Below are 57671 nucleotides of genomic sequence, written 5' to 3' on the forward strand. Positions count from 1 at the left end.
CAGCAACAGTGAGCGGCAGCACAGGGAACGACCTTTTCCTGCAATATTACCGTCAGAAAAATGTTTTTGACGAAGAGATAGATCAATATTTTGATGGCTACATTGCGTACCTGAATCCCGGGAAAGATAAGGAGAAAGGGCCCCGGGAAATTGGCATGAACCTGTGCAGGAATATGGATGTTGTAGAGAAGAAGCGGAAAGCATTCCTGATGGATTTTGTACTCAACAACAAGCCTTCTGAAGTGTTAGCATTTATCGCATTGCAGGCAGCAGAGCAGCGTAGCATAGATACAAAGGAGATTGACAAGCTGATACAGCATTTTGACGGTACAAAGGAAAAAGGCCTGCTCACGGAACATTTCCTGCAAAAAGCAGCATCCAACAAACAGGCTGCAGTGGGTTCTATGGTAATGGACTTCACCTTGCAGGACACTACCGGTGTTCAGCATCGTTTGAAAGATTACATCGGCAAAGGAAAATATGTGCTGTTTGAATTCTGGGCTTCCTGGTGCGGTCCCTGCAGGGCAGATATTCCTCATCTCAGGGAAGTACACGCATTGTATAATAAAAAAGGATTCGAAATAGTAAGCATTTCATTAGACGATGATAAGGAAAAATGGCTGAAAGCCATTAAGGAGGAAAAAATGAAATGGACACAGCTGTCTGACCTGAAAGCCTTTGACAGTGAGCTGGCCAAAAACTACCGTATCCGCGGCATCCCTTCCTGCCTGTTATTTGATCCACAGGGAAAACTTGTAACCCGGAATATGCGCGGTTCCTGGATGGATGCTGCTTTGATAGACATGTACGGCGACCTCTTTGCGAAACATTAAACCCAAACCAATCATTATGCAATTAAAGAACATTTTTATCTGTCTCGCTGCCGCCGCCATTTGTGCCTGCGGCCAGGTGAAAAAACACCAGGCTTCTATTACAGCCGAGATCACCGGTCTTAAAGACAGCGTAGTATATCTTTCCATACCGGTTGCAGATTCTTCCAAAACGGACACCATTCCCGTAAAAGACGGCAAATTCACCTGGACCGGTGAAGCACCCGAACCGGTAAAAGTATTTTTGATGTTCCCTACGCGCTATGTGGATTTCTTTCTCGAAAACGCGGATATTCACATCACCGGGCATGCAGACTCGCTGACTAACCTGAAGATCACCGGCTCTGCAAGTCACGATGAAAGCCTGGTCTATGAGGCTTCCATTAAAAGCATCATGGATAAGGAAGAGCAGCTCTACGGAAAATACGAAGAAGTAAAAGACAATGATTCCGCAAAGGGCGCATGGGAAGAACAAGCGGCTGAGCTGAGAAAGCAACGCAGAAAAGAAACGATGCATTACATCACGGCACACCCTAAAAGTCCTGTAAGTCTTTCCCTCCTTTCAGACATGGCTGTGATGGGAGAATACAAGCAACTGGACAGCCTGTATCAGTTACTGGATGCTTCCGCACAACAGACTGCTGTGGGTGGCCGCCTTGCGGCACGGATCGCTATATTGAAGAAAAGCGCTATCGGCGAACCGATGATAGACTTTACACAACCGGATGTAAACGGCAAACCTGTAAAGCTGTCTGACTTCAAAGGAAAATATGTGCTGCTCGATTTCTGGGCCAGCTGGTGCGGCCCCTGCAGAGCAGAGAATCCCAATGTGCTGAAAGCGTATAATGCCTACAAGGATAAAAACTTTACCGTAGTAGGTGTGTCCCTGGATGAAAGTGGAGAGAAGTGGCACAAGGCCATCGAAGAGGATGCCATGCCCTGGATCCAGCTCTCTGACCTGAAAGGTTTCAGGAACGAAGTAGCCAGTCAATATGGTATTCAGGCCATTCCATCCACTTTCCTGCTCAGCCCCGAAGGCGTTATTATTGCAAAGGACCTCAGGGGCGAAGCACTGCACAAAAAACTCCGGGAACTACTGAACTAAATCATCCATTTATGAAACAAATTTCATTGCTGATCGCCGCCTGTTTATTACAACAGGCGGCCGTACACGCACAATCTTTCACCCTTAACGGAACGGTGGAAGGTAAACGCACAGGATACGTGTATTTAAACTATTCAACAGGCGGTGATAATTACCGGATGGACAGTGCCCAACTACAGGAAGGCCGGTTCACCTTCAAGGGTAATATCGACGGCCCCGCCATGAGCAGCCTGTTCCTGGACAGGCCGGGGCCCATGAGCTACGATGGCGATGTAGCCAGCTTGTTCCTTGAACCGGGAACCATGATGGCTTCCCTGAAAAAAGGTAATCTGAAAGAAGCCACGTTGAAGGGTTCCAAAGCGCAGGACGATATGGAACTGCTGAATGCAGCCAGGAAACCTGTTACCACCGGGCTTGCCCCATTGTCTGCCAATTACAACAAACTTAACATGGCGTACATCGCCGCCAGGAAAGCAAAGAAAGATAGTGCAACACTGGCCGGCATGCTGGATGAGTTGGAAAAAGTAAAAGATAAAATGGAGCCTTACTATGAAAAGATGGAGGCCATCGATAAAGATTTTATTGAAAAACATCCTGCATCATATGCCAGTGTTTATTTGCTCCGTTTCCGTATCAGCAGCATGTCTCTCCGGGAAGCGGAATCCGCTTACAACAGGATGCCGCCTGCCTTGCAGCAAAGCAGTTTTGGGAAGGAGATCAGGAAAGAAGTAGACGACTTACGCAGTGGTTCTCCCGGTAGTGCCGCCTATGTTTTCAGCAAAACGGATATCAACGGCCAGCCGCTTAACCTGGGTGATTATAAAGGCCGTTATGTACTGATCGATTTCTGGGCAAGCTGGTGTGTACCCTGCAGAAAAGGCAATCCCCACCTGAAAGAGCTGTATGCAAAATACAAGGGCAAAGGTTTAGAGATCATCGGTATTTCCGATGACGACGGCCGCCCGGAAGAATGGAAAAAAGCTGTTGCCCAGGATGAGATCGGTATATGGAAACATGTGCTGCGGGGACTTGACATGGAAAAAAGGCAACGCAAAGAACCCAACCCGGAAGACATCAGCGATCGCTACGGCATCCATTCCCTGCCTACCAAAATATTAATTGACCCCAATGGGATGATCATCGGCAGATACGGAGGAGGAGGAGAAAACGATGAAGCCATGGATAAAAAACTGGCAGAAGTACTGGGGAAATGATTTTCTTCCCACAAACGGGGCTCCGGCCCCGTTTTTTTTATGCATCTTTGCGGCTATGTCGCACAAATTCGAGATGTTTGAGAACCGGCTGACGAAAGTACTGAAACACCTTCGTAAAACCGCAAAGCGGCAGGGCATTACCTGTTTCCGCATCTACGACCGTGACCTCCCCGAATTTCCCCTGATCATTGAACTGTACGAGGATAAAGTATATGTAGCTGAATACCGCAGCCAGCATGGCATGGAAGAAGAAGCCTACGATGAATGGCTGCATGCCAGCCTCGATGTGATCGCCAAAGTACTGCAGGTACCTGCAGATGATCTTCACCTCCGCACCCGCCAGCGCAAGCAGAACCGCCAAAGCCAGTACGAGAAAATGGACTTCAGTAAAGAAGAACTGATCGTACAGGAAGACGGGTTGAAATTCAAAGTGAACCTCTCTGATTATTTAGACAGCGGCCTTTTCCTGGACCATCGTATCACACGGCATATGGTGCGGGAAGAAGCAAAGGATAAAAAAGTGCTGAACCTGTTTTGCTACACAGGTTCCTTTTCCGTGTATGCGGCAGCGGGAGGTGCAGCCAGCGTAACTTCTATCGACCTGTCTAAAACCTATCTCCAATGGGCAGAAGAGAATATGCAGCTCAATGAACTCTTTGATCCGGCCAAACATCAATACATTCATGCAGATGTATTGCAATACCTGGACGAGCTTAAAATGAATACCTACGACCTGGTAGTGCTGGACCCTCCTACTTTCTCCAACAGCAAGCGGATGAAGGATATCCTGGATATACAGCGGGACCATGTGGAGATCGTCAACAAGGTATTGCTGGCCACAAAGAAAGGAGGTGTGGTCTACTTCAGTAATAACCTGCGCAGGTTTGTACTGGAAGAAGAAAGTATACAGGCTGGCTCCATTAAGAACATCACTGCGCAGACCGTTCCTTTCGATTTCCAGGGAAAGCTGCAGCGGCATTGCTTCCGGATCGTTAAATAAGTATATTAGCCTTTCATGTTAGTAGCATTTATCCTGGTCTACCTCCTGGTGACCATCCTCATCGGGCGTTGGGCAGCACAACGCGTAAAAAGCGCCAACGACTTTATGGTGGCGGGACGCAGCCTCCCATTAGGTATCAGTACCTGCGTGATCTTTGCCACCTGGTTTGGCTCTGAAACCATGCTGGGCGCCACCAGCGAGTTCGCGCAACATGGCCTGCAGGGAGTGATGGAAGATCCCTTCGGCGCATCGCTCTGCCTGTTGCTCGTGGGATTGTTCTATGCCAGGAAACTCTATCGCAGCAATGTACTCACCTTCTGTGATTACTTCAAGATACGGTTTGGTAAAAAAGCAGAAGTGATCTCTGCACTGCTGATGGTACCCTCCTACTTCGGATGGATCGCCGCGCAGATCGTAGCCATGGGGATTGTGATCAATACCGTGATGGGCATTCCTTCTTCCATTGCCATGCTGGCCAGCGGGCTTATTGTAATGGCCTATACTTATATGGGCGGGATGTGGTCTGTTTCCATTACGGACTTCATTCAAACCATTATGATCATCATCGGTATACTTGTGATCACTTACAACGTAGTGGACCAGGCAGGTGGTTTACAGACCGTGATAGATAAAGCACCGGCGGGTACCTTTCAGTTCTTTCCGCATAACGACTGGAACAGCTGGCTGAAATATATGGCAGCATGGTTCACGATAGGCTTAGGCTCTATTCCGCAGCAGGATGTTTTCCAGCGGCTCATGAGCAGCAAGAGTGAAAAAGTGGCGCAATACTCTTCCTACCTGGGGGCATTGATGTACCTGGTGATCGGATCTTTGCCATTGCTGATCGTATTATGTGCGCAACAATTGTATCCCGCATTATCAGCAGGTGATACGGAAAAGATCTTACCCAACATGGTATTGCAGCACGGCAGCCTGTTCACACAGGTGTTATTCTTCGGGGCCTTGTTATCTGCTATTATGAGTACCACCAGTGGTGCCATCCTGGCTCCTTCCACCGTATTGGGAGAGAATATCATCCGCCCTTTCTTTAAAGATATACCCGATGCAAAATTCCTGCGCATCATCCGCTTATCCGTTTTGATCGTATCTGCCATCTCCATGCTGATGGCATTGGGCAGCCAGAATATCTATGAGCTGGTAGCTTCTTCTTCTGTATTAAGCCTGGTTTCTTTATTTGTGCCGCTCACGGCCGGGCTGTATTGGAAGCGGGCAAATGAAGCAGGTGCCATACTTTCCATTATACTCGGTACAACAGGGTATATCCTCAGTGAGATCTTTGAACCGGAAACACCGCCTTTATTTATAGGATTGCTGAGTAGTATTGCGGGGATGATAATCGGTACTTACGGTTGGAAAAAGAAAGACACTACTCCTTCAGCCAGTTCGTATTCTTCTTCACCAGTTTGATCAGCTTTAAAAATTCACCTCTGTATCCGCCGGGATCATAGCCCAGTGAATGTTTGGCAATATCCGTTACCATATTGATGCTGCCCGTTCCTTTGTAATGGGACTTCCTTACCAGCATACCAAACAATGCTACAGAAGCAGCGAACCGGAAATCATCAGAAGCTTTTACAAATTCGCCTTTATTATTCGTGAGGGATTTTTCCAGGCTATGCATAGTGGTATCCACTGCAGGGCGGTACCAGATCTTTACATCCGTTAAAGTGCCGCCGGGGTCTGCTGCTACCGGTTCAATCTCATAGATCGCCACTACACAATGCCCTGAACCAACAATACCTCCTACTATCTTTTCACCGTTACTGTTATCTTCTTTCAATACTTTATTTTCATATCCTATCAGCCTGTAAGACTTTACCCTTGCAGGATTGAAGTTCACCTGCGCCCTTACATCCCTGGCCACGGTGAAGAGTGTACTGCCAAATTCCCGTGCAAATACCTTCGTGGCTTCCTCCAGGTCGTCTATATAAGCGAAGTTGCCATTCCCTTTACTGGCAAGTGTTTCCAGCTTTGAATCCTTATAATCCTTCATCCCGAAACCCAGGCAGGTTAATAGAACACCGCCTTCCTTCTTTTTCATAATAAGGTCTTCCATATCCTGGTCACTTGTTTGCCCTACGTTGAAATCACCATCTGTAGCTAATATTACGCGGTTGTTGCCGTTGAGGATAAAGTTTTCATCTGCAATCTGGTATGCCATCTGTATAGCAGCTTCGCCAGCAGTAGCACCACCTGCACTCAGGTAGTCGATAGCATTTAATATTTTCTCTTTCTGGTCACCGGGTGTGCAGGGCAATACCAGGCCGGGGGCACCGGCATATGCAACAATGGCCACCCTGTCCCTCGGGCGGAGGTTATTCACCAATACCCTGAAGGCGGCCTGTAACAGTGGCAACTTATTAGGCGTACCCATGGAGCCGGAAATATCAATGAGGAATACCAGGTTACTGGCTGGCAGGCTGTCTGTTGCAATCTGCTGCGCGCGTACGGCTATCTCCAGCAGGTTGTTGGCCTTGTTCCAGGGGCAGTCTGTATAGTTAGAATAAATGGTAAAAAGACTATCGTTACGGGGAGCGGGATAACTGTAATGGAAGTAATTAATAAGTTCTTCTACCCTTACGGCATCTACGGGAATAGGTTCCCGGAGCTTTACGAAGCGGCGCATATTACTATAAGCTGCCCTGTCCACATCTATCGCGAAGGAAGAAATGCTGCTTTTATCCGCTTCTACAAATTTGTTCTCGTAAAGTTTGCCGTATGTTTCATCAAAAAAGGAGGATACGCCCATGCCTATATTACTATAGTTGGGATTAGTGCTATGGGCAAACCTTGCCCGGGCTTTCGCTTTGGCAATAGTCGCGTTATCTTCAACAGTTTTCCTTAACGGGCTCAGCTCAATGAGCATGCGGTCATAATTGACGAGGGGCACAATTTTAGTTCTATACCCGGGGTGTTCAAAAACGAGGTGGGTGCTGCCAACTGGAATGTCTATACGAAATAGTCCATACTGGTTTGTCTTAACATTGACAGTATCTCCTAAAATACTGATCCTCACCTGTTGTACCGGACCGCGGCTTACGCTATCCTGTACGGCTCCTGTTACCCACCCTCTCTGTTGTGCCTCTGCCATCATGCTCCCACATAGCCAACAAAGCAGTATGAGGAGTTTATGCATCGTAATTTTATTACATACAACGACACATAAAATTAAGGAAATATTTAATTAGTTGTTAAGACCGGGCTAAATTTTAGTCCGTTAACTGGTATATTTCCGGCAGATTCCTTCCTAAGCCATCATAATCAAGGCCATAGCCTAACAGAAATTTATTAGGAACAGTGAAGCCCAGGTAATCGATCTGCACTTTATGGGTCATTGCATCGGGTTTATTGAGCAGGGAAGCTACCAGGAGTTGTTTGGGCTGCTGGTGCTCCAGTTGGGGGAGGAACTGGCTGAGGGTCTTGCCTGTATCCACAATATCTTCCACGATCACCACGGTGCGGCCGTAGAGATCTTCTTCCAGGCCAATAGCCGTTATCACATTACCGGTGGATTTAGTGCCTTTATAAGAAGCCAGTTTGATAAAAGAGATCTCCGCTTCAATGGAGAGGTATTTGAACAGGTCTGCCGCAAACATGAAAGATCCGTTCAGGATACCGATGAATAAAGGCTTCGTGCCCTCCAGGTCATCGCTGATCTGCTTTGCCAGCTCTTTAATACGCTGTTGCAACGTAGCTTCATCCAGGTACGGCGCAAAGTGTTTATCGTGTACTTTTATCTTCATAAGCAGGCTATTTTCTTACGATCAGTTGCTGACCTATTTTAATACTGTTCTCCTGTAAGTTGTTCCATTGCTGCAGTTGAGCAACAGTTACGCTGTACTGGCGGGAGATGCTGTAAAGTGTTTCTTTTCCCGTTACCGTATGATATTTAGTACCGGCTGGTGCTACGGAGCCTATTTTCTTCAGGTCGTCTACCATCTCACGGGGTATCCCTCTTTCAGGAGCTTTGGCAACCGGCGCCTCGGAAGCCTTGCCTGCGGGCGCAGCAGTTGCTTTGGCAATCTCTTCTTTCACATCCCTGATCACCTGGCGGGGATTCAGGTCTTTATAATCATCCACCTTAGCTACAGAGTTACTACCCAGCTTTGGTTTTGAAGAAGCATAACCATCCAGCGCTACTCTTTCTCCAACGGCGGGCTGCTCTCCTTCTTCCATTTTATTTCGTTTACGCAGCCATTTCAATTGTATGCCTTCTGCCTGTGCAATATCGTGCATGGTTTCGCCACGCGCAACAATATGGTAATCGTTCTGGCCGCGTTTGTTCTTGCTTTGCAGGAAGATAAGCATATCTTTCTCAAGTGGCACATCTTCTTCGATATCATTATAGCTTAACAGGCTGCTGAGGCGGATATTCTTTTCGCTGGCCAGTTGGATCAGGGCAGTACCTTCTTTCACCAGCATTACTTTACGGCCATTGATACGGAACTCTGTGCCCTGGGGGTACTGCGGTTTAACCTCAGTTTCATACACCGCTTCTGTTTTCCCTGCTGCAACCGGAGCAGATTCACTGCCTGGTTCATTTACAAATACCGGCCCTGTTGGAAGGGGTGCATTGCTCATAGCCAGGGTATTGTATTGTTGCAGATTATATGTTTCAATGATCTGGATCAATTGCTGCGGATAGGTTTTGCTGGTAGCATACCCCGCTGTTTTGAGGCCGTAGGCCCATGATTTATAATCTTCCGGATTAAAATCGAACAGGAATTTATAACGGGGGTTGTTATGCAGGAAATCAGAATGGTCCTTCCAGGATTCTTCAGCAGATTCATATTTACGGAAACATTCCTGGCGTGCATCATCGTCGTAGTTCACGCTTTTGCCCGTCCAGTTATTTTTGCATTTGATGCCGAAGTGATTGTTGGAATTGAGCACCAGCCAGCCATTGCCGGATTGTGTTTCCAGGATGCCCTGTGCCAGTTTGATAGCAGCCGGAACGCCGGAACGGCGCATCTCTTCCATCGCCAGGTTCTTGTATGTCTCAATATACTGCGGGGTGCTTAAGCTTTGTGCTGAAGTTTTAAAAACTCCCGCCAGCACCAGGCAGATCATCAGGCAGTAAGATTTGATTTGCATGAATATGGAAAATTTAATGGGTCTTGCTGATAGATGATCCTACTTCTTGCGGATCATCAGAACACCATCGCGCAGGCTCAACAGGAGCGTTTCTGCACGATCGTCGGAAATGGCTTTGTCTGCAAAGCGGATCATGGCCTTCGCATTATTGCTCTGCTCACTTTCTGCCAGCACTACTTCTCCATGATACAGGATATTATCCGCGAGGATAAAACCGCCGGGGCGGAGCTTCTCCCATATCATATCGTAATATCCGCCATAACCTGCTTTATCCGCGTCAATGAACACCAGGTCAAACACTTCATCCAGTTGCGGAATAATACCGGCGGCTTTACCGATGTGCTGGGTGATCCTGCTTTCCAGGCCCGCTTCTGCCACATATTTTGCACAGATAGCTTCCAGCTCTTCATTCATATCTATCGTATGTAAATGGCCATCTTCTGCCAGCCCCTGTGCCAGGCATATAGCAGAATATCCTGTGTAAGTGCCTATCTCCAGTATCCTTTTTGGCCTGATCATCTGGCTGATCATGGTGAGGAACCTCCCTTGCAGATGGCCGCTCAGCATGTGTGGCTGCTCCACTTTCAGGTACGTTTCCCGGTGCAGACGGTACAACAGATCCGTTTCCGGAGTCGTGTACTTCTCAGCAAACGCCTGAATCTCCTGTGGTATTACCTCCATGCCAAATATTTTTTGCAAACCTATATAAAAAAAATGAGCCTGATAATAATACCAGGCTCTTTACCCCATGTTAACCATTAATAGACACAACTATTGACCTGAAAAAATCCGGGTTCAATGAATAGGCGTGACTAAAGTAAATATATACAATATTTTTACGCTGGATAAATATATACCATATGTATATATGCTAATTGTAATACCTAGAAGTTCGGGCGTAACCTGTTGGTAGTGTAGAATACACGGAAATAATCCACTACTTCATCTGCGGTATCAAATACTTTCAGCAGGTTCAGATCTTCCGGATGGATATTGCTTTCCTTCTTCATCATCACTGCGTCTATCCATTCCAGCAAACCACTCCAATATTCTTTACCTACCAGCACCAGGGGTGTTTCCGTCATCTTTTTGGTTTGAATGAGTGTGGCTACTTCAAAGAATTCGTCCATTGTTCCAAAGCCACCGGGCATCATGATAAAGCCCTGGGAGTATTTGGCGAACATTACTTTGCGAACGAAGAAATAATCGAAGTTGACGCTTTTATCATAATCGATATAAGTGTTGGGATATTGTTCATGTGGCAGGGAGATATTCAGGCCCACGCTTTTGCCTTTTGCTTTTTGTGCGCCTTTGTTAGCTGCTTCCATGATACCGGGGCCTCCGCCGGAAATAATACCGAATCCATCCTGCGCCAGGCGGCTGGCCACTTCGCAGGCCAGTTCATAATACGGGTTACCTTCCCTTGTGCGGGCGGAACCAAATATGGAAATACATGGGCCGATCTTGGCCAATGTTTCAAAGCCTTCCACAAACTCCGCCATTATCTTAAATATCTGCCAGCTCGAGTGTGCTTTTGTTTCTGTCCAATCACGGTCCTTCAGGTTCTTTAAAGAGTCATTCATCTGCTTCGCTTTTTATTTTAGTCAAATAAAAATAACGAATTCAACTCAAAGCTGAGCAGTAAGCTCTTTTGCCAGGCCAAAAGACAAGGTCATTCCTGCACCGCCCAATCCGTTCACGATGGTTACTCCTTTCTCCGGATGCAGCACCAGGTCGTGCTCTCCGTTGGTGAGTTTAGGATATACACCATGCCATCGCTCCTGGATCTCCAGTGTAGGCACGTTCAGAAAATTGGGAAGATATTGTAAGATCAGTTGATTGATATGTTCTTTGTCGAAAGGGTCTACCGTATGGCCGTATTCGTGTGAATCACCTAAGGATAATTCCCCCGCACCGTTCTGTGATACCAGCAGATGTACACCATACTTCTGGTATTCAGGGAAGGAAGTATTTATCCTTTGCTTTAATGCGCTTAAACTTTTACAATGAGCAAAAGAAGCATAATATACCATGGAAAGCCCTGTGCTAAGGGCAGGGCCTAATTGCCAACTGCCCGGCTGTGGCACAGTACGCAGCATCTGCAATTTGCACTTTGTGAGTGGAGCCTCTGCAAACACCTGCGGATAAAGGGTTTCAAAGTCTGCACCGGCACAAACATACACCTGCCCCACCGTCCATTTTTCAGCCGCAGTTTCAATATGCGGCATGCTGATACCATTCACGGCTGTATTAAAACGGAAACTGACAGCATGTTGTTCTTCCAGCCAGGATGCAATGACAGCGCTGGCCTGCCGGGGGGCCACCATCATTTCCATGGGGCTCCATAATGCGGCTTTAAGACCTTGCTGTTTGTACGCTTTGCTTTTCTCTGCGGTTTGTGCAGGTGTGAGCATGCTGCAGTGAATGCCCTCTGTTTGTGCGAATTCTTCTATCACGGCAGCTTCATCATCATGATAAGCGAGATGAAGAGAGCCTGTTTCCTGGCAAGCCAGTCCTGTTTTTGCGGCAATGTCTTTCCAAACGCTCCTGCCATACAGCGCGCGTTCATAAATTCGCCCGGGAGGCTGCCCGATGGTCCAAACCAGGCCAAAGTTGCGGATAGAAGCTCCCTGGGCCCGGGAGTTCCGTTCAAATACCACAACGCTCTTCCCTTGCTGCACAAGGTGATAAGCCATGGAAAGGCCTACTATGCCGGCCCCTATTACGGCAACATCTGCTTGTTTTTGCTGTATCATATGTCAACAAATATAGCAGTATTAGTAAACAAAAGTTTACTAATTATAAACTAATAACAATTTAATATCAGAAGCCCACATTGATACCGCCGGAGAAAATGGGGCGGTTCATATAAGGAGAATTCTTATCCTGCAGTACATCGTAGAGGATCATGAAAGTGAAGGCTGAGTTCCCTCCTATCGGCTGTGCATATCCGCCACCTAAAAGAAGGCTGGGTGCGCCGTACCTGTCTTTTGTCCTTTTAACAGGGTCAAAATCGTATTCGGAGCGTTTCAGGGTGATGCTATTATATTCCGGCTGTGCATGCAGGAAGAATTGTTCGATGGGATAAAAACGTGCAAACACGCCACCTCCGAACATCGTGTAGTTATTCCTTTCGTATGTGAAGCCTGTATTGTCTTTCAACCGCTGGGAAGCATACTGCGCATTGATATTGATACCTGCCGCAAATTTGGGAGAAAGGCGGTAACCGATCAAAGGGGAAATATTGATGAATGTATAATCTCCGAATGAAAAACCCACTGATCCGCCGATGAGTAAACGGCTGGGATCAAAACCTTTTGCCGAATCTGTCTGATAGTATTGTGCTGAAGCTGCCTGAGCGCTCACGAGGAGCATAACAGCAAAGATCATACGTTTCATGGGTAGTAATTATGCCCGCTAAATTATCTGTTTTTTGCCGATCCGCATCGTACATTAACTTTTCTTTAATGCCCTTAGAAAGATGGGCATAAAGTATACCTTCTTGCATTTGCAAAGCTGCGGTTAGGATAAAGGCCGGTATAGATCAGGCTCAATTCATATGCACCCTGCCTGCGGTTGGAAGCAGCCAGCTGACTGGCTGTTACATCGTAGTTGAACATCAGTTTGAACTGGTTCAACTGGTAACCTACCAGCAATGCAAATGCATCGCCAAAACGATAATAGGCGCCACCAAAAACCTGTTTCTCTCCATTGCCGGAAAGATTGTACGCGGCATAACCACCTGCCATCACTTCACTGGAACCTGCCTGGCGGGCGTAGTATGCACTGGGGTTTAAGATGATATAATCATTCAGTTTGAAACTCGCATTTAAGAAACCAATGTACCTTCTGTCTATCTGGTTATCCCCACCATAGAAAGTTTCGCGGGGTTCATTGATATGATGAACAGAAAAACCACCATTGATATAGATCTGCTCATTGGGGAAGAAAGCATAGTTCATCCCTACCTGCATATCAAAATATCCTACGGAAGAATTCACGATCGGTTCACCGGATGCCATCTGTGAATCAAAGAAATTCCCGTTCCATTGTGTACCGAAGGTGAGCTTATTCAGGTCTACCCTTTTATTGGCATATCCCACATTGAAACCGGCAGAGATCAGACTGCTCTGCCCCAGCAACTGGTGATAAGCAACGGAACCATATCCTTTGGTGGAAGTAAGGTTACCGGAACCCGCCACATCGCGCAGCAGCAAACCGCCAATCCCAACCCAGCCATATGTCAGCTGATCACGGAAAAGCTGGAAGTCTCCAAATAAAGACATCGTTTTATACGGCACCGGAATGGTAGCCCACTGATTGCGGTAATTGATACCTATGCGATAGTTGCCATCCGGTATAAAACCTGTATTGGCCGGATTTGTAGACAAAGGAGAATTAAAGTATTGAGAAAAATGCAGGTCTTGCGCGGACGCCGGTAAGGCTGCCGCGAGGCAACAAATCAGTATTATATGGTAACGGTTCTTTCTCATATCCATCAATCTATCTTAACAATGTTACATTACCCGTTTTGTTGGCGGTAACGCCATCTGAGAACTCTATAGAGAGTACGTAAGCATACGCATCCATTGGCTGAATGGCTCCGTTGAAACGCCCATCCCATCCCTGTTTCTGAGAGGTTGAATGGAACATTAACTGACCCCAGCGGTTAAATACTTTCATATCATATTTGCTCACACCAAAACCCTTGATCTCCCATACATCATTGATACCGTCTCCATTCGGCGAGAAAGCAGTAGGCACATCAAATAATGGGTTCACGATCGCGCTCACGGTCTGGCAGACAGTATCCTGGCAACCAAACTGTGTGGTGGCGATCAGGCATACTTCATATGTTCCCGTTTTAACGTATTGATAGGTAGGATTTACTTCCGTAGATGTATTACCATCTCCAAAATCCCACCAGTAATGTGTTGCACCGGTGGATTCGTTCGTAAAGGTTGTGGGTGTATTCTCCTGTGGCTTGTTCGGCTGGAAGGAGAATGCTGCCGTTGGTGGCGGCATGATGGTGATGAACCTGACAGTGTCGTCTGTAAGGTTACAGGTGTTCGGATCATTGGCGACCAGCCTTACAGGATATCTGCCGGGTTGTGAATACAGATGTTCTGGATAAATATCTGTGGAAGAAGTACCGTCTCCAAAATCCCACTGGAAAGTAACACCACCTTTGGAGATATTATCAAAGCGGGCCAGGTATGGAGCACAGGCACTGTCCGGCACAGCAAATGCCGCCACTACGTTAGCGGCCACACGTAGCTGATGCGTGACCACTTCCGGCGCATTACAATAATTGGTATCTGTGAGGGTAAGCGTTACATTGTATATGCCTTCACTTGCGTAAGAATGCTGTTGTGTAGCCGTACCCGCAGTTACTTTGGGGGTACCATCTCCAAAATCCCAGGTGAAGGAGGTATTGGTAAAAGGTTTGCCCAGCGGTGCCACGGAGTTGTTCACAAATTCATACATAAGGGAAGTACAGGGGGGCAGCCTTGTTTCAGTGAAACCAACCGTAGCCTGGTCTGCACGGATACGGATATCCATATACGCCGTATCGTATACATTACAACTACCCGGATCAAATTTGATCAGCCGCACCCTGTAATCACCGATTGTAGTGTAGGTATGCGTCATGGTAGTGCTGGTATTGGTTTGTTCCGGTGAACCGTCCCCAAAATTCCAGGTCCAGCTTTGTGCAGGGATTAGCGTAGTATCAACGAATGTGATGGTAGAAGGCACGCAGTAATTCTTTTTCCTTTCCTGCGTGGTAAATCCTGCCCTTACCCCATCGAGGTTAAAGGCAATCTTTAAAGCACCGAGGTTACAGCCATCCGGAATACCGGTATTATAAGCGCCAGGCGTGGTAGGGAAACGTAATCTCCTGTCTCCCTGCGGGCAGGCTGCACAAATGGCCTGGTAGATCACACCGTTCTGATCAAAGCGGCTGGTACCACCATCCACGTGCTCCAGTAATCCGTTACCACCATAGAAAGAACCATAAAGGATATCTGTAGCATCCCTCTTCATCACAAAGAAGTAGAAGTCGCTGTTATCTGTTGTTGGTTTCCGTGCATCCGGCGTAACACGCAGGCCGGAAGTTCCGGAGTTACTGAAATGACTGCCGCTGTTCAGCAAACCACCCCAGCCGGATACGTATACGTTCTGACACCTGTCCACCAAAAAAGCCACCGGCGATAAACTTGGTTGCGGTGCTGCTTTCCCGAAAGTGGTGGAGTAGATCAGCGCTGAAAGATCGGGGCGTAATTTGGTGATGAACTGTTTTGAATTATCGTTGTAGAAAGTAGCGGTACCGGTAGGTTGCAGCACTGGCCATGTACCTTCTGTTGTTCCCATTACATATACATCTCCGTTCCTGTCCAGCTGAATACCATACACCTGGTCTGCCCTGCTGTTATCAGAGCCGATGAAAGTAGATTGCAGGATAGTGCTGCCATCTGCGGAAACGTGGGTGATATAACCATCGCAGGCGCCACCTCTGTATGTTGGATATACGGCACCACCGCGTGCAGGGAAATTAGCACTGGCAGTTCCTCCTGCCACATATACACTGTTCCCTCCATTCACGGCCAATACATATGCTGCATCTTCTGCGTTGCCCCCGATGAAGCTGCCCCAGATAAGGTTGTTACAGGTAGGATCTATTTTCAGCAGCACCCCATCCTGCCGGCCACCACCATAAGTGGGCTGGAAGGTCCCGGGTGTTGCGGGGAAATTGGATGATTGGGTGGAACTGGCCACATAGATATTGCCTCCGCCATCTACTACCACTTCACTACGGGCATCGTCACCATAGTTCCGTAACAGCACATCTGTACCGCTTCCTTTACTGGCAGTGATATTAGCGCCGTCGTTAGAAGAGCCGCCGATACGCATGGAACCGATCAATCCGGAACCGGCTGCATTCAGTTTGGTGACAACGATATCGAAACCGCCCTGCGGGCCTACGGTAGCTGTAACAGGATAATTGCCGGCATTGGTCCTTCCGGAGATCACGAGGTTCCCCCCTGCATCTACAAAAAGGCTATGCGGCTGATCTTCACCGGCACCACCGATGTAAGTAGAGTAAATGATACGGGAACCCTGCGGATTGAATTTGGTGATGGCCATATCAAACGCCTTCCCGTTAAATGAATTATCGTAAGAACCGGGAGATACCGGGTAACCTACATCAAATGCGATACCGCCGCCGTAGAAATTACCCTGTGCATCATATGTGGCAGTAAAGCCCCAGTTATCGGCCCTTGAGCCGGACAGGGTAGCGAATACGATGGTGGGGTCTATCACCAGCGGATATTGATTATCATATTTACCGGATACTTTGAAGGATACCTGTTTGCCTTTCAATTCGTACTGCACCTTCACAGATTTCCGCTGATTATCGATGTACTGGTAGGCAAAAGGCATGAGCTCAATGGTTTCCCCTACGGATGTTTGCACATGCAGGTTCCCTTTTTGCAGGGTAACTGCGGTGGCACCGGTATAGGCAAACTGGATCCTGCCGGGGTCGCTGCCGGGATGTACGATCAGGTCGTATTTCATCTGGCCGGTTTCTGAGTAAACCTGGAGATCAATCCCCTGGTACAGATCTTTGTACAGCAGATTGGTATACGCGCCGATCTCTGATTTCCATTTAGAAGGGTCATTACCTATGATATACGAGATATTCTCCTGGGTAGGTTTGGAAGGAATGATCTCCGGGTTGGGAGATGCGTTAAGGAATTCCAGATCGTAAGCATGCCCTCTTACCTGGCCGGGCACATATCCACCGCCGCCGCTACCGGGTTTACTTACAGTAAGATCAGGATTATTTTTTGAGCCGTCGCCGGATTTGGGATAATATACGGGAGGTTTGTCAGGATCACTTACCTGGCCATGTTTGGAAGCTTCCAGTTTGCTCATGTCCTCTTTATGGAGGAGCAGGAAACGGAAACCGTTCTTTTTTGTAAAAACGCTCACATTTCCTAAAGCCGCCCTATACTGAAAATCACCCTGCCACTGCCCCTTGTTCTCCACAAATTCAATGGGAGCGAGGTTGCTGGTGTGTGTATGTTCCTGTGCCATTGCTGGCAAACCAATCATAACCAGTATCCAGACTTGCAATACACTAAAAATGCCGATAGGGCGAGTAGATTTCAAAGCGGTTCCAATTTAAGATTGTCTGTGTAAAACTAATATACTTATAAAAACGGTTAGAGACATCAATTTGTTACGGGGAAAAGGAATTGGTTGGCGGCTGGCAGGTGACAGTACACGAAGGTTAGGGCAAGCAACTTATTCGGTATCAACCATCCCTGCCAACCAGTCCAATGCTTCAACGTAAAAGTGATTAAGATATTTTACTCCAGGAAGATTTTGACCTTTGTGTGGCCAAATATTCTGAAAGCGGTTTATTCTCAGGCAGTTCTAATTCGGGGTCTTCTGACAGGATCTTTTCTGCACATTCCCTCGCGGCTGCAAGCATCGCTCTATCCTGCACAATATCGGCGAGTTTCAGGTCCAGCAGGCCACTCTGGCGGGTGCCTTCCATATCTCCCGGTCCCCGCAGTTCCATATCCTTTTCGGAGATCACAAATCCATCGTTTGTTTTCACCATTACCTTTACCCGTTCCTGTGAATCCTTTCCTAACTTATTGCCCGTCATAAGGATACAAAAACTTTGTTCGGCTCCCCTTCCTACCCGGCCTCTTAACTGGTGAAGCTGGGATAAGCCAAAACGTTCTGTACTTTCTATCACCATCACGGAAGCGTTCGGTACGTTCACGCCTACTTCGATCACGGTGGTGGCTACCATGATCTGGGTATCCCCGGCAACAAAACGTTGCATATTGGTTTCTTTCTGGGCCTGTGGCTGACGCCCATGCACCATACTGATGTAATATTTAGGTTCGGGGAAGAAGGCTTTCACTTCTTCATACCCTTTCGTCAGGTTTTCGTAGTCCATATTAGCGGACTCTTCTATCAGCGGGTACACGATATAGGCCTGGCGCCCTTTCCGTATTTCCTCTTTGATAAAGTCCATCACCTGTGGCCGCTGGAATTCTGTGCGGTGTACTGTGGTGATGGGCTTACGGCCCGGAGGCATTTCATCTATAACAGAAACGTCCAGGTCGCCATACACGGTCATGGCCAGTGTTCTGGGAATGGGTGTTGCCGTCATCACCAGGATGTGCGGCGGGGTATTGTTCTTTTCCCACAGCCGCGCCCGTTGTGCCACACCAAACCTGTGTTGTTCATCCACAATGGCCATGCCAAGATGCTTAAACTTCACTTCATTTTCCAGCAGGGCATGGGTACCGATGAGGATATGCACTGTTCCTTCAATTGTTTCTGCGAGGATGGTTTTACGGGCTTTGCCTTTTACGTTCCCGGTAAGCAGGGCTACTTTTACCGGTGTGTCTTTCAACAGTTCGGAGAGGCCGTTGTAATGTTGCTGCGCCAGGATTTCCGTAGGCGCCATTAAACAGCCCTGGAAGCCATTGTCAATGGCTATCAGCAGGGTGAGCAGGGCTACCATGGTTTTTCCGCTGCCCACATCTCCCTGGAGCAAACGGTTCATCTGGCGGCCGGTGACCGTATCTTTCCTGATCTCTTTCAGTACGCGTTTTTGCGCGCCTGTTAGAGGGAAAGGCATATGGTTATTGTAGAAATTATTAAAGACCTCCCCCACGGCATTGAACACAAAACCATGGCTCTGATGGTGCCGCCGGATCTTGAGGCGGCAGATCCTGATCTGTGCCAGGAAGAGCTCCTCAAACTTGAGGCGCCGCTGGGCCTGTTTTGCTTCTTCTTCCGAAGCGGGTAAATGGATCTTGAAAAATGCCTGGGCCCGGGGCATAAGGCGGAAAGCCTGCAATACCGGCTGGGGGATGTTTTCCCTGATCTCGGCCAGTTGTAATTGCTGCAACAGGTTAGCAGAGAGTTTTCCAATAGCCTTTGCCGTTAGGCCTTTTACTTTCAGTTTTTCTGTGGTGTAATACACCGGCTCCAGGTGCTGTTTGCCGGTTGCGGTCTCTTCCGTTACCAGGTCTATTTCCGGATGGGCCATTTGCAGCGTGCTGTTGAACTGCGAGAGCCTTCCGAAAACGAGATAGGATACATTCTGCCGCAGGGACTTTTCCATCCACTGCCATCCCTGGAACCACACCAGCTCTATTCTGCCGGTTTCATCCTGCAGGGTGGCTACCAGCCTTTTAGAACGTTTTTCTCCCATCACCTCCATATACACAATACGTCCGCGGATCTGTACAAAGTCTTCGATCCCGCTCAGGTGTGCGATCTTGTCTACTTTAGTCCTGTCCACATACCGGAAAGGATAATATTCCAGCAGGTCGCGGAAGGTGTGCAGATTTATCTCTTTGCGCAACAGTTCTCCCCGTTGGGGTCCTACCCCTTTGAGGTATTCTATCGGATTGGATAATATGGAAGAGATAAGGTTCATCTACGATGCACGAAGTACGGCATTTTAACAAAAAAAGGCAAACAGCCGGATGGCTATTTACCTTTTTTAAATATGCTGATCTTAATTTGAATTATTCAGCGATCGCTTCTACTTTACCTTCCACGAAAAGTTTCATCCATTCAGAAGTAACGGATTTAGGTCTTTCCAGGGAGAGGCCCAGTGCGCGGTCCCAGCAGAGGGAAGCTAAAACGCCCAGTGCGCGGGATACACCAAACAGTACGGTGTAGAATTCATATTCCACAAGTCCGTAGTGCAGCAGTAATGCGCCGGAATGAGCATCTACGTTAGGCCATGGATTTTTTACTTTACCCAGGTCCTGCAAAATTGGCGGAACTGTTTCGTATACGCTCCAAACGATCTTCACCAGTTCATCATCAGGGATGTGGTTCTTGGCGAATTCCATTTGTGCAGTGAAGCGGGGATCAGTTTTACGGAGTACGGCGTGGCCATAACCCGGTACTACTTTACCTTCAGACAATGTTTTCTTTACGTAAGCGGCGATCTGATCTTTTGTGGGAACACCGCCACCCAGTTCTTCGCGCATGCTGAGGATCCATTTGATCACCTCCTGGTTAGCGAGGCCGTGTAAAGGACCAGCCAGGCCATTCATACCGGCAGCGAAAGAAAGGTAAGCATCGCTCAGTGCAGAACCTACGAGGTGTGTTGTGTGCGCGCTCACGTTACCACCTTCGTGGTCTGCGTGGATCACCATGTACAAACGCATCAGTTCTTTAAAGCCTTCATCTTCATAACCCAGCATGTGAGCGAAGTTGCCGGCCCAATCCAGCATGCCATCCGGTTGGATGTGTTCGCCATTTTTATATTTACGGCGATAGATATAAGCGGCAACGCGGGGTAAACGTGCAATGAGGTTCAGAGAATCCTCATACATGTAACTCCAGTAATCTTTTTTATTCATCCCGTCAGCATACGCTTTTGCAAACAGTGATTCAGTTTGCAAAGCCATCACCGCAACGGTAAACATCGTCATGGGGTGAGCGGAGATAGGTAATGCTTCGATAGCGTCAAACACATGGTTTGGCACGTGAGAGCGGCGGCCTAATACGCTGCTGATGTTCTGTACATCTGCTTCCGTTGGTAGTTCACCGATCAGCATCAGGTAGAACAGGCCTTCCGGTAAAGGTTCAGCTCCATTCACTGCTTTTGGCAGCTGTTCTCTCAACTCTGGTATAGAGTAACCGCGGAAGCGGATACCCTCGTTTGCATCCAGCAGGGAAGTTTCTGTAACCAACCCGGTAACACCGCGCATACCCTGGTAAGCCTGGGCAAGGGTTACACCCTCATCAATCTTTTTTGTGCCATGATTCTTCAGCAGATCCTTAACCTCTGTGTTCAGCTCGTCTGCCTTAGCCTTGAATTTCTCTTTTATATAACTCATTTTTCCCCAATAATTTAGAAAAATTAACGAATTCGATCAATGAACAAAAGTAACGATTAATCGTAAAAAGTTTAGGCGAAACAGGAGATTTAACGTATTAAATGTCAAATCAATTATTTCGGTGCCCTGAAGTACAGCCAGAGTGCCAGCAATCCAAACAGGAAATTGGGTATCCATGCCGCCAGTAATGGGTCCAGGTTAGCTTTGGTGGCAAATACCGTTGAAAACTGCATAAAGAGGATGTAAGTTGCGCTGATCACAATGCCAAGGGCCAGGTGTAAACCACTTCCTCCCCTCACCTTCCGGCTGGAGATAATGGCCCCGATCAGTACCAGGATCACTACAGCTACTGCTGCAGAGGTCCTGCGGTATTTTTCCACGTAATAAGTGTTCAGGCCCTCTGCTCCTCTCAGTTCCTCCCGTTCCAGGAAACGGTTGAGTTCAGGGGTGGTCATGGCTTCCTGTTTATTCTTCTCTTCTATCAGCTCTGAAGGTAACAGCGGTATCTTAATACTGGTATCGTTCTTAAACGTCAGCTTCTCTTTCAACCCGTCTATCGTACGTTCTGAGGCAAATTCCAGTTTCCACTTCCTGGCAATGGAATCCCAGGTAACCCTTTCCGCACGCATGTTATAGATCACTTTTTGTCCGTCCACCCGTTTCAGCACAAAATCGGAGCCGTTCTTATAATTGGGATCGTAATAACCGAAAGTGATATAAGTATTGCTGTCTACCCGCAAGGTCTTATCCCGCAGGGCTTCAGAGTTGGCAGGAGCGCTAACGTATTTATTTTCAAAGGAGGTGCGGATGCGGTTGGCATTAGGCACTACCCATTGATTCGCAGCCCAGAGGATGCCCCCGAAGAGGATGGCCCCTACCCAGTATGGACGCAGGAACCGGCGGAAACTTACGCCGGAACTGAGGATAGCTACGATCTCTGTTTTATAGGCCAGTTTGGACGTGAAGAAGATCACGGAGATAAAGATGAAGAGCGGGAACAGCAGGGCAGCAATATGCGGGATGAAACCGATGTAATAGTTCATGAGCACAAAACCAAAGGAGAGGTTATGCGTCATGAAGTCATCTATCTTTTCCGTGATGTCTATCACTACTGAGATCACCAGCAGGATCATCAGGGAGTAAATGAATGTGCCGATGAACTTGCGTAATATGTACCAGTCTATCTTCTTCATATAATTTTTGCGGACGGGCTTTAGCGCTCCAAAGCTAGCGATCCTTCTGCATGAAATATGCAATTTTATTCTACGATGTACAATTTTAACATTGTGCCTACAGCCTCGTCTTGAGCTGTGGGATCATTTTGGTCTTCCAGGGTCCGTAAGTTCCCTGCAGGATCTGTTCCCTGGCGGCTTTTACCAGTTCCAGGTAAAAGCAGAGATTGTGGATGCTGGCCAGGGTCATGCCCAGGATCTCCCCTGCCACAAACAAATGACGCACATAGGCTTTGGTATAGTTCTGACTGGCAAAACAGGGATTTTCTGCATCCAGCTGGCTAAAGTCTGTTGCCCATTTCTTATTCCGGATATTGATCACACCCTGCCAGGTGAACAGCATACCGTTCCGGCCATTGCGGGTGGGCATCACACAGTCGAACATATCAATGCCCAGCTCAATGTTCTGCAGGATATTCCAGGGGGTACCCACTCCCATCAGGTAGCGGGGTTTTTCTTTGGGGAGGATCTCTGTAACCAGGCCGCACATTTCATACATATCTGCTTCCGGTTCTCCCACACTCAGGCCGCCGATAGCATTCCCTGCACAATTGCGGGAGGCTATCGCTTCTGCGGAGATCTTTCTGAGGTCTTTATAAGTACTTCCCTGTACAATGGGGAACAGCGTTTGCTCGTGCCCGTACTCAGGAGTGGTTTCGTTCAGGCGTTTGATACATCTGTCCAGCCAGCGGTGCGTAAGTTCCATACTACGTTTAGCGTATTGGTACTCGCTGGGGTAAGGAGGGCATTCGTCAAAGGCCATGATAATGTCTGCTCCTATCACCCGCTGGATGTCCATCACATTTTCCGGGGTGAACAGGTGCCGGCTACCGTCTATATGGCTCTGGAAAAGGCAGCCTTCTTCCTTGATCTTACGGTTGGCGGCCAGGGAAAATACCTGGTACCCTCCGCTATCGGTGAGCAGGGGGCGGTCCCAGCCGTTAAATTTATGTAAACCACCGGCCTGTTTCAGAACGTCCAGGCCCGGCCGGAGATATAAATGATAGGTATTACCCAGGATGATCCGGGCATCGATATCGTTGCGTAATTGTTCCTGGGTAACCGCTTTCACACTGCCCACAGTGCCTACAGGCATGAAGATGGGCGTTTGGATAACCCCATGATCTGTAGTGAGGGTACCTGCCCTTGCCCCTGAGGGGTCCGTCTTTGTTAACTCAAAATTCAAAACGATGATGTTTTTAAGGGGGCAAAGGTATTGAATATTGGGGAGGTAATTTTTCCACAAACTTATATAGATAATAAAAATCTTATATTTTTGCTTCCTATGTCGGACAATCTCGGGATTATCATCTTTTATATTTTTGCCTCGGCGGCAGGTGTTCAGGTTCTCTATTACCTCATCTTCTTTTCCCGGGTAGCCTTTTATAATCGAAAGTTTGAAGAAGAGCTTCCTCCACAGGAGCCTCTCTCCGTAATTATATGTGCCAAGAACGAGGAACGGAGCCTTCCGAAGAACCTCCCCACTGTATTGCAGCAACGGTATCATGAGCGTGCAGAACCAGCCTATGAAGTGATAGTGGTGAACGACAATTCAGAGGACGATTCCAAATATTACCTTGCCTCCATCGAAAACGGTTATCCACATTACCGCCATATTGAGATCAAACAGGCCGCCCAGTTCATCCCCGGCAAAAAGTACCCGCTTTCCATTGGTATCAAAGGGGCCAAACATGAAACACTGGTATTGACAGATGCGGATTGCAAACCGGGCAGTACTTACTGGCTGTCTATGATGGGCCAGGGTTTTGAGGATGGGAAAGAAATAGTGCTGGGTTACGGGCCTTATTATAAAAAGCCCGGTTTCCTCAATAAAGTGATCCGGTATGAAACGTTCTTCAGCGCCCTGCAATATCTTTCCTTTGCCCTGAGCGGTATTCCCTATATGGGCGTAGGCCGTAACCTGGCTTATAAAAAAGACCTGTTCTTCCGGCATAAAGGCTTCACTTCACATCAGCACCTGGCTTCCGGGGACGATGACCTGTTTGTGAACAAGGCTGCTACGGGTAAGAATGTAGGGGTGGTGATCAACAAACACGCCTTCTCTTATTCAGAGCCTAAAACAAAATGGAAACACTGGTTTAACCAGAAGACCCGGCATATGAGTACCGGCAAGCATTACCGTTTTGGCCATAAACTGTTGCTGGGCCTGTTCTCCCTTTCTCATTTCGTTTTCTATCCCAGCCTGGTGGCAGCCCTGTTCTATCCACCCCTGCTGGAGATCACCTTATATGTTATCGGCGCAAAATTGCTGGTCCAGTCCGTGATCACTTTCCTCGCACTGAAGAAGCTGGATGAGAAGGACCTGTTCTGGTACAGCTGGCTGATGGACATTCTCATGTTCCTATATTACGTTATCTTTACGCCCGCTTTGTTCTTCAAAAAAGGAAAGAGCAAGTGGAAATAAGCGATGGAGATCATTCTTAAGTACTTTTCTGATTTTACGCCTAAGCAGCTGGACCAGTTCCGGGCGCTGGCCCCTGTTTACAAAGAGTGGAATGAAAAGATCAATGTAATATCCCGCAAGGATATAGACGCCCTCTACGAAAAACACATCCTGCATTCCCTGGCCATTGCGGCCGTTACGGACCTGCCGGATGGCTTGCAGGTGCTGGACCTTGGTACCGGCGGAGGTTTTCCCGGTATCCCCCTCGCTATTTTCTTTCCTGAAGTAAAGTTTCACCTGGTAGATTCCATTGGTAAAAAGATCAAAGTGGTGGAAGCCGTGGCCGAAGCCCTGAACCTGACGAATGTAACCACCGCCCATTCCCGTGCAGAGGAAATAAAGAACCGTAAGTTTGACCTGGTGGTATCCCGTGCGGTAGCTCCCTTGAAAGACCTCCTGCATTGGAGCAAACCCCTGATCCGCAAAGGAGCGGCTGAGGATAAACCCACAGGATTGATCTGCCTGAAGGGCGGGGACCTGGCCCAGGAGATCTCAGAAAGCGGCAGCAGGCCCAAAATGGTGAATATCTTTAAGATCTTCCCGGAGGAATATTTCCAGGAAAAGTACGTGGTAGCTGTACGTTAACCTCTTTGAAAATCAACAGATTCGCAAGGATCGATAAGAAATCCCTAAAAATATTCTGCACCTTTACAATATGCCCTTATGGTTGTTCGTCTACCTAATTAAGATGAATGAGGGGCTTTCCATACAACAATCCATGGCATCGGAACAAAACGAGCGCATAAAGCAAACGGTGGAAAAAGAACGCCAGCGGCTGCTGCATTTCATCCGGAAACGGGTGGATAATGTAGCGGATGCGGAAGACATCCTGCAGGATGTGCTGTTCCAGTTCACCCAATATTTACGCCTCGGTCCAAATATCAATTCACTCACCGGATGGCTTTTTGCAGTTACCAGGAATAGAATTACAGACTGGTTCAGGAAAAAGAAAGAAGACAGGTTCTCGGATACTGCATTGCCATCTGTGGAGGGAGACGGCCCCTTGTACCTCTCAGACATCCTGCCGGATACCGCGGCCAAAACTGATGAACCCCTGGTGCGTAAGATCATTGCAGAGGCCATCATGGATGCCACGGACGAATTACCGGAAGAACAGCGTTACGTATTCCTGCAACATGAAGTGGAAGGCCGGTCCTTTAAAGAGATCTCCGCTGAAACAGGCATCTCCGTAAACACGCTCCTTTCCCGTAAACGTTACGCAGTATTATACCTGCGGGAAAAACTGGCAGCATTGTATAAAGAATTAATGAACGATTAAACGCATGAAAATGAAAAGATATATTGGCTGGAAAATAGCAGGAGGCATCGTACTGGCGGTAGTATTCTTCTTCGCCCTTGGCTACGGTACCATGTACCTCTGGAACTGGCTGATCCCTTCCCTCTTTAACGGCCCTGTAATTACTTTCTGGCAGGCCTGGGGATTGTTCCTGCTCGCTAAGATCCTCTTCGGTTTCGGAGGTGGCGGTGGCGGACATGAAAAGAAAAGAAGATGGAAAGAAAAGATGAAAGCCAAAATGCAGCATATGAGCCCGGAAGAAAGGGAACGCGTGAGGAACCAGTTTGAAAAATGCATGGGCGGCCGCTGGGGATGGAACGCTCCGAAAGAAGACCTTCCGAACGAAACAAAAGAACAAGTGTAACGTTTTATATAACCATATCCGTTATAAGACCACAGTATTCTTAACCTGGCAATATGCAACTGCTTACAAACACCAGCGCTATGATCGGTATCTTCAAAACCAATGTAGCCACGTACCGGGAACGAAATCTCGTAATAAAGGCAATTTGTAATAACTTTGACGTAGGCTCCTGCCACATAGATATTGAGGATTGTGACAAGGTACTACGCATCGTTGATCTCAAAGTAGAAGAACATCACATCATCGATTTTGTAAAACAGCAGGGCTTTCATTGTGAAGTATTAGAATGATCTTTTAAAGACGTAATAAACGGGACCATATGAACAAGCAAGCTATAAAAACCTTATTGAACACAAGCTTTACAGATTTCTCCACCTTTATAGATACCCTTTCCAATCACCGCTTTGTGGTTTCGCCGGAAGGCAAATGGTCCGCCGGTCAACAGCTGGACCACCTGATCCGCAGCGCCAAACCAGTGAACAAAGCTCTTGGAATGCCTAAATTCCTTTTACGCTTCTTTGGCAAACCCGCTGCTGCCAAATCCCGCTCCTACGAGCAGATGAAAGATGCTTATGTGGCAGAACTGGGCAGAGGCGGCGTAACCACCAGGCCTTATATACCGCCTGTTACGGAAGCAAATCAACGGGAGATCCTACAGCAACAAATGCATGCACAGCGGGATAAAATGATTGCACTCCTGGATAAATGGACGGAAGAAGAACTGGATAGATACCAGGTGCCGCATCCCCTGCTGGGAAAGATCACCGTGCGGGAGTGCCTGTACTTTACGGCTTATCATAATCACCATCACTTACACACACTACAGGTGAGAGAAAAGCCGAACCAGCCCTGGGCAGAACAACTGGAAAGGGCATTATTCTAAAAAGAATGGCATCTCCATATAGAAGGGGGAAATAAGGTCGGCCGGCCTTGTTTCCCCCTTTTGTTTTGCGTAAGTGATTACTTTCGCATATTATTGTATCATGAGAAGAGATGTATTCCAGGCTATCGCCGATCCCAATAGAAGAGCCATACTGGGTATGCTGGCAGAAAACCAGCTCAACCTGAACCAGGTGGCGCAGCATTTTGATATTACCCGCTCTGCTGTATCGCAGCATATGAAGATCCTCACGGAATGCGGGCTGGTGGTGATCACCCAGAAAGGCAGGGAACGTTATTGTGAAGCAAAACTGGAAAGGCTGGGCGAAGTGGCGGACTGGATGAATCAATATAAAAAGTTCTGGGAAGCCAAGTTTGATCTGATGGAAAAAGCATTGAAAACTATCCAGGCAAAAAGCAAAAAACATGACGGCAAAAAATAACCAGGAACATAAAATGTCCAGCTTCCGGGTGTTTGATGCACCGCGTGAACTTGTTTTTAAAATGTGGACGGACCCTGAATATTTAGCCATGTGGTGGGGACCCAAGGGATTCACCAATCCTGTCTGTGAAATAGGTGTGCAACCCGGAGGCCGTATCCTTATTATGATGACGGCGCCCGATGGATCAGTATATCCTATGCGTGGGGTGTTCAATGAAATCCGGGAACCGGAACGGATTGTGTTCACCGCATGGCCGGAAGACGGGAATGGGAATGTGGTCCTTGAAGTAACGCATACGGTTACATTCATCTCTGAGAACAATAAAACAAGGCAGGTCATTGAATCTGTTGTACGTAATGCTACCCTGCCTCCTGAAGTTTACCAAAGCGAAATGAATAAGGGATGGAACTCAAGCCTGGAGAAGCTGGAGGCGCTTTTAAAGGAGCAATGAACGGTGGGAGGAACTTCCTCCAATGCTTTAACCTATTATCTTTTTTATGAAGCGTTTATCCGGCAGGTATTGGCTTTTTTAGGAGGTTTTAGGAGATGAAATTGTCCTTCTCTTTTAACTGAAACCAGTATCTTTATATAGCAACCCCTTTCTTCATCACAGGCTGGTTCCAGGCATACCCCAAAAAACTAAACATCGCGCCTGCTGCCTCCTGCTAATCGTTAATTCCATGAAAAGTAAATTCATTTTACTGTTCCTGCTATGTTGCTATCCGCTGCGGAATTTTGCGCAAAGTGAATTTCCCAAAGGATGGATCTTTCCGCTGGAACTAAGCCAGGGTGCGGTCACGGCGTTTAATCAAAGCCCCGATCTGTACCTGGCATCTCTTGCATTCTCTCCGCAGATAGCTGTGATCCCCGGCAGGCTGCGCCTCGGTGTTACCGGTGGCGGGGCTTTCACCAACAAACGGATCTATGGCATCGGCGGCGGGCGGCTTTCGCTGATGTTATCTGATGGTCCCAAAGTGATCGAGAGTACCGTGTTCAACATTCAGCTGGTGGCAGAACATCTCTGGGGCACCAAAGATCAAAGACTGGTCGGCGGAGGACTGGCCGTAGAGATCGGTACACTTGCTACCATTTCCATCAAATCTCACAGGGATTATATGCTGAACAACTGGTGGTTCCAGGCTACATTGGGCATCAACCTGTTCAGGAAAAAGATTGCTCCGCCACCAGATCTATAACTTTTAAACCCAACACTTATGCCTAAAACTGCATTGGTGATCAGCGGCGGTGGCTCTAAAGGAGCATTTGCCGTAGGCGTGCTGAAATATATGGCCGCTACACCCAAAATAACCTTCGATACCATCTGTGGTACCAGCACCGGCTCACTCATTGCCCCCATGGCGGCTTTGGGAGAAATTAACCTGCTGGAAAAACTCTACACTACCCATATCACCAGCGATGTGATCCTTACCGGCAATGTGATCAACCGTTTTATCAGCAAAGATTCCTATTCCCTCTTTGATGCACAGCCGCTCAGCCTGCTCATTAAAGAAACTTTTACAGACGCGCATTACGATGCATTACTGAAAAGTAAAAAGGAAGTATACCTCACCACGGTATGCCTGCAAACCGGCAGGATCGTTTATTTCACGAACAGCGACCTGCCCATGACCTCTTCTGATTATGATGTGGTCCGTGTGCAGAACAGCAGTACATTCCGCCGTGCTATGTTTGCCTCTTCCTGCCAGCCTGTTTTTATGCCGCCTTATAAGGTGATTGAAAACGAAGACTGGCAATATGTGGATGGCGGCCTGCGGGAGTACGCCCCCATTGAATTAGCGATCGACAACGGCGCTACGGAAGTATATGCCATCCTGCTCACGCCGGAACTCCCGGAAGTGGATAATGAACACTTTAAAAGCCCTTTCAGGATCTTACAGCAAACACTGGATTGGTTTACCATGGATGTGGCCATCAACGACCTGAAAATGCCGAAATATGTAAACAGGAGCCTGCAGTACATCAAGGCCGTAAAAGCGAAAATGAAAGACGCCGGTTTAAAACCAAAGGAGATAGAGGGCTTCTTTGATATTCCCTTTGATAACCCTTTCCTGGGAAAAACAGACCTGAAACTGCATATTATCCGGCCGGAGAAACCCTTAGGCGGTGGCCCCGGCGGCCTAACCTTTGAGCCGGCAGCCATGAAGAAAATGGTAGCCTATGGGGAGGAAGTTGCCCGGAATTACTTTGAGGGGCTCTAAAGAAGCCTAATCCTTGCTTTATCCTTGCTTTAATGTAGCCCAAACCCGCTCCCGGAGGCAACACGAAGCTAGGATAAAGCAAGGAAGAGGCTACCATGGCGCATCTAACAAAAAAAAGGCTGCCGGTACCGGCAGCCTTAAAAATATTATCTCGCAACCGCTTTATTATTCCTTCGTTCTATATCTGCCATCCGCTGGCTGGGATCTATCTCCAGGCTTTTTAACTGGCCCAGTGGCACATCCAGCGTGAAGGTATAGGTAGGATGCGTCCATCTCCAGCCGTCGTGTACTACCTGCCTGATAGCAGGGTCTTCATTAGGCTTGTTGGCAAACATCAGGGTTAAAGGGATGTAGTGCATTTCCTTCCTCCCATCTGCATATTCTACCTGCAGATCTATGGGCATGGGAAATTCTCCCACGCGGCGGAGGCGTATGGTAGCTTTGCCGTTCACTTCGTAAATGCTGTCCAACGCATAATCGATATGTTTGGTGCTGTTCACAAAGTACTGCAGGTACCAATCCAGCTGGATACCGCTTTCCTTTTCCATTACCCGGATAAAATCACGGGAGTTGGGATGTTTGAAGCGCCAGTCCTTATAGTAGCGTAAAAGCCCTGCATCCCTGTTAGCGGCACCGATCACATATCCCAGTTGCTCCAGGAACACGGCCCCCTTGGAATAAGCAGTTGTGCTGTAACCGTAGTTGGTATTATAGTGATCGGAGTGCGTACTCATGGGTTCTTCAAAAGGACTGCTCACCAGGTTAAAATAACTGCGGTAAGATTCCGATTGATGCCAGCGGCCTTTGAGGGAATCCAGCGTATTACCGATCACGTTATTTTCTGCGAATGTGGTGAACCCTTCGTCCATCCAGGGATAGAGGCTTTCGTTGGTGCCCAGCATACACTGGTACCAGCTGTGCATCCATTCGTGAATGGCTACGCCGTAGAGGCCTCTCATTTTACCGTTACCCATGATCAGCGTGGCCATGGGATATTCCATGCCACCGTCTCCCCCCTGGATAAAGGAGTATTGTTTGTACCCGTAAGCGCCGTAATGTTTTTTAATGTAGGCATATGCATCGGGGATCATTTCAGCCAGCTGCGGCCATGTCTGGCGCGTGGTATCATTTTCCTGGTAAAAGAAATGCGCGGTAAAACCATCTATTTCTTTGGTGATGTGTTTATAGTCGCGGTCTGCTGCCCATACGAAATCAAATACATTCGGTGCCAGGAACTTCCAGGTGAGTGTATTACCTGCGGGCTGTGTTACTTTCACGCCTTTTGCTTCGTAACCGTAACCAATACTGTTAGGGTTCTGGAGATATCCTGTAGCTGCAATCAGGTATTTTTTGTCCATGGTGATGTTCACTTCAAAATCTCCCCAAACGCCGTAGAATTCACGGGCAATGTAGGGAGTAGGGTGCCATCCTTCTGCATCGTACTCGCATAATTTAGGATACCACTGCGCCATGGAATAGTCGATGCCTTCTTTGTTGTTCCGGCCGCTGCGGCGGATCTGTATAGGTACCTGTGCTTCAAATTCCATTTCAAACACGGTACTGCTTTTGGGCAGAATGGGTTTGTCCAGGTCCACTACCAGGATGGTCTCTTCTGTGCGGTAAACCTGTTGATGGCCATCGCGTTTGAGGGAGATCACTTTCTGGTAACCGATCTCATCCGGTTGCAGTTTGGAGATGCGGTCTGTTACCCTGGAATCCCAGTCGTATTTGTCGTTTCCTTTGGCATCTTTGCCTATAGGGCTTTTCCCCAATTCCCTGCTGCGCACGTCCATCATGCTGTTGGGTTGAAAAGCATTCCATTGTAAATGGTAGAACACCCGGAACAAAGTATCCGGTGAATTATTGGTGTACTCCAGGCGTTGTTTTCCTGTAAGGCGGTTGGTCTTTACATCCATCTGTACGTCCATTTTATACTTCACCCTTTGCTGCCAGCGGTCTGGTTGTGCCCAGGCTGTGGAGGTGGCGAGTAAGCATAAAAACGCCGGAAATAATGATTTACTCATATTCAGATCGTTGGTATAAGGGGCGAAAATAATGAATTTAGAATAGGGTGAGGCGGTTTTAGGATGTGTGGTCTGCGAAGGATGTGCAGCCCCTATGACAGATCAGAATGATTTTTCCTCCTTCATCAGCTCTTTCCGCACACCTTCCATCACTTCGGAGAGATGTAACTGCTGATCATTACGGGCAAAAGCACGCAGGGAGGCATAATGCATAATATTGAGGATAGAGGCGCCGGAAAGCTCAAAACGTTCTGCGAGGGAACGAAGGTCCAGGTTGCCGTTGCGGTGCAAGCTGGCCGGCATGCTCTTTTCCCAGATCATGAGGCGTTCTTCCGCATTGGGCATGGGGAAGTGGATAATGGCATGGAAACGGCGCAGGAAGGCATCATCCAGGTTATTCTTGAAATTGGAGGCAAGGATCAGCAGGCCGGAAAAAGCTTCTACCCTTTGCAGCAGGTAGGATACTTCCTGGTTGGCATAACGGTCGTGTGAACTTTGTACACTGGTGCGTTTTCCGAAAAGCGCATCTGCTTCATCAAAGAACAGTATCCAGTTCTTATGTTCTGCACGGTTAAAGATCTTCTCCAGGTTCTTTTCTGTTTCACCAATGTATTTGGAGATCACCTGCGAGAGATCAATGCAATACACTTCCCTGCCAAACTGCTGACCGAGCAGGTTAGCGGTTAATGTTTTACCTGTACCCGGAGGGCCATAGAACAAGGCCCTGTAGCCGGGTTTCACTTTACGGCCAAGGTTGTCATCCTTGCTGAAAAGGGCATGGTGTTTCAGCCAGATGCTGATATCCTGGATCTGTTCTTTGGTAATAGGATGTAATACCACATCGTCCCAGCTCATCTGGGTCTGCAATCTGCGTGCAGGGAAATCTGCGCTGAAACGCGGTAAGGTTTCGCGGCCCAGTAAAACTTTGTCCAGCCATTCATTGGACAGTACAATGCGCCCGCTCATCATGGGTTCTCCTTCTTTCACGGTATCCAGCCAGCAGATATCCTGCTGGTATAAAATATGATCTGAAGAAAAAAGTTCCTGCACCTGTATCCGTTCTGCAAGATCCTTCCCTGCCAGCAGGAATTGCGCGGTTTCTCCCGTGGGCAACATGGCGCGGTGATTATTTCCTTTCACACCACCAAATGCAGGGAAGTCTCCTCCCTGTGGAAGGTATTGCTGAATAACCCCTTCAAAATATCCGGGATGCAAATGGGGCATCAGGGCTAACAGCAGTATCACCTGTTCCTTTTCGTTAAACATGGAAAAGGCGGGGATCTCTGCAGTGGCGGCTGTGATCTGTGCAGGGTAATCTCCTATCATCACAGGCTCCTGGCCCAGGTATGTTGCCAGCCTTGCCTGTATAAAAGCAGTGAGGTGTTGTATAGCGGTATATAGTGAAGGATGCATATGATTATGGTATCGTAATGCCTTGTGTTGTAACCGGAGCTGAGAGGTCCCAGTTCCCTTTTGCCATTTGTGCCAGGAATGTTTTGGGCCGCACGGCTGTTGCATGCAGGATCTTGCGCTTATGGGTGGCCAGCCAGTCGCGGCGGACTTCCGAATAATCTTCCACCCACACCTTTTCATTTCCTCCTCTTACGGGCGTACGTTCTGCAAAACGATTACGCAGTAACGAAGGAACTGAACCGGAATGTATGTAGCTGTCGTAGATCACCAATAAGCTAAGCGGCAGTGTAAAACCTTCTGCGTTGAAGAAATGAAAAGCAGGCTGAAAATACAGCACTTCAAATATTTCGTCCTGTGCAGCCCGCATAACAGGGTCCTGCTTCCCGCTATCTTTCAGGAGTTGTTTGAACACCTGGTTATCCACGAGAGGTACCTTTCCCACTTTGGGCATAAAGGGCTCGAAGGCTGAGGCAAAAGTGCCATCCAGCTCGATGTATCTTTCCAGCAGATTGCGCAGGTTGCCCTGCTCTGTTGTCTGGCTGCGGCCATAAGTGATCTGGCGGCTGCCGCCTTTTCCATCGGGGAAGATCACCAATGCATCATACTTCCCTTCGCGGGAGCCGGTTTCAAACACGTTGACGATCTCTATGATCTTCTTTTTTTGCGCTGTTGTTATCATGGCTAATTGGTTTAAGGGTTCCATTGTACCTTCAGCAGCTGTTCCATCCAGGGCAGCTTCACAAAGCCTAATCCCCAGGGTAACCTGTTCAAAAGGATGTCTACTGTTTGAGGGGTGACGATCAGCAGCCATTGGTCTTCCTGGAAGATCAGTTTTCCTTCCCTTTGCAGGAAAGTGCTGCGCAAACCATCAGCACTGGTACTACCCAGGGCATCCCAGTATTTGATCACTACTTCTAAAAGTTCCTTTGCCTGTTCTTTTTCTGCTGTAGTGAGATACACGTCTTTTTCCAGTGGCGTATCAAGCGGCAGGCCGCATAACAATTTAGGGAAAACGAGTTTGTATTCCGGTGTTTGTTCTTCTCCGCTCACCATGAATGCCAGGAGATGTGCTGCCCTATGTACATATTGCGGATCGATGCGGGTATCATTTTCCTGCAACCACTCAAAGTGTTTGAAGAGGTGTAACAGGAAGGGATGTAATAATACCAGGCCGGCATCGTTGATCAGCAGGTGTTCTCCAATGCCGAGATCGGGAGAAGAGGATTTTGGAGGGATGTTTTTTGAAGCTGCCGGCTTTGAAGCAGCAGGTAAAGAGGATCCCGGCGTCTTAAAAACAACACCAGGGGAAGGACCTTCAGCAGGAGCAGCACCTTCTTTATCTATGCTTTCAGATCTGCTGATATCCTTTTGTTCTGTTGGATCATTTATTGTTCCATGGATCCTTTCAATTATCGCTGCATCCATTTCCGCACTAACCCATTTTCCCCAATGCGCTTTCATCAACATTACAATGTCTGCGCTTTTTATAGCGGTTCCTTCTTCTGTTAATAATAATTGAAAGACCACATCCCAATACAAACATTGCAGCTGGCGAAGGTTCACTTTACTACTACCCGCCAGCAGCATCTTTGCCTCCAGGCTTGTGATCATACCTGCAACCGTTGATCCGGCAAGTGCTTCCAATACAGCATGCTGCAAAGAAGGTGAACATTGCTGTACCCATCGCTGCACGGAGAGATGGCCTTTCAACCAGGCACGCGTCCATTGTTCTTTGCAGAACTGCGGTTGTGTTTTCACAGCGGCAATTACCTGCTGCTCCAGTTCTTCCGCTGAACCAGGTTGTGCCCACCAGGGCAGCATACCATGCTGCATGAAGAACAACCATACATCCTGGTACTGCTCACTGGCAGAACAAGGGCCCCATGGGCGATCTTCTTCCTCAAACGTTTGTGATTTTGCATCCTGGTTGTACCGGGACAATGCTTTATCCAAAGCCTCCATAAAACGTTCTTTAAAATGGTTCTCCCACTGGTGCGCAGGTATAGGTTCCAGTTGTACTTCCAAACGGGGTATCTGCAGGAACTGATCTCCTGTGCCGTATTTATCCAGGATAGCTGTAAGCTGATCATCCCACTCCTTTCCCAGGCACTCTTTCACACGCTGTTGCATGGGAAAGGCGTTTTCCATATCGGGTACGCGGAGCGATACTTTCATGGTATGGATGATATGCGATTGCATCTATCTCTGGAGTTTGAAATTGAAATTACTAAAGTCCGTACGGTTCTTTTCCAGTTTAGTGAGTGCATCCCGGTAGTTAGCGGCCATTAATTCCATCTCATTTGCAGAGAGGCCTTTGATGGCGGCTTCGTCCAGTTCCATTCTACCGAAGTTGGCTGCTTCAAATCCTTTCACACCGCCGGTTACATCTTTTGTTTTGATCACCTGTACCACAGAATCGAAGTTTTGTTTGTAATCCCTTGCCACGTTGAGCATGTTTTCTGTTACCAGGGATTGCACTTCGCCCTTTGTGGCCAGTGTACCAAGTTTGGTATTCACGGAAGTATTGAGGTCCAGTACCTTTTCATTCACTGTAGCTTTCAGGTCTGTGAACTTGTCGTTCACCTGAAGGATATCTTTATCCAGTTTGTCTTTAATGTTGATAAAATCAAGATTAAGGATCGGTGGCTTCTTGATATCCGGCACCAGGTCGAATATATGTGCAGGCAATGGTTTGATCGGAGTTACCTGGATTGGTTTAATAGGCAGTGGTGTATTCGGTTTTGCTACTTGTTGTGGTTGTACGATGTAAGGCACATAGAAATCTCCCACCACTACTCTTTCGTTCCTGTTATTTGTATTGATGATGGCGTATACGATCAGGAAAGTGCCACCCTTTTGCACGCCTGCATTATGCAGCAGTGAAGGGTTGTCTTTGAGGAAGTTCATGAAGATATAACTGTCCTTGATGGCTTCACTGGTATCTACGGCCAGGTTCTTGATCCAGTCCAGCAATGCGGGAGTATGGATCTGCGCCACACTTTGCAGCGGAGTGGAAAGTGCGGTGCGGGTGAGCAGCTTAGCACCATTGTTCAGCACGGCTGCTTTCATGGCGATGGACTCGTGTACCGGCGCGAAATCTTTTGTTTTCAGCTGATTGATATTCAGGCTGAGGAAAGGTTTGAGATCGGTTAGCTCTTTATCGATCTCTTTCTTTTTATCCACAGCTTTGGAACGGATATCCTTTGCGTTGCCATAATAATTGGAAACACCTGGTGCTGTGAGTTCTACTTCTGTTGGCAATTTCAGCTCAAGATCATCATTGAAGCCTTTCATTTTATCCAGGTAGTCGTTCAGCTTGAACTTATTCATTTCATGCAGTACATCCAGGTAAGGCGGATGGTATTCCCATTTAGGAATGATGAAATTCCTGATAGCATCCAGCTGCAGGCCCATGATCTCAAAAGGAAGGTCTTTCCCTTCGCGGAGTTTGTCCAGCTGGGCATATACGTTCTCATAACTTTTGCCTACATGCCCTTCCACGCGGAAGAAGTTGTATTTATCCAGGTCATAGTCCAAAGGCTGACGGATATGCGGCATTGTTTCCGGGGCATTCTCTGCCGCGAAATAATTCAGATGGGTATCGATAGCACGGCGGCGGTAACGCTCATAGTCCCATTCTTCTATCAGCGATTGCGGCCTGTAGTAATAAGGAATGCTCTTTTCTCCCAGGGGACGTTCTGTATTTACAGTGGGGGTTACCCTTACGCCCTGGTCACGCTGCCCTGGGGTGTATTCATAGCTCTGGATGATCTGCACCAGGCGGTTGTAGAGATACAAGGCCCTGCGCAATTGTTCATCCTTGTTATTCAGGATGGGTGATTCAATGAAACACTGGCGGTAACGGCAACTGATCTCATCGCTGGGGTCCTGTACTAATCCCAGTGCAAGATGTTTGGGGAACAGTTCAGGTGCAATGCAGCAGCCCTGGCAAAGATCAAAAGTAGCTTCCCTGAATTCTGTATAAGCTACTGCCACATCTTTCACAAAATCGTAGAGATATTGAATGCCGTATGATTCCAGCGCAGCCTTCAGTAATTCAGGTATCCGTGCCTGGAAATCGGCGGCGGCGGAACCACTGAGGTTACGGAAACGGGTTACGAGGCTGGCTGGCAAACGCAGTCCCAATGTGCTGATACGGGAAATGAGTTCTGTATTTAAAGTAGCAGTGGGGCGGGTGGCTGTTGGCCGCACTGTTCCGGCCCCTTCGGTAACAGGGTTATCCGTCAGTCTCGGATTGTCCGTCAATACGGGGCGAACGTCTGTTAAACGGATGGCCGGAGACTGTGGTATTTCTCCGCTTTGCAGGTAACATTTCTGCAATGCTTTGGCCAGATCATCCGCCATTCCCAATGGCTTGCCGAGCAGTTTAGAACTTTCCTCTATCGCTGTTTGGTATTGCTTCTTGAAGTTGTTATAGTTGAAAACATCTGATGCCGGATTAAAGATAACCCGTGGCACAAATGCATCCGGCATATCAAAGTACTGTTCACTGCAGCAGTCAGGGTCCTGGTGGATACGTTCGTAATCTGCTTTGCTGATCAGTAAAGCATGCAGGTTGTTCTGCTGTAAAACACCCTTATTATCGCAATCAACAGAAGAACAGATATCGGTATCTTCCAGGAACTGGCTCAGGTAGAGCAGCACAACATAATCTGCTGCGGCATTCTGGGTGAAGAAGGTATTAATGGGTATCACTTCCTGGTTGCCGGGGGACTGTGCCCCTTTCACCATCAGTTCAAACAATGGTACCTGTTTTTCCTCGTTGCGGAAAGGAAGATACTGCGCTTTGCTGTCGTCGAATGCGGTGAGTTGCACATACGTAAGGTCTTGCGGCAGGCTGATGATGTCGCCATCGGAGGTGAGGCCACAACCTTTGGTGATAGTGATATCACTGGTACCGAAGAGCACTTTCAATCCGCATACGATACCGGCGCCGATGAGGCGTGTACGGGTCAGGCGGTCCTGGTAATCAAAGTACCGGATAGCATTGTTCAGCTGGGTGGCAGTTAATACCTGGTTGTCCTCAAAATAATTGAAGGGAGGAGGGGGCACTTTCAGTTTTACGGGTATATTTTCCATAAAAATAACTTTAACGTTTAGGCGTTCTGATTACCAAGATTTGTTCTTCCTAATAAAATGGGGGTTGGGCTGGGGCTTGCACAGTCGCTCAACTCTCCTACGGGGTATATGCTTTTTACCTGGTAGAGTATTTTGATCAGTTCCTGCAAGGCAGCTAATCCTTCCGGTGAGTTCATCTCTTCCTGCTGTTTCAATTCCAGCCATGTGCGGAATGCGCCTTCAAAGAGTCCCAGTTCCGTGTCGTTCAGCCAGCAGATCTTTGGTTGCACATGTGCGGGTGTTTCCATCCGGATGAGTTTTTCGATGTACTCCCGGAATCCTGTTTCCCGGAAACGGGCTGTATTGGCCGGCATGATCACGGTAATGCGGAAAGAATAAGGGTCCAGGGCACAACCATCATCACAATCCTTATCGGCGCATACGGGCAGGAAATTATCCGGGTTCAGGGCTTCGCCGGGCAGGGACTTTAAGTAAGTAATGTCCGGCCTTAACAGGATGTGCTCTACCACAAAGAAACCTTCATCACTATAATTCTTTTTCACAAAAGCGATGAGGAAGTCGATGGCATTATCCATCTGTTCTTCCGTTTCAAAATATTCTATCCTGCGGGCAATCACATTCCCATCTTCAGTTACATTGAAATAATGTTTACCATCCGAAGTGAGTTTGGCGCTGTAATTACTGCCGTCTGCACAAAGGCGCATGGCGGTTTTAAAGGCTATCTCACAATCTGCTCTCACGCTATACTTATGGCTGCTGCTCAGGAGTATTTTATTGGTAACAGGGTCTATGAGGCGGAAACGGAACTCATCTTTTCCATCTGTATCCAGTTCCTGGTAGATCTCGTATTTGATCACAGAGATCACCCTGCGGTTATAATTCGGAATACCGATCAACCGGGCAATGCGATGTTCCATACCACTTACATTATCCGTATCCCATACGGCCACATCGTGATTGAAATAATCAAACCCTGCGGAACGGTCGCGGCTGATGGCCGGGTATTCATTCAGGAATGCTTTTTTATCTATGAGTACATCTTCCGCTGCCTTCTGCCCATAGAGGGAATACAACTGCATTACATAATCAGAGAAACGTTCTGCAAAGCGGGATAACAGATGGTCCAGGAAACGGTTGCTGCGCTCTACCGGCCTGTCGTAACTATTGATCAGTTCCGGCAGGTGATTAACGCCCGGCAGCTCAAAGGAGGCGTATTCTTTGATCAGGTCCTGGATACCGGGGAAACCACCTGTTTTGATCTTCTGGAAAAAGTAAGTATGCGGGTCTTCTGCCAGTTCAGCTTCCGAGAACTGTACCCGGAATAAACTGCGCACATTACTTAACTGCGCGAGGTAATTAGCTAATATCTGATCAAAGAACAGGAGGTAACCTTTCAGTTGCTTGGCCTGTGCCCTGCGTTCTTCAGAAGCCTGGGCAGGCAATCCAAAGGGGCCTACTCCATAGGTAACAGGCAGTTGGTTTAGCAAGGGCGTATAATCCGCCACATCCATATAACGGCCTAATCCATAATCGTAATCGGAACTTTTTACCAACTGGTTCACCACATTGATCTTCTCATTGAGCAGATCAAGTGCAACATCTTTCTTTACGGTAACAGGGATCACATCCTTGAAGAAATGGATCGCCGCTTTATCAAGACAAAGTGTTGGCTTATGCCATGCTGCTACCGGCAAACACCATTCATGGCGGCCATTGGGCATGTCGCAGTAGTTCAGCAGGATCTCTTTCACGGATACTACGCCCGGAATATCCATCACAATACCAATGATATCAGAGCTGTAAATATGCGTGCGTAATACCGATCTCTCCAGCTCTTTATCCGGCAGGAAGCCGTTGGTAAGATAAGGGCCTTCAAATATTTCATCCATCGGGTATTGCTGCTCCAGCATTTCTGCGAGCGTATATTGCCTGATCAGGGGAGACAAATACTGCTGGATACCAAACAGCACTTCTGCCATTACTTCTTCCGGATTGGCTTCTGCTTTGATCTCTATATCCGCACAGACCTGGATGCGTTGCTCGGGAATGAGCGTGATACTACCCAGGTCTTCGCAGAGATTACGGTTCCGGTGATAAGCTTCGCGTGCCAGCAGGATCAGTGCATCCTGTTTGGCTTTGATCTGGCCGGGCGTAAGGTTTTCTTCTTCTTCCGGCGTAAGTGCATCCAGCTCCAGGAACACATCATAAATACCGTTCAGCGCAATGGGTGTATAACTGTTTGCCAGTGGTGGTGTAGCCACCAGCGTTTTCGTTCTGGCATCCAGGAAAAGCGTGTAAACAGCTTTCCTGATCCAGGCATTTTTAATACCCGGAATATCGATGAACAGCTTGCGGTAATCATTTACCGTTACAGGCCGGTTGGGTAAGATCTGTGCAGCAGAATAAAACTGCTGCTGGAAAGTAAGTTTGTTATCTGTTTTAGTGGCCAGCAGATCTTTTACCGGCATGGCGGTACGGTAACCTAAATCTGTAATGGCATAACATAACAGTTCCAGCAGGGTAATACCCGGATCGTGCACATTGTAATCTGTCCACAGCTGGCTGGCCACCTTTTCGATGTACTGCAGGCCCTGAGTGCGCAACAGTTCATAGTTCATACTCTTTATCACCGGGGGCCTGGGTGATATTGTTACGGGGTTGCTCATGTGCAAACGTCTTGAAGGGTGTAATCGTTGATAGTATGCGCATTACCGGATACCAGGATGGCCCTGGGATCAGATACGATGATCTCATTTACATTACCGCTCTTTTTATTACCTACCTGGTGGTACATATTACAGTCCGTCACAAAATCCACATAATCCCTGCCATCAATAAAATTGAGCAGCACGCTTTTGCGGGCAGCACCACCAAAGGCAATATCCTTAGAAGCGGAAAATGCCCAGGGGCTCAGGAACTGTTTGATCTCTTCGTTCAGTAACTTCTTGTAATAACCGGTATCTCCCAGGGTTTTAAAACGCACCTTAAAATCAAGGATCACCTTTTCATAATGCGGGTTCTCTACATGCAGGGTTACAAACATGCCCGTATGTGCCTGTAAATAATCCTGTATGCTCACCAGCGTATCCTTGCTCACCTTAGGTTCCAGGGGATTGATGGCATTCCTGTTACGGAGGTCAGGTACCACAATAATGGCCACATGCCCCGGGGACTGTCCTGCACAGCAGGAATCAGTTCCCGCAGCGCTATGCTGCAAACATTTCACTTTATATACTTCCGGGAACTGCTGCAATACCATTCTTTCATAATCCCATGCCATTACGGCACGTTGCTTATGCCGCAGCCTTTCGCTCACGCGTGTCTGAAACTGCACATTGTTTTCGGGCAATTGCCCGTTATCAGATCCATAAGGTTGCTCTACTTTTTTAATGGAAGCCAGTTTATCGCTGAGTTTGGAGATGGTACCGGCAGCCAGTACATTCATTACGGCAGTACCGGTCCCCTGCACAAAAGTAGCTTTCACTGCCTGTGTATGCAGCTGGATAAAACGGCATACGGCCATGGGATCTTTTACCTGTCCGCGGATCCAGAGCTTTCCCGCAGGGAACAATGTATTGTCTTTTGATGCTTCTGCAGGGATAGCCCATTTAATGATACCTGAGCGTAAAAGGTGATTGGTATGGTCCATCAGCAATTCTTCCGGCCGGAAGCTCCGCCATTCATTACTGCAGAGGATGCTCCATTGCACATCCTGCGTATCTGCTTCAGGATCGGCGCTGCCTTCCGCCAGCTGGAACAAACAACTCACACTCTGGCCATATTCCACTTTATCCAGCCCAATGTAGAAAGCGCCTCCTACAGGGTGTTGTGGTAAGAGGAATACATTGGTGTTGTTCAGCTTCAGCAGCTTGTTGAAATTATCTTTGAGATAACCGTGTTGTTCTGCCACCCCAAAAACATCTGCATGGAAGAACTGCAATTCGCGGGTATTAAAAGCAGAGAAGTTGATATCGTTCACATTCACTACGCTGGTAGAAGCCGTGTAATTCAGGGAGAATGTTTTGATCAATGGGGTATAAGGTTCCAGCGGCAGTTGATCTTCCGGCACTTCTTCCCGCATCCGCGTAGCAAATACGCCGGGATATTTTTTATGGAAGAAATCTTTGTCCAGCGTGATCCTCGCAAAACCTTTTGTAGTATCAACGGGTTTAACGGGGTTCACCAGGTTCAATAGCGGCAGCTTCCACCAATTGCTGATCCCTAATCCCACATTGCTGTAAGAATAGAAATTGGGGCTGGCCAGTACCAGCTTCTGATCTGTATAATAACTCTTAAAGGTATTGCTCAGTATTTTATAACTGGAAGGAATGCTGGTAGCAGCAGGCGCCCCACCCAAAGGCCAGCGTACATCTTCTGTAGCATTGTTGCCGAATAGTTTTGTATTGATGTTATTCGACTGCCCCTTCACGGCAATCTTAGCAGTGAAGTAGTCATTATTGCTGATAGGGTTATTATCGTTTAATACCGTGAGGCTGTCATTCAAAACACTTCCTGCAATACGGATATCCGTATTGATACTGCGGGCCGCTATCCTGTATAGCGCGTCCCGCTCAAAGTAATTGTCGTAATGCGCGCGGAAACTTTCCGGGGCACCCTGCCAGCTTACATCAAAAGAGAACTGATCGATGTTCTTCTGCAATACTTCTTCATAGCCCACGTAGAATGAAGCACCTTTCACAGGGATAGGGCCAAAGGGCATGAAAGCCTTTTTAGGGTCCAGCAATCCCATATCATTCTGCAACTGCAAAGTAGTAACACCATTCACGGCTACTTTCATGCGCGTATTCACCACGGTGGACTTCAGCAGCATCTTACGCAGTTTGCCGGAAGTGGTTTGCGTGAACAATACCTGCATGAGTGGTTGCTGGGTATTAAAGTCTTTCCCTAATAAGGCCGCATTATATGCGGTTACTGCAGGTACTGATCTATTCAGCCCTCCGTCTGTTATCTCCATTTTCACACGCTGTGTGCTGCCGGTAATGGCGGAGAATTTGAGCGTAGCGGCATTAGGGCCTATCCAGCCTTTCTCCCCACTATAGAATATTTCCAGTGCGTTAGCGCCTAACTTATTGGCTTCGGTAAGATTGAAACTACTGTCTATTGCCAGCGTGATCTCCACTGTTACAATACGGTCTCCTTCCTTCATTTCCAATACCTGCGAAGCCAATGCAAAGCCCGTTTTCTGTACAGGTAATGCGGGCAGTTTTCTGTCTGTATCTGCTTCCCTTCCAAAAGCCGACCAGGATTGATCTTCAGGTGGCAATTTTCCACCAAGGCCGTCCTGGCTGTTCGCTACATTGGCATAATGCACTTCATCCACTTTGTCTTCCGGCACATAGGTGGAACGTAGGTCGGTGATAAGCGCTGTGTTTACAACAATGTCGTTATCCAGTTTGTACAGGCGTTTGGTACCGGTATCATCTTTCCCGCCATCCAGCGTGGTGCCGGCTGCCAGGAATTGTTCTGTGGCAGTGCGGGCCAGCTCAAACACTACATGTACTTCGTCTGCACGGCCTTTGAGTGGTTGCAGGTTCAGTACATTACGGTAATAGAAATCAAGATGGTTCTGTGTGAAGCCATTCGCCTGTTCCTGTAAGGTTTGTATAAGTTGAAGGAAAGTAAGGTATAATGCCAGGTGAGGTTCAATATTATCCCTGGTGGATAATTGTTCCAGTAATTGTTTGGGGTCGAAGTTGAAGAAATCCGTCCAGTCGCCATTCACTTTGTTTACATTAGGTGGCAGGTGATCAAAGTACAATACAGACTTTGCGTATTGCTTGGCGAAGGTCAGCAGTTCTTCCAGGCTGCGTTCATCCACTTTCACGAAGCCATCCTGCAACTCAGCCATCAGGCGTTGCAACTGGCTGGCGCCATCCCTTAAATGAACATTGATGTGTGGGGTCATCTTCTACGCGGTTTTTTCTATTGGGGTTGTGTTTTTGATCTCAGTGCCTTCTATCCTGTAGAAGGGGAATACATAGTTCATACGGTTATTGGTGGTACGCACTTTATATTCCACTTCGATCTGGATCAGTCCTTCCAGCTCACGCTCTGCTACCAGGTTTATCTTCAGTACTTCTATGCGGGGTTCATAATAGAGCAGGGCTGTTTTCACACGGTCTACCATAATGGATTTGAGGCTCACATTAACAGATTCAAACAGCAGGTCTTTCATATCACATCCAAAACGTGGCTGCATGACTCTTTCTCCCAGCATGGTAGAAAGTAATACATCCAGGCTGCTGTGAATGTCTTCTTCACCTTCCAGCATTTTCACCTGCTGCGTGCCTTTTTCAAATACCGGGGGAAAACTCCATCCCCTGCCGAGAAAAGGTTTGTTCATGCTATTGGGGTTTTAAATATTATCCTATCAAAACGGTAAAACATCCTAAAATAATTGTTCCGCCATGTGCAGTGGAATCTCCCATCCTGGCTGCAGGCATGCCACCGATCAGCACAGTGCCGGAACCGGCAGCGATGGTATCAGGGGGGCCTGTGCAAACAGCCATATCTCCTACTCTCGCCGCAGGCATTCCGCCGATCAGTACAGTGGGGCATCCTGGTGGCAGTATAGGGCCGCCAACATGAGGAACCGTTCCGGTTACCATTGGGCAAACATGCATATCTGATGCTCTTGCTGCGGGTTGTCCCATTGTGATTGATTTTTTGATGGTGCAGGTGCCGTTGCTGCGGGCTGCCTCATTGCTGCTGTATTAATTGATCTGCACTAATGAACCTTTAATTGTGCAGGTACCACTGCTGCCCACTTTGGCCGATGCACCTCCTTCCACTTCCAATGCTGCGTCTGCTTTCACAGTAATATTGGGGGCGGTGAGTTTAATCTCTTTGGCAGCTTTCAGTTCCAGGTCGCCTGCTGATTCAATTTTGATAGCGGAAGATTCCATCGTCATCTTGTTGCCGTTTTCATCTTCCACTTTGATGATCTTTCCATCATCATCTATAGAGATCTTTTTACCGCCCGGTGTTTCAACCGTGAAAGATTTCTTTTCATCATCAAACGTCATCTTCAACTCGCTGGCGGTAAAGATTATTTTCCTGAAGTTGTCATTAGAATGCTCTTCCGGCGATACGTTCTTTGCGCTGTGCAGCGAACCCAGGATCACCGGGAAATTAGGATCTTCATGCAGGAAACCTACGATCACTTCATCTTCTATCTCCGGCCGGAAAAATGCGGTGCGGTTATTACCGGCATAAAAAGAAGCCATTCTTGCCCAGGTACCTTCTTCATCTGCAGAGATCTCCGGCAGTTTTACCTTCACGCGGAATCCGCCATCGGGGTCTTCCAGGTCTGTAACGATGCCGGTGTGTAATCCTTTGATACCGGGGATCACGGCACTGGCGGAAGCATGTGTAACATCCGGTTGTGTGGCAAACCATTGCGGTGCCAGGCCAAACTGGATGTCCATATTCCAGGCACCCTCCTGTAATTCGTGGCGTACACCGGTTACATATACTTTTCCGTTAAAGCGCTCTCCAACGCCGCCCAGTTGTGCTACCATTCCGGGTTTTATGATCGCATTCCCCATGAGCCTTGCGCGGCCACGGATCTTGGCGAGCCTGTTCTTCAGCAGTTGTGCATCTGCCCAGGCCTGCAGTTCATCTTCCGGCATGCTGCCTCCATGCTGCAAATGATAGGGGTCTGTTTTAAATACATCGGCCAGATCGGCACTGCTGATATTGCCCTGTTCTGTAAGCCCCGGTTCTGCACCGGTGGTAGTAATGAGTTGTTGCTCTGCGGGGTCCCAGCCAACTGTTTCCACGCCTGTTACCTGGTGGCGGGCATCCATTTCGGCATCCAGTTCCATGATGGTGGCACCAAATACAAGGTCCAATGCCGGAGGCTGGCTCATGTCCGGTTTCTTCACCAGCAGTTTGCCATCTTCCACAAAACACAGTTTGCCATTGGACTCTGCGCGGGTAACGATAAAGTCCCAATCCGTGCAATAGTATTGTACAAGTTCTTTGTGTTTAACGGTAGTAGCTTCAATATCAGGGTCCAGTGCTGCGGCGGAGGCCAGTTCCTCTATCACTTCGCTGTCCTTCACTTCCGCATAGTATTTATTCCTGCGGCTGAGGGTAAGTTTAGCGGCTTTATCCATGCATTCTATCGTTAGCACCGGCGATCTGTCTCCCCTGATCTTCAGGCTGTGTTTTACGATCAGTCCTTTAAAGATCGTTTCGTTCTTTGCATTGTATCCGGCTTGTATATCTATTTCATTACCGGGAACAAATACCTCTTCATTACTTACCGGGAAATCGCTTTCTGCCGCGCTGCCATCCATTACCTGGATCACCGCACGCGGGATGCGGTTTGCTTCGCGGTATACTGAAATGCCCGTTACCACATAGGTATTGGAGATCTCCGATCCATTCACTTTAATGATGAACGAAACAAGCGTGGCGTCTGCGACCGGTAATGTTCTGCTTAGTGGCACGTGCTGTTTATTTTTCTATCGGTGGAAAAAATATCTGCTGACCTGCCCGCAGATCTCTGAAATTAACCAGGCCATTGGCTTTGGCTACTTCCAGGTAATATTTGGAATCGCCGTAGATACGATAGGTCATCAGCGGCAGCGTATCTCCTTCTTTCACTACACGTACGTGTGTAAGGTCCGGAGAACTATTTCCTTCTTCTGCTTCCCTGCGGGTGGGTTCTATACTTTCCCGGAAGCTGCACTTGGCTACTGCACGCAGCGGCGTGCCGTCCGGTTTAAATAATTTGTATTGTATGCGCAGGCTGGTAAGGCGGCATTTAAAAAGCAGTGAGCCCCAGGAGAGCTTTACGTAACGGGGTTCATGAATATCTCCTGAATAGTTCAGCACCACTTGTTTCAACTTATCAATTTCATCTGCCACAACGAGTGCTTCGCCACCACCGAACAAACTGGCAATCTGCAGTAAACCGCCGCCCTGGCTGATCACGCCGGTGCCATCAAAGAGGAAATCAAAATCCAGCTGTTGTGGTGTAATGCGGTTGAACTGTAATTGCGCGGCACTATTACCCTGTGCAGCAGCATCGTTGTACACAATGCTGTGCGCCAGTGTATAGGTGTCCGGGTTCACCTGTACCACAAAGGGTTCTGCCCCCGGTTCTTCTGTGAAGCTGGCATCTACACACGGAATGATCCGCATTTTGGCCAGTGTACCTTCGTCAAACATAACTTAACGTTCTGCTTTTTCATGAATAATGCGCAACACTTCTTCCACACATGCCGCAACAATACTTGCCTGCGATGCGGATGGTGCTGCAGGAGGCAATTCCGCGCCCATTTGCACTTGCGGCTGGGCACCTACTTCTGCCGTGATGTGTATTTCCTGGATGATAACAGGCATATGCGATCAATTAAAGATTAAAGGCTCACGCTTGCGGAAAAACTGCCTGCAATGCCGGCGGCCAATGATATCGGGGAAATGATCTTGAAGTAATTATAACTCAGCGTCAAGGTTTCCACAGCTATCTGGCTTTGTTCCGCATGAAGGCCGGTTACTTCCCATTTTACCGGGAATGCATTGATCAGGTACCATCCGAAAACCGGAACGTGGTTTTCGTCCTGTAGCGTGATCAGTACATTCACTGGTTTAAAATCGTAGTTCTCGATCGCCTGCCGGCACCACTCGGTGAGCAGGGCTGTGTTAAACAGACCCCGCTTGAGTGTTACATCGGAATAAGACGACCGGGTGGGTAGTTTATGTTCGAAACGGTTCTCTCCTCCTTCCTTCACACTTTCTGTGAGCATGGAAACGGAAAGCCCTGTCACTTCCCTGAAACGCACGTCTACCGGCGTTTGTGGGAAGATCTCAAACAGTACCAGGAAGTGGTACCCTACCATCGGGTATTCAAAATTTAAAAAAGCCATGATCAGGGTATTTCAACTTCCAGGCCTTCGTGTGCCAGTTCCAGTGTTTCAATGGCCACTTCGTTGCCATCTGCTTTAAGATCGGTGGACTGTACTTTTACAGGCCATGCATTTTTGATCAGCCAGTTCAATACGGGCTCATGGTTTTCATTGAGCAGGGAAATAGTGATGTCCCTGCGCTCAATGGTATTCAGGCTTACTGTCTTCAACCATTTATAAAAATCATTATCGCCTTTGAAAGTGCCGCGTTTGAGGGTGATGTTGGAGAACTTTTGCATGCCGGGCATCTTGATCTTGTGATACTCAGGGCTTGCACCATCGCGATACTCAATTACTTCCAGACTTTTGTCCAGACCGCTTACTTCTGTAAAACCGATATTCGAACCAGCCCATTCCACTCTGAAGTGAAATTTAGGTAATGGATAATTTGCCATTTTTATGAGGTTTTAATGTTTGGATGAACTATGATTCCTGCATTTTGTGAGAGAACTTCAGAATGATGAATTCTGCGGGGCGAACAGCTGCCATTCCGATCTCAACATTCATACGTCCTTCCAGGATGTCCAGTGCCGTCATAGTAGTACCGATACCGCAGGCCACGTAAAATGCATGCTCCGGTTTGGCTCCTGCCAATGCGCCCTGGCGCCAGAGTACGGTGAGGAAATTAGAGATCATGGCGCGTACTTTCGTCCAGGTGTTTGCATCATTGGGTTCAAACACAAACTGGCCGCTTGCTTTCTTACAACTTTCTTCTACCATGTTGAAGAAGCGGCGAACGGAAACATAACGCCATTCATTATCATTACCGGCTAATGTACGTGCGCCCCATACCAGTGTACCTTTTCCTGTGAATGCGCGGATGGCGTTCACAGATTTACCTGCAGTAGGGTCGATGTTCATGTAACCGTTATCATCGTCCGTTAACTGTTTAGCCAGTTTGGTGATGTAATTGATGCCTACGTTAGCTGGCGCTTTCCACACGCCGCGGTTGGAGTCCACGCTTGCATAAACACCTGCAACCGCTGAGCTGGGTGGCAGTTCCACGGTAATATTACTAATGGCTTCTATTACTTTGGCGTACTGGATGGTTTTCTTTTTCTCAGGTGTATCTGTTAAGGAGAACAATACCGGTGCTGCGGCTACACCATCTGTGATAATGGTATGGTTCACTACCACGTTTGCTTCATTCACCTTGTAAGGTAAGGTAGTAACGAGGTTAGGATAATAAGCAGCGCCATATTTCAGGTTATTGGCAGGGCCGTTGGTACGGAAGTGATCGATGTTATTGGTATTGGTATCACTGTTCTGATACAGGTCAATGATCGCAAACCTGTCCTGCAGCAAATTACACTGGTCCAGGGAAGCCTGTTGCAGGGTGTAATACAATGCAGCAGTGTTCATATTAGGTCCTTCGGGGAAGATGATCAGCGTAGGTTCATCTACTGTTGCCAGTGCCGTGAGGCCACTGGTCAGCGTTGGTGCTGCGGGTGGTGTACCGAGTGCCAGGTAATCGCCTACAGAAACAATGTAGCAGGGGCCGCCACCGTTGCCGAAGTACATCTGCAAAGCATAGTACATATTGTGCCTGGAACGGGGATCTGCCACAGTGTTCAGCAATACGGCCGTGGCAGTCATGCCCAGCAGTTTGCCATCGGCGTCCAGATCTTCCGTGAGGGTCACTTCAAAGCTGTCTTCTGCCTGGGGGCCGCCGAAAAGGGTTTCATATTCCAGCAGAGAAGTGATGCGGGTAGGTGTTGCCCGGAGATCATCTAAAAGAAGCCGGGTAGCCTTTTCCGTATACCCGATAAAGGCAGGAATGGCAGTCTCCACTTGTGCTACGGAAGGCGGGAATTTGGATTCCTCTATCACATAAACACCGGGGGTCTTGAATGTGGAAGGCATGATGAGTAATATTTGAGGTTAAATAAATGATTATTGATTCAGGAATATTTCACTGCAATAGAAGGTATCGCCATCCCGCTGCAATGTTCTGATCCTGTTGATGGCGGCATTGCTAAGGGCGAATGGCGGCCCGGCATTGCCGGACTCGAGGAAGAAGGAACGGATAGGCGTTTCCGTTAAAGGGATAGGCCTGTTGGAAATAAATGCATCGCCTGATTTCACAAAGGAATAAGTACCATTACTGTCTTTGATAGCAGTAACAGCAGAACCTGCATTCACCAGGTATTTCCAGAGTGCAACGCGGTTGGCGAAACGTACGGTGAACACTGTTTCTTTTACAGTGCCGTTGTTATTCAATAAAGATGATTGACTGGCTGAGGGTAAATGATTGAAGATCTCCACCACACCAAACACTTGCTCCTGCTGGATCCTGCTATCCGCATACACAAAGGCGGATGATGCATTCACCTGTACCCTGTAACGTGCAGGGGGCAGGGAACCGAGGTTCACTAATACTTCGGACTGGCTCTGCGGGAAATTCAGGAGCTGGGCCGGCAAAGCGGGCAGATCATAATTTCCGTTGGCGGTATTGAAACGGAATATTTCTATGGAAGCTGCCATCACAGGGGCTGGCAGTTGAAAGCGGAAGAGGTTGCTGGCGGAGAATGTAAGGTCTGCCGGTGTTGCATAACGGCGCTGCAAACGGTTTTCCCAGAAGGTGGATTCATTCAGGGCATGTGCATTACCGTTATTGCTGCTGCGGATAGCTTCATACACATCGCCGTTTACATCCTGCGCAAAACTACCCGGCAGATAACTGGCAGCGCCGTTGTAAGCTGCAATCTGTTGTGTGATAAAACGTGTGCCATTGAGATGATGCTGGTGCAGGTTAGTGAGATAGAGGCGTTGCCCTGCACTGTAATTCACTTCTATATTAGTGAAGTTCGCAAACTGCATGCTGTTCAGCTTCAGGTAACAGCGGAACACCAGGTCCGGCGAAAGGGGCACCAGTGGCTTGCCTTCCACGAGCCTTACCAGGGCATAGAACTTATTGCCCATGTTGCGCCAGAGTACCTGCTGGTTCTTAAACAGCAATTGCGTTTCTGCGGTAGGCTCGATCGTGAAATCTGCACACCGCGCATCGCTGTAGTAGTCGTGGAGCACCTCTACCACAAATAATATTTTATAACTCAGTTGCATATGATCAGTTGATGCCTTGCTCTGTGATATTAATTTCGCGGATCAGGTCGCCTGAGGCTTCCGGCGTATCATCTTCGATAGCGATCAGTCTCATTTTATACAATACCGAGGGGTAATACTTTCCACCCATCACACCCCATAACTGGTTGAGCTGTTCCAGGTTCATGCTGGTCATGTCCAACACCAGCTGGTCTATCTTCTCATGCAGCAAGGGGCTGTTGCCATGCGTGAAAACGTTGCGGTACTGGAAGAACTGGATAATGTAATTAAGCCATTCGAGCGATACGTCGTAATTAGATCTGTTCACGGAGAACAGGCAGTAGAGGTTAATGAACACCTTGGGGTTACGGTACTGAATTGCATCTCCTACTCTTCTGTAATTATCCGGGGACCGTGACACACGGTCTTCTTCAATATTCACCAGTGTTAATATTGCGCGGTTCGACAGCGGGTTGCTCCCTCCTCCCTGATCATTCTCACTAAGTTTAGCCACGTTTCCCAATACGAGACGGGGATCCGTAACAGAACCAAGTTTCAGGGACAGATATCGGTTTACTTCATCAGAAATAAACTTTAATGCCTCATGGATCATGTTGCGTATTTGTTTGGGGTCACATCAGCTATGATGCGGTATTTTCTTTTGGTAAAATTGGGGTGTTAAGAATATGCTTTGCTATCGGTCTTCAATATTCGGGGCTCTTGCTCTCTGTAATATTACTTATTTAATTTTATTATAGCAAAAAAAACTATAAGCGACAGATACGGTTTTTCAATAATTTAACATGACTTATTTAGTAAAGCCTTCTACAATAATTACAATTTCTCCCTTCACACCTTTCTCTGCAAAATGATCATGCACCTCCTGCAAAGTGCCGCGTTTATTTTCTTCGAACATTTTTGTGAGTTCGCGGGAAACGCAACATTGCCTTTCCGCACCAAAGTACTGGATGAAATCATGCAGTGTTCTTACAAGGCGGTGAGGTGATTCGTAGAAAACGAGTGCGCGTTCTTCTGTAGCTAATTGTGTGAATAAAGTGTGGCGGCCTTTTTTAAGCGGGGGAAATCCTTCAAAGGCAAAGCGGTTCATGGGGATGCCGCTGTTCACTAATGCAGGGACAAATGCGGTGGCGCCTGGCAAACATTCTACCGGTACGCCGGCACGGATGCATTCCCGTACCAGTAAAAAGCCCGGATCAGAAACACCGGGAGTACCGGCATCTGTGAGCAGGGCCATTTCTTTACCGCTTTGCATCTGTTGTACAAGATGCTGCAACACCTTATGCTCATTATGCTGATGATAAGGTGTTACAGGCTTGTTGATGCCATAGTGCTTCAGGAGCACACCTGAAGTACGGGTATCTTCTGCCAGGATCAATTCCACCGTTTCCAAAACCTTTACAGCCCTGTACGTGATATCCGCCAGGTTACCGATGGGAGATGGAATGAGGAAGAGTTTTGACAAGGCTATTGAAGTTTAAGATCCGGATTATTGGTAATAAACAAACAGATCTATTGGATATTCACCTCGTAAGATTCCATTACCTGGTTAGCGAGCAGTTTCTGGCAGGCATTCTCCGCCAGGTGTTGCGCTTCTTCTTTGGAAGATGCTTCGATCTGAAGCGTGATGTGTTTACCTATGCGCACGTCATGTACATTTCCGAGGCCCAGGTTTTTCAGTCCACCTAATACAGCTTTGCCCTGAGGGTCCAGCAATTCTTTCAGCGGCATCACGTTGATATGTGCAGTAAATGTCATTTGTCTCAAAAATTTAAGACGCAAACCTACGAGTTTTTTATCGAATTTTTAGGCGGCACTGCCAGTGAAAGGCCCACATATGCGATAAATACGAAAGGTACTGCTGCATAACGCAGTACAGGTATGCTTATCAGCGTAAGCACTACCAGCAGGAAGCGGGGCCAGTTATCTCTGAGGGAGAAATTCTTAAACTTCAGGCTGATCATGGGATGTGCGCTCACCATCAGGTAGCAGAGTACAAAAATGATCCCGTACAATACCCAGATATTTTCCAGCCAGTGGGCCAGGTTATAAGGGTTGTATAACATGATCAGCGGGAAGGAGGCTACCAGGAAGCCTACCGCTGGTGTGGGCACTCCTATGAAATGCTCGGACTGGCGGGTATCCAGGTTGAAAACTGCCAGGCGGTAAGCAGCAAAACAGGGGATCAGCAGGGCCGGCGCCAGGTTAAAGTAAGAAACATCAAATACATCCGGGCTTTGAAAATAAGCGCTGCGCAGCAGGCGGAACATGATCATACCGGGCACTACGCCAAAGGAAACCACGTCTGCCAGTGAATCCAGCTGTTTGCCTAATTCAGAAGAAACTTTGAGTAAACGGGCAACAAATCCGTCGAAGAAATCGATGATCCCGGCCAGTACTACCAGTGCTGAAGCCCAGTAGATGGGTTCCGGATTGGTGACAACGTAATCTGTACCATTGAATTCTGCGATATATTCCGGCGCATGTAGGATGAAGATAATGGCGAGTGCGCCACAAAAGAGATTGGACAGGGTAAGGATATTCGGAATTTGTTTCATCAGTATTTTTTCGTTGTGCCAGAATGGAAAGGGGGTGTTTCTCCCCCTTCCACAATATATTACTTCTTCATTAAAGCTTCTATCTCATCCGCCGTAATGGGGATGTTCTTCATCAGGTCCACATTCCCACCGGCTTTCAGCCAGATGTTGTTTTCAATGCGGATGCCCAGTTGTTCTTCTTCAATATAGATACCCGGCTCTACGGTAAGCACGGCTCCTTCCGGAATAGGCTGGAAGAAAGAAGGCCCGAGGTCATGCACATCCACGCCCAGGTGGTGAGAGATGCCATGGTACAGGTATTTACGGTATGCAGGCGTTTCAGGGTCCTGGTTTTTGATATCCCCTTCTGTGAGCAGCCCTATCTTCACAAATTCTTTCCCTGCTTCCACGCCTACCATCTCATGATATTTAGCGATGGTGATCCCGGGTTTGAGGATAGATTTGGCATAGTTATGCAGGTGGAGGCAGGCATTGTACACTTCGCGCTGGCGGGGAGTGAACTTTCCATTTACCGGTACGCTGCGGGTAAGGTCTGCATTGTAACCACCATAGGCAGCACCAAAGTCCATCAGGATCACTTCTCCGTCTTTACATTCGCGGCTGTTCTCCACATAATGTAAAGTACGGGCACGGTCGCCGGAAGCGATGATAGAACCATACGCTTCGCCAGTGGCGCGGTTGCGCAGGAATTCATGCAGGATCTCTGCGTGGATCTCATATTCAAATACGCCGGGTTTAATGAATTGTAAGAGACGGCGGAATGTTTTCTCTGTGATATCTATCGCCACCTGCAGTACTTTCACTTCCTCAGCTGTTTTCACAGCACGCAGCTCTTTCAGGAGCTTTGCGGCACGCAGGTAATTATGTAAAGGATAACGCTCCCTGAGTTCGGCAGCGTAACGGTAATCCCTTACCGGAACCAGGTTGGCCTTACGGTTGTTTTCGTTGGAATTGAGATAGATATTGGCAGCTTCATGGATCCATTGTTGTAAGAAAGCATCCAGGCTGTCCAGCCACACAATGGTTTGTATACCGGAAATAGCGGTAGCTTCTTCTTTGCGCAGACGGTGGCCATCCCATTTCTCTTTCAGTTCGTTCGGGCGCACGAGCACCAGTACTTCACGGTGTTTAGGGTCCGGATTGCCGGGATATAATACCAGCATGGTATCTTCCTGATCGATACCGGTCAGCCAGTACAGGTCTGAATTCTGACGGAATGTAAAAAGTGCGTCCCCGTTAGTGGGCAGTTCGTCGTTTGAGTTGAAGATGGCGATGGAATCAGGCTGCATCTTTGCAGTAAAACGTTCACGGTTCTTGATAAAAAGCTGTTGATCCAGCGGCAGATATTTCATTGAATACTTTTTTCTGATGTATGAGGGCTCAAACTTACCAGAAAATCAGCAACCTGCAAAACCTTATCCTTCCGGCTACTGTGGCCAAAGCTCACACAAAAGTTATAGTTGATTACCCCAAACTGATGCGTTATTAACAAATAATTATTCTCCCGGTCTTTTGATTTTCGCTTAAAATGAAATCGATAGAATTGAATAATATCTAAAAAACGAGGTTATAGCATGCATAATTTCATAAATTTTAATGGTGCAACACCTATAAAATTTGATAACATCAAAAAAAGCCTAGTTTTGCCTATACACCAAAACAATCTTTCTTTATGCAAATCAGCAGTGTAAGGGACACACTCAGGGAATTGCGGGAATTGGGCATAGAGAACACCGCGGACGTACATTACCAATTAACCCCGGAAGAGCTGACTGCTCAAACCCTGGCACGCAAGCAGGGTAGTCTTAGCGAAACGGGTGCATTGGTGGTGAATACCGGGGAGTTTACCGGCCGTTCTCCTAAAGACAAGTTCATCGTGAAAGACAGCATCACTGCTACGACTGTGAACTGGAACGATTTCAACCTACCGTTCTCTGCCGAAAATTTTGACCGGCTCTATCAGAAAGTGACCCGTTATTTTGCGGGAAAATCAGTTTGGGTGAGAGATTGCCAGGCATGTGCAGATCCGGAGTACCGGCTCAACATCCGGGTAATTACAGAAACCCCATGGGCCAGCCTCTTTGCCTACAACATGTTCCTCCGCCCTCATGAGGAAGACCTGGAGCAAATGGACCCTGACTGGACGGTTATCCAGGCGCCGGGCTGTATGGCAGATCCTGCTACAGATGGTACCCGCCAGCACAATTTTGCGGTGGTGAACTTTACCAAAAAGATGATCCTCATTGGTGGCTCTGCCTATACCGGTGAGATCAAGAAAGGGATCTTCACTATCCTTAATTACGTACTGCCGCATGAAAAGAATGTACTGAGCATGCACTGCTCCGCCAACCAGGGCCGCAATGGTGATACTGCTGTATTCTTTGGCCTTAGCGGCACCGGCAAAACCACGCTGAGCGCTGATCCTGAACGTAAGCTCATTGGAGACGACGAGCATGGATGGACGAACAGCGGCGTTTTCAATTTCGAAGGCGGCTGTTACGCCAAAACCATCGACCTCAGCGAAGAGAAGGAACCACAGATCTTCCATGCCATCCGCGAAGGCGCATTGGTAGAGAACATTGGCTTCTTCCCCGGCACACACAAGATCAATTATGCAGATAAAACGATCACGGAAAACACCCGTGTTTCTTACCCGCTGCATTATATAGATAATGCCCTGGAACCTTCCATTGGCAGTCTTCCTAAAAACATTTTCTTCCTCACCTGCGATGCGTATGGCGTATTACCGCCCATTTCCAGGCTGAGCCCGGGACAGGCTATGTACCAGTTCATTTCCGGTTATACGGCTAAAGTAGCAGGTACGGAAGCAGGTGTTACAGAACCTAAATCCACATTCAGCGCATGTTTCGGCGCACCGTTCCTTCCATTGCACCCTGCCCGTTACGCGCAGATGCTGGGAGAAAGGTTGCGTAAGCATGAAGTGAATGTATGGCTCATCAACACCGGCTGGACCGGTGGCGCTTATGGCACAGGCAGCAGGATCAAACTGAACCTGACCCGCGCCATGATCAGCGCTGCATTGAAAGGAGAACTGGAAAAGGTAGCTTACAAAAACCACGAGGTTTTTGGCGTATCCATTCCTGAATCCTGCCCCGGCGTACCTGCAGAGATCCTGGATCCCCGTAATACCTGGGCTGATGGCGCAGCGTACGACAAACAGGCAAAAGACCTTGCAGGTCAGTTCGTTAAGAATTTTGAAAAATATGCAGCACAGGCCGATAAAGAGATCCTGGCTGCCGCCCCCAAAGCATAACAGCCGCTTGGCTTTATAAATTCCTTCGTTCAATTACAATTTGGTTAGAGGGGCTGTCTGGCTGACAGCCCCTTTTCCTTGTCCCCAATTTTCTGTACCTTTGCGCATGCAAATTTTAGACGGTAAACTTGTTTCCAAGGCAATTAAAGATCAACTGGCGCTCAATGTAGCTGAACTGAAAGCGCAAGGCAAAAAGGTTCCTCACCTCGCCGCCATCCTGGTAGGCAACGACGGAGCAAGCGAAA

The 57671-nt window shown here is 47.9% G+C and carries 50 protein-coding genes and 2 pseudogenes (2 of these 52 only partly in view); 18 read left to right on the forward strand and 34 right to left on the reverse strand.

Features of this window, described 5'->3' with window-relative positions; translation table 11 throughout:
* From BUR42_RS16240 to BUR42_RS16260, 6 genes and pseudogenes are all read left to right on the forward strand, one after another.
* Positions 1–833: the 3' portion of a TlpA disulfide reductase family protein gene (locus tag BUR42_RS16240; RefSeq protein ID WP_074240224.1), read on the forward strand. 376 nt of this gene lie to the left of the window's left edge; 833 of the gene's 1209 nt are visible here — the last part of the coding sequence; its start codon lies off the left edge, out of view; it ends in the stop codon at positions 831–833.
* Positions 834–849: 16 nt separating this feature from the next.
* Positions 850–1179, forward strand: a pseudogene (locus BUR42_RS30160) (DUF4369 domain-containing protein); the annotation flags it as partial.
* 384 nt (positions 1180–1563) lie between these two features.
* Positions 1564–1935: pseudogene (locus BUR42_RS30165) on the forward strand (peroxiredoxin family protein); the annotation flags it as partial.
* An 11-nt stretch (positions 1936–1946) separates the two neighbouring features.
* Entirely contained in the window at positions 1947–3149 is a 1203-nt protein-coding gene (locus tag BUR42_RS16250; RefSeq protein WP_074240225.1) for a TlpA disulfide reductase family protein, read from the forward strand.
* 55 nt (positions 3150–3204) lie between these two features.
* Positions 3205–4149 (forward strand): class I SAM-dependent methyltransferase, encoded by a 945-nt coding sequence (locus BUR42_RS16255; protein WP_074240226.1) that lies wholly within the window; start codon positions 3205–3207, stop codon positions 4147–4149.
* A gap of 15 nt (positions 4150–4164) precedes the next feature.
* A complete protein-coding gene (locus BUR42_RS16260) occupies positions 4165–5577 on the forward strand; it encodes a high affinity choline transporter 1 (protein ID WP_074240227.1) in 1413 nt (470 codons plus the stop codon).
* Here the strand turns inward: BUR42_RS16260 and BUR42_RS16265 are convergent.
* From BUR42_RS16265 to tgt, 13 genes are all read right to left on the reverse strand, one after another.
* The gene (locus BUR42_RS16265) at positions 5537–7306 is read right to left on the reverse strand and encodes a YfbK domain-containing protein (protein WP_084185607.1); all 1770 of its coding nucleotides are present in this window, start codon (positions 7304–7306) and stop codon (positions 5537–5539) included. The genes BUR42_RS16260 and BUR42_RS16265 overlap by 41 nt on opposite strands.
* Before the next feature lie 73 nt (positions 7307–7379).
* Entirely contained in the window at positions 7380–7913 is a 534-nt protein-coding gene (hpt, locus tag BUR42_RS16270; protein WP_074240229.1) for a hypoxanthine phosphoribosyltransferase, read from the reverse strand.
* Positions 7914–7920: 7 nt separating this feature from the next.
* Positions 7921–9264: a glucosaminidase domain-containing protein gene (locus tag BUR42_RS16275; protein WP_074240230.1), complete on the reverse strand. Its 1344-nt coding sequence runs from the start codon at positions 9262–9264 to the stop codon at positions 7921–7923.
* A gap of 39 nt (positions 9265–9303) precedes the next feature.
* The gene (locus BUR42_RS16280) at positions 9304–9945 is read right to left on the reverse strand and encodes an O-methyltransferase (RefSeq protein WP_074240231.1); all 642 of its coding nucleotides are present in this window, start codon (positions 9943–9945) and stop codon (positions 9304–9306) included.
* Positions 9946–10148: 203 nt separating this feature from the next.
* Positions 10149–10847 carry an LOG family protein gene (locus tag BUR42_RS16285; RefSeq protein ID WP_074240232.1) on the reverse strand — a complete coding sequence of 233 codons (699 nt, stop codon included), beginning with the start codon at positions 10845–10847 and terminating at the stop codon, positions 10149–10151.
* 45 nt (positions 10848–10892) lie between these two features.
* Positions 10893–12020, reverse strand: coding sequence for a TIGR03364 family FAD-dependent oxidoreductase (locus tag BUR42_RS16290; RefSeq protein WP_074240233.1), 1128 nt, complete (start codon positions 12018–12020; stop codon positions 10893–10895).
* A gap of 67 nt (positions 12021–12087) precedes the next feature.
* Positions 12088–12663, reverse strand: coding sequence for a hypothetical protein (locus tag BUR42_RS16295; protein WP_074240234.1), 576 nt, complete (start codon positions 12661–12663; stop codon positions 12088–12090).
* Positions 12664–12737: 74 nt separating this feature from the next.
* Entirely contained in the window at positions 12738–13757 is a 1020-nt protein-coding gene (locus tag BUR42_RS16300) for a PorP/SprF family type IX secretion system membrane protein (protein WP_074240633.1), read from the reverse strand.
* A gap of 10 nt (positions 13758–13767) precedes the next feature.
* Positions 13768–17439, reverse strand: coding sequence for a DUF7948 domain-containing protein (locus tag BUR42_RS16305; RefSeq protein ID WP_143197465.1), 3672 nt, complete (start codon positions 17437–17439; stop codon positions 13768–13770).
* A 190-nt stretch (positions 17440–17629) separates the two neighbouring features.
* The gene (recG, locus tag BUR42_RS16310; protein WP_074240236.1) at positions 17630–19741 is read right to left on the reverse strand and encodes an ATP-dependent DNA helicase RecG; all 2112 of its coding nucleotides are present in this window, start codon (positions 19739–19741) and stop codon (positions 17630–17632) included.
* Positions 19742–19832: 91 nt separating this feature from the next.
* Positions 19833–21161 carry a citrate (Si)-synthase, eukaryotic gene (locus BUR42_RS16315; RefSeq protein ID WP_074240237.1) on the reverse strand — a complete coding sequence of 443 codons (1329 nt, stop codon included), beginning with the start codon at positions 21159–21161 and terminating at the stop codon, positions 19833–19835.
* A 113-nt stretch (positions 21162–21274) separates the two neighbouring features.
* Complete coding sequence (locus BUR42_RS16320) at positions 21275–22354, reverse strand: LptF/LptG family permease (RefSeq protein WP_074240238.1); 1080 nt, start codon at positions 22352–22354, stop codon at positions 21275–21277.
* Positions 22355–22451: 97 nt separating this feature from the next.
* Positions 22452–23579 (reverse strand): tRNA guanosine(34) transglycosylase Tgt, encoded by a 1128-nt coding sequence (tgt, locus tag BUR42_RS16325; protein ID WP_074240634.1) that lies wholly within the window; start codon positions 23577–23579, stop codon positions 22452–22454.
* A gap of 99 nt (positions 23580–23678) precedes the next feature.
* Between tgt and BUR42_RS16330 the strand changes: the two genes are divergently transcribed.
* The 10 genes from BUR42_RS16330 to BUR42_RS16375 all read left to right on the forward strand — a co-directional run bounded on the left by BUR42_RS16330 (position 23679) and on the right by BUR42_RS16375 (position 30059).
* On the forward strand, positions 23679–24818 hold the full coding sequence (locus BUR42_RS16330) for a glycosyltransferase (RefSeq protein WP_074240239.1): 1140 nt from the start codon (positions 23679–23681) through the stop codon (positions 24816–24818).
* A 3-nt stretch (positions 24819–24821) separates the two neighbouring features.
* Positions 24822–25442: a 16S rRNA (guanine(527)-N(7))-methyltransferase RsmG gene (gene rsmG, locus BUR42_RS16335; RefSeq protein ID WP_074240240.1), complete on the forward strand. Its 621-nt coding sequence runs from the start codon at positions 24822–24824 to the stop codon at positions 25440–25442.
* A 133-nt stretch (positions 25443–25575) separates the two neighbouring features.
* A complete protein-coding gene (locus BUR42_RS16340) occupies positions 25576–26136 on the forward strand; it encodes an RNA polymerase sigma factor (RefSeq protein WP_074240635.1) in 561 nt (186 codons plus the stop codon).
* Positions 26137–26146: 10 nt separating this feature from the next.
* Entirely contained in the window at positions 26147–26518 is a 372-nt protein-coding gene (locus BUR42_RS16345; protein WP_200798266.1) for a hypothetical protein, read from the forward strand.
* A 53-nt stretch (positions 26519–26571) separates the two neighbouring features.
* Entirely contained in the window at positions 26572–26808 is a 237-nt protein-coding gene (locus BUR42_RS16350; protein ID WP_234979686.1) for a hypothetical protein, read from the forward strand.
* Positions 26809–26837: 29 nt separating this feature from the next.
* Positions 26838–27401, forward strand: coding sequence for a DinB family protein (locus tag BUR42_RS16355; RefSeq protein WP_074240242.1), 564 nt, complete (start codon positions 26838–26840; stop codon positions 27399–27401).
* A 100-nt stretch (positions 27402–27501) separates the two neighbouring features.
* Positions 27502–27840, forward strand: a complete 339-nt coding sequence (locus tag BUR42_RS16360; protein ID WP_074240243.1) for an ArsR/SmtB family transcription factor — start codon at positions 27502–27504, stop codon at positions 27838–27840.
* Complete coding sequence (locus BUR42_RS16365) at positions 27824–28291, forward strand: SRPBCC domain-containing protein (protein WP_074240244.1); 468 nt, start codon at positions 27824–27826, stop codon at positions 28289–28291. The genes BUR42_RS16360 and BUR42_RS16365 overlap by 17 nt, the downstream gene beginning before the upstream one ends.
* A gap of 229 nt (positions 28292–28520) precedes the next feature.
* A complete protein-coding gene (locus tag BUR42_RS16370; RefSeq protein ID WP_074240245.1) occupies positions 28521–29036 on the forward strand; it encodes a hypothetical protein in 516 nt (171 codons plus the stop codon).
* A gap of 18 nt (positions 29037–29054) precedes the next feature.
* On the forward strand, positions 29055–30059 hold the full coding sequence (locus tag BUR42_RS16375; protein ID WP_074240246.1) for a patatin-like phospholipase family protein: 1005 nt from the start codon (positions 29055–29057) through the stop codon (positions 30057–30059).
* 146 nt (positions 30060–30205) lie between these two features.
* On the opposite strand, the gene BUR42_RS16380 is transcribed toward BUR42_RS16375, so the two are convergent.
* From BUR42_RS16380 to BUR42_RS16475, 21 genes are all read right to left on the reverse strand, one after another.
* On the reverse strand, positions 30206–32083 hold the full coding sequence (locus BUR42_RS16380; RefSeq protein ID WP_074240247.1) for a M1 family metallopeptidase: 1878 nt from the start codon (positions 32081–32083) through the stop codon (positions 30206–30208).
* 102 nt (positions 32084–32185) lie between these two features.
* Positions 32186–33496 (reverse strand): ATP-binding protein, encoded by a 1311-nt coding sequence (locus BUR42_RS16385; protein ID WP_074240248.1) that lies wholly within the window; start codon positions 33494–33496, stop codon positions 32186–32188.
* A 4-nt stretch (positions 33497–33500) separates the two neighbouring features.
* Positions 33501–34175 (reverse strand): chitosanase, encoded by a 675-nt coding sequence (locus tag BUR42_RS16390; RefSeq protein WP_074240249.1) that lies wholly within the window; start codon positions 34173–34175, stop codon positions 33501–33503.
* Positions 34176–34186: 11 nt separating this feature from the next.
* On the reverse strand, positions 34187–35695 hold the full coding sequence (locus BUR42_RS16395; RefSeq protein ID WP_074240250.1) for a contractile injection system tape measure protein: 1509 nt from the start codon (positions 35693–35695) through the stop codon (positions 34187–34189).
* Positions 35696–38596, reverse strand: coding sequence for a hypothetical protein (locus tag BUR42_RS16400; RefSeq protein WP_074240251.1), 2901 nt, complete (start codon positions 38594–38596; stop codon positions 35696–35698).
* A gap of 17 nt (positions 38597–38613) precedes the next feature.
* The gene (locus tag BUR42_RS16405; RefSeq protein ID WP_074240252.1) at positions 38614–41262 is read right to left on the reverse strand and encodes a hypothetical protein; all 2649 of its coding nucleotides are present in this window, start codon (positions 41260–41262) and stop codon (positions 38614–38616) included.
* The gene (locus BUR42_RS16410) at positions 41259–44522 is read right to left on the reverse strand and encodes a baseplate J/gp47 family protein (RefSeq protein WP_143197466.1); all 3264 of its coding nucleotides are present in this window, start codon (positions 44520–44522) and stop codon (positions 41259–41261) included. The genes BUR42_RS16405 and BUR42_RS16410 overlap by 4 nt, the downstream gene beginning before the upstream one ends.
* 3 nt (positions 44523–44525) lie before the next feature.
* Positions 44526–44960, reverse strand: coding sequence for a GPW/gp25 family protein (locus tag BUR42_RS16415; protein WP_074240254.1), 435 nt, complete (start codon positions 44958–44960; stop codon positions 44526–44528).
* A 19-nt stretch (positions 44961–44979) separates the two neighbouring features.
* Positions 44980–45270: a PAAR domain-containing protein gene (locus BUR42_RS16420; protein ID WP_074240255.1), complete on the reverse strand. Its 291-nt coding sequence runs from the start codon at positions 45268–45270 to the stop codon at positions 44980–44982.
* Positions 45271–45330: 60 nt separating this feature from the next.
* Positions 45331–47073, reverse strand: a complete 1743-nt coding sequence (gene vgrG / locus BUR42_RS16425) for a type VI secretion system tip protein VgrG (RefSeq protein WP_074240256.1) — start codon at positions 47071–47073, stop codon at positions 45331–45333.
* Positions 47074–47080: 7 nt separating this feature from the next.
* Positions 47081–47797 (reverse strand): CIS tube protein, encoded by a 717-nt coding sequence (locus BUR42_RS16430; protein WP_074240257.1) that lies wholly within the window; start codon positions 47795–47797, stop codon positions 47081–47083.
* Between the two features lie 3 nt (positions 47798–47800).
* A complete protein-coding gene (locus tag BUR42_RS29790; protein WP_159442288.1) occupies positions 47801–47971 on the reverse strand; it encodes a DUF5908 family protein in 171 nt (56 codons plus the stop codon).
* A 17-nt stretch (positions 47972–47988) separates the two neighbouring features.
* Positions 47989–48495 carry a phage tail protein gene (locus tag BUR42_RS16435; RefSeq protein ID WP_074240258.1) on the reverse strand — a complete coding sequence of 169 codons (507 nt, stop codon included), beginning with the start codon at positions 48493–48495 and terminating at the stop codon, positions 47989–47991.
* A 2-nt stretch (positions 48496–48497) separates the two neighbouring features.
* Complete coding sequence (locus BUR42_RS16440) at positions 48498–48929, reverse strand: phage tail protein (protein ID WP_074240259.1); 432 nt, start codon at positions 48927–48929, stop codon at positions 48498–48500.
* Between the two features lie 28 nt (positions 48930–48957).
* Positions 48958–50397, reverse strand: coding sequence for a phage tail sheath family protein (locus BUR42_RS16445; RefSeq protein WP_074240260.1), 1440 nt, complete (start codon positions 50395–50397; stop codon positions 48958–48960).
* Positions 50398–50427: 30 nt separating this feature from the next.
* Positions 50428–51597 (reverse strand): hypothetical protein, encoded by a 1170-nt coding sequence (locus tag BUR42_RS16450; protein WP_074240261.1) that lies wholly within the window; start codon positions 51595–51597, stop codon positions 50428–50430.
* A 4-nt stretch (positions 51598–51601) separates the two neighbouring features.
* Complete coding sequence (locus BUR42_RS16455) at positions 51602–52189, reverse strand: Pvc16 family protein (RefSeq protein WP_074240262.1); 588 nt, start codon at positions 52187–52189, stop codon at positions 51602–51604.
* 195 nt (positions 52190–52384) lie between these two features.
* The gene (rsmI, locus tag BUR42_RS16460) at positions 52385–53059 is read right to left on the reverse strand and encodes a 16S rRNA (cytidine(1402)-2'-O)-methyltransferase (protein ID WP_074240263.1); all 675 of its coding nucleotides are present in this window, start codon (positions 53057–53059) and stop codon (positions 52385–52387) included.
* 47 nt (positions 53060–53106) lie between these two features.
* Positions 53107–53352, reverse strand: coding sequence for a phosphoribosylformylglycinamidine synthase subunit PurS (gene purS / locus BUR42_RS16465; RefSeq protein ID WP_074240264.1), 246 nt, complete (start codon positions 53350–53352; stop codon positions 53107–53109).
* 26 nt (positions 53353–53378) lie between these two features.
* Positions 53379–54152, reverse strand: coding sequence for a CDP-alcohol phosphatidyltransferase family protein (locus BUR42_RS16470; protein WP_074240265.1), 774 nt, complete (start codon positions 54150–54152; stop codon positions 53379–53381).
* 59 nt (positions 54153–54211) lie between these two features.
* Complete coding sequence (locus BUR42_RS16475) at positions 54212–55504, reverse strand: aminopeptidase P N-terminal domain-containing protein (protein ID WP_074240266.1); 1293 nt, start codon at positions 55502–55504, stop codon at positions 54212–54214.
* A 320-nt stretch (positions 55505–55824) separates the two neighbouring features.
* Between BUR42_RS16475 and pckA the strand changes: the two genes are divergently transcribed.
* Together pckA and folD are read left to right on the forward strand one after the other, a co-directional pair.
* Positions 55825–57426: a phosphoenolpyruvate carboxykinase (ATP) gene (pckA, locus tag BUR42_RS16480; protein WP_074240267.1), complete on the forward strand. Its 1602-nt coding sequence runs from the start codon at positions 55825–55827 to the stop codon at positions 57424–57426.
* Between the two features lie 106 nt (positions 57427–57532).
* Positions 57533–57671, forward strand: partial view of a bifunctional methylenetetrahydrofolate dehydrogenase/methenyltetrahydrofolate cyclohydrolase FolD gene (folD, locus tag BUR42_RS16485; RefSeq protein WP_074240268.1) — the beginning only. Its footprint extends 749 nt past the window's final position; the window shows 139 of its 888 coding nt (coding positions 1–139); the start codon lies at positions 57533–57535; the stop codon falls past the right edge of the window.

Source organism: Chitinophaga niabensis, from assembly GCF_900129465.1.
Taxonomy (GTDB): domain Bacteria; phylum Bacteroidota; class Bacteroidia; order Chitinophagales; family Chitinophagaceae; genus Chitinophaga; species Chitinophaga niabensis.

What these genes read in the sequence shown, in the direction of transcription:
- recG (WP_074240236.1), bottom strand. Translation starts at nt 19,741, where the DNA reads ATGAACCTTATCTCTTCCATATTATCCAATCCGATAGAATACCTCAAA.
- BUR42_RS16430 (WP_074240257.1), bottom strand. Translation starts at nt 47,797, where the DNA reads ATGTTTGACGAAGGTACACTGGCCAAAATGCGGATCATTCCGTGTGTA.
- BUR42_RS16330 (WP_074240239.1), top strand. Translation starts at nt 23,679, where the DNA reads ATGTCGGACAATCTCGGGATTATCATCTTTTATATTTTTGCCTCGGCG.
- BUR42_RS16280 (WP_074240231.1), bottom strand. Translation starts at nt 9,945, where the DNA reads ATGGAGGTAATACCACAGGAGATTCAGGCGTTTGCTGAGAAGTACACG.
- BUR42_RS16395 (WP_074240250.1), bottom strand. Translation starts at nt 35,695, where the DNA reads ATGCAATCGCATATCATCCATACCATGAAAGTATCGCTCCGCGTACCC.
- BUR42_RS16355 (WP_074240242.1), top strand. Translation starts at nt 26,838, where the DNA reads ATGAACAAGCAAGCTATAAAAACCTTATTGAACACAAGCTTTACAGAT.
- BUR42_RS16375 (WP_074240246.1), top strand. Translation starts at nt 29,055, where the DNA reads ATGCCTAAAACTGCATTGGTGATCAGCGGCGGTGGCTCTAAAGGAGCA.
- BUR42_RS16435 (WP_074240258.1), bottom strand. Translation starts at nt 48,495, where the DNA reads ATGGCTTTTTTAAATTTTGAATACCCGATGGTAGGGTACCACTTCCTG.
- BUR42_RS16260 (WP_074240227.1), top strand. Translation starts at nt 4,165, where the DNA reads ATGTTAGTAGCATTTATCCTGGTCTACCTCCTGGTGACCATCCTCATC.
- BUR42_RS16340 (WP_074240635.1), top strand. Translation starts at nt 25,576, where the DNA reads ATGGCATCGGAACAAAACGAGCGCATAAAGCAAACGGTGGAAAAAGAA.
- BUR42_RS16320 (WP_074240238.1), bottom strand. Translation starts at nt 22,354, where the DNA reads ATGAAGAAGATAGACTGGTACATATTACGCAAGTTCATCGGCACATTC.
- BUR42_RS16265 (WP_084185607.1), bottom strand. Translation starts at nt 7,306, where the DNA reads ATGCATAAACTCCTCATACTGCTTTGTTGGCTATGTGGGAGCATGATG.
- BUR42_RS16410 (WP_143197466.1), bottom strand. Translation starts at nt 44,522, where the DNA reads ATGACCCCACACATCAATGTTCATTTAAGGGATGGCGCCAGCCAGTTG.
- BUR42_RS16445 (WP_074240260.1), bottom strand. Translation starts at nt 50,397, where the DNA reads ATGCCTTCCACATTCAAGACCCCCGGTGTTTATGTGATAGAGGAATCC.
- BUR42_RS16315 (WP_074240237.1), bottom strand. Translation starts at nt 21,161, where the DNA reads ATGAGTTATATAAAAGAGAAATTCAAGGCTAAGGCAGACGAGCTGAAC.
- BUR42_RS16365 (WP_074240244.1), top strand. Translation starts at nt 27,824, where the DNA reads ATGACGGCAAAAAATAACCAGGAACATAAAATGTCCAGCTTCCGGGTG.
- BUR42_RS16405 (WP_074240252.1), bottom strand. Translation starts at nt 41,262, where the DNA reads ATGAGCAACCCCGTAACAATATCACCCAGGCCCCCGGTGATAAAGAGT.
- BUR42_RS16450 (WP_074240261.1), bottom strand. Translation starts at nt 51,597, where the DNA reads ATGCAACTGAGTTATAAAATATTATTTGTGGTAGAGGTGCTCCACGAC.
- BUR42_RS29790 (WP_159442288.1), bottom strand. Translation starts at nt 47,971, where the DNA reads ATGCCTGTTATCATCCAGGAAATACACATCACGGCAGAAGTAGGTGCC.
- BUR42_RS16290 (WP_074240233.1), bottom strand. Translation starts at nt 12,020, where the DNA reads ATGATACAGCAAAAACAAGCAGATGTTGCCGTAATAGGGGCCGGCATA.
- BUR42_RS16470 (WP_074240265.1), bottom strand. Translation starts at nt 54,152, where the DNA reads ATGAAACAAATTCCGAATATCCTTACCCTGTCCAATCTCTTTTGTGGC.
- BUR42_RS16420 (WP_074240255.1), bottom strand. Translation starts at nt 45,270, where the DNA reads ATGGGACAACCCGCAGCAAGAGCATCAGATATGCATGTTTGCCCAATG.
- BUR42_RS16360 (WP_074240243.1), top strand. Translation starts at nt 27,502, where the DNA reads ATGAGAAGAGATGTATTCCAGGCTATCGCCGATCCCAATAGAAGAGCC.
- BUR42_RS16455 (WP_074240262.1), bottom strand. Translation starts at nt 52,189, where the DNA reads ATGATCCATGAGGCATTAAAGTTTATTTCTGATGAAGTAAACCGATAT.
- BUR42_RS16275 (WP_074240230.1), bottom strand. Translation starts at nt 9,264, where the DNA reads ATGCAAATCAAATCTTACTGCCTGATGATCTGCCTGGTGCTGGCGGGA.
- BUR42_RS16285 (WP_074240232.1), bottom strand. Translation starts at nt 10,847, where the DNA reads ATGAATGACTCTTTAAAGAACCTGAAGGACCGTGATTGGACAGAAACA.
- BUR42_RS16295 (WP_074240234.1), bottom strand. Translation starts at nt 12,663, where the DNA reads ATGAAACGTATGATCTTTGCTGTTATGCTCCTCGTGAGCGCTCAGGCA.
- hpt (WP_074240229.1), bottom strand. Translation starts at nt 7,913, where the DNA reads ATGAAGATAAAAGTACACGATAAACACTTTGCGCCGTACCTGGATGAA.
- BUR42_RS16300 (WP_074240633.1), bottom strand. Translation starts at nt 13,757, where the DNA reads ATGAGAAAGAACCGTTACCATATAATACTGATTTGTTGCCTCGCGGCA.
- BUR42_RS16255 (WP_074240226.1), top strand. Translation starts at nt 3,205, where the DNA reads ATGTCGCACAAATTCGAGATGTTTGAGAACCGGCTGACGAAAGTACTG.
- BUR42_RS16400 (WP_074240251.1), bottom strand. Translation starts at nt 38,596, where the DNA reads ATGGAAAATATACCCGTAAAACTGAAAGTGCCCCCTCCTCCCTTCAAT.
- BUR42_RS16380 (WP_074240247.1), bottom strand. Translation starts at nt 32,083, where the DNA reads ATGAGTAAATCATTATTTCCGGCGTTTTTATGCTTACTCGCCACCTCC.
- purS (WP_074240264.1), bottom strand. Translation starts at nt 53,352, where the DNA reads ATGACATTTACTGCACATATCAACGTGATGCCGCTGAAAGAATTGCTG.
- BUR42_RS16250 (WP_074240225.1), top strand. Translation starts at nt 1,947, where the DNA reads ATGAAACAAATTTCATTGCTGATCGCCGCCTGTTTATTACAACAGGCG.
- BUR42_RS16370 (WP_074240245.1), top strand. Translation starts at nt 28,521, where the DNA reads ATGAAAAGTAAATTCATTTTACTGTTCCTGCTATGTTGCTATCCGCTG.
- pckA (WP_074240267.1), top strand. Translation starts at nt 55,825, where the DNA reads ATGCAAATCAGCAGTGTAAGGGACACACTCAGGGAATTGCGGGAATTG.
- BUR42_RS16345 (WP_200798266.1), top strand. Translation starts at nt 26,147, where the DNA reads ATGAAAAGATATATTGGCTGGAAAATAGCAGGAGGCATCGTACTGGCG.
- BUR42_RS16415 (WP_074240254.1), bottom strand. Translation starts at nt 44,960, where the DNA reads ATGAACAAACCTTTTCTCGGCAGGGGATGGAGTTTTCCCCCGGTATTT.
- rsmG (WP_074240240.1), top strand. Translation starts at nt 24,822, where the DNA reads ATGGAGATCATTCTTAAGTACTTTTCTGATTTTACGCCTAAGCAGCTG.
- BUR42_RS16440 (WP_074240259.1), bottom strand. Translation starts at nt 48,929, where the DNA reads ATGGCAAATTATCCATTACCTAAATTTCACTTCAGAGTGGAATGGGCT.
- BUR42_RS16390 (WP_074240249.1), bottom strand. Translation starts at nt 34,175, where the DNA reads ATGATAACAACAGCGCAAAAAAAGAAGATCATAGAGATCGTCAACGTG.
- BUR42_RS16350 (WP_234979686.1), top strand. Translation starts at nt 26,572, where the DNA reads ATGCAACTGCTTACAAACACCAGCGCTATGATCGGTATCTTCAAAACC.
- BUR42_RS16475 (WP_074240266.1), bottom strand. Translation starts at nt 55,504, where the DNA reads ATGAAATATCTGCCGCTGGATCAACAGCTTTTTATCAAGAACCGTGAA.
- BUR42_RS16385 (WP_074240248.1), bottom strand. Translation starts at nt 33,496, where the DNA reads ATGCATCCTTCACTATATACCGCTATACAACACCTCACTGCTTTTATA.